Source organism: Flavobacterium ginsenosidimutans (assembly GCF_003254625.1).
Taxonomy (GTDB): Bacteria; Bacteroidota; Bacteroidia; order Flavobacteriales; family Flavobacteriaceae; genus Flavobacterium; species Flavobacterium ginsenosidimutans.
Genome location: NZ_QJRJ01000068.1, coordinates 57,672 through 115,342 on the forward strand (window position 1 = coordinate 57,672; position 57,671 = coordinate 115,342).

General features: G+C 33.4%; 31 protein-coding genes (2 of these 31 cut by a window edge). 21 read left to right on the plus strand and 10 right to left on the minus strand.

Going from position 1 to position 57,671, the window contains the following annotated elements; translation table 11 throughout:
• Nucleotides 1–2,783, minus strand: the beginning of a protein-coding gene (sov, locus tag DM444_RS03795) for a T9SS outer membrane translocon Sov/SprA (protein ID WP_111284139.1). Its footprint begins 4,327 nt before the window's first position; only the first 2,783 of its 7,110 coding nucleotides appear in the window; its start codon is at nt 2,781–2,783; its stop codon lies beyond the left edge, outside the window.
• 514 nt (nt 2,784–3,297) lie between these two features.
• On the opposite strand from sov, the gene DM444_RS03800 reads away from it, so the two are divergent.
• From DM444_RS03800 to DM444_RS03820, 5 genes are all read left to right on the plus strand, one after another.
• Nucleotides 3,298–6,204 (plus strand): hypothetical protein, encoded by a 2,907-nt coding sequence (locus DM444_RS03800; RefSeq protein ID WP_162614912.1) that lies wholly within the window; start codon nt 3,298–3,300, stop codon nt 6,202–6,204.
• 191 nt (nt 6,205–6,395) lie between these two features.
• Entirely contained in the window at nt 6,396–8,114 is a 1,719-nt protein-coding gene (locus DM444_RS03805; RefSeq protein ID WP_111284143.1) for a tetratricopeptide repeat protein, read from the plus strand.
• A 242-nt stretch (nt 8,115–8,356) separates the two neighbouring features.
• Nucleotides 8,357–8,899, plus strand: a complete 543-nt coding sequence (locus DM444_RS03810) for a murein L,D-transpeptidase catalytic domain-containing protein (protein WP_239455575.1) — start codon at nt 8,357–8,359, stop codon at nt 8,897–8,899.
• Nucleotides 8,900–9,354: 455 nt separating this feature from the next.
• Nucleotides 9,355–9,897 carry an acetolactate synthase small subunit gene (locus tag DM444_RS03815; RefSeq protein ID WP_111284147.1) on the plus strand — a complete coding sequence of 181 codons (543 nt, stop codon included), beginning with the start codon at nt 9,355–9,357 and terminating at the stop codon, nt 9,895–9,897.
• Between the two features lie 80 nt (nt 9,898–9,977).
• Nucleotides 9,978–11,750 carry a mechanosensitive ion channel family protein gene (locus DM444_RS03820; protein ID WP_111284149.1) on the plus strand — a complete coding sequence of 591 codons (1,773 nt, stop codon included), beginning with the start codon at nt 9,978–9,980 and terminating at the stop codon, nt 11,748–11,750.
• A 105-nt stretch (nt 11,751–11,855) separates the two neighbouring features.
• Here the strand turns inward: DM444_RS03820 and DM444_RS03825 are convergent, their stop codons facing one another.
• Nucleotides 11,856–13,319 carry a glycoside hydrolase family 125 protein gene (locus DM444_RS03825; RefSeq protein ID WP_111284151.1) on the minus strand — a complete coding sequence of 488 codons (1,464 nt, stop codon included), beginning with the start codon at nt 13,317–13,319 and terminating at the stop codon, nt 11,856–11,858.
• Between the two features lie 391 nt (nt 13,320–13,710).
• On the opposite strand from DM444_RS03825, the gene DM444_RS03830 reads away from it, so the two are divergent.
• The 16 genes from DM444_RS03830 to DM444_RS03905 all read left to right on the plus strand — a co-directional run bounded on the left by DM444_RS03830 (nt 13,711) and on the right by DM444_RS03905 (nt 48,131).
• On the plus strand, nt 13,711–15,864 hold the full coding sequence (locus DM444_RS03830) for an alpha-N-acetylglucosaminidase (RefSeq protein WP_111284153.1): 2,154 nt from the start codon (nt 13,711–13,713) through the stop codon (nt 15,862–15,864).
• A 277-nt stretch (nt 15,865–16,141) separates the two neighbouring features.
• Nucleotides 16,142–19,153, plus strand: coding sequence for a SusC/RagA family TonB-linked outer membrane protein (locus DM444_RS03835; RefSeq protein ID WP_111284155.1), 3,012 nt, complete (start codon nt 16,142–16,144; stop codon nt 19,151–19,153).
• Nucleotides 19,154–19,173: 20 nt separating this feature from the next.
• The gene (locus tag DM444_RS03840; RefSeq protein ID WP_111284157.1) at nt 19,174–20,781 is read left to right on the plus strand and encodes a RagB/SusD family nutrient uptake outer membrane protein; all 1,608 of its coding nucleotides are present in this window, start codon (nt 19,174–19,176) and stop codon (nt 20,779–20,781) included.
• Between the two features lie 339 nt (nt 20,782–21,120).
• Nucleotides 21,121–23,442, plus strand: coding sequence for a GH92 family glycosyl hydrolase (locus DM444_RS03845; RefSeq protein WP_111284159.1), 2,322 nt, complete (start codon nt 21,121–21,123; stop codon nt 23,440–23,442).
• Nucleotides 23,443–23,552: 110 nt separating this feature from the next.
• Nucleotides 23,553–25,829, plus strand: a complete 2,277-nt coding sequence (locus DM444_RS03850; RefSeq protein WP_111284161.1) for a GH92 family glycosyl hydrolase — start codon at nt 23,553–23,555, stop codon at nt 25,827–25,829.
• Nucleotides 25,830–25,846: 17 nt separating this feature from the next.
• Complete coding sequence (locus tag DM444_RS03855) at nt 25,847–26,410, plus strand: hypothetical protein (protein ID WP_111284163.1); 564 nt, start codon at nt 25,847–25,849, stop codon at nt 26,408–26,410.
• An 89-nt stretch (nt 26,411–26,499) separates the two neighbouring features.
• Nucleotides 26,500–28,335: a metallophosphoesterase gene (locus DM444_RS03860; RefSeq protein ID WP_111284165.1), complete on the plus strand. Its 1,836-nt coding sequence runs from the start codon at nt 26,500–26,502 to the stop codon at nt 28,333–28,335.
• 52 nt (nt 28,336–28,387) lie between these two features.
• Complete coding sequence (locus DM444_RS03865; protein ID WP_111284167.1) at nt 28,388–32,422, plus strand: hybrid sensor histidine kinase/response regulator transcription factor; 4,035 nt, start codon at nt 28,388–28,390, stop codon at nt 32,420–32,422.
• 595 nt (nt 32,423–33,017) lie between these two features.
• Nucleotides 33,018–33,905 carry an inositol oxygenase family protein gene (locus tag DM444_RS03870; RefSeq protein ID WP_111284169.1) on the plus strand — a complete coding sequence of 296 codons (888 nt, stop codon included), beginning with the start codon at nt 33,018–33,020 and terminating at the stop codon, nt 33,903–33,905.
• A gap of 179 nt (nt 33,906–34,084) precedes the next feature.
• Complete coding sequence (locus tag DM444_RS03875) at nt 34,085–37,222, plus strand: glycoside hydrolase family 2 TIM barrel-domain containing protein (protein ID WP_111284171.1); 3,138 nt, start codon at nt 34,085–34,087, stop codon at nt 37,220–37,222.
• A gap of 107 nt (nt 37,223–37,329) precedes the next feature.
• On the plus strand, nt 37,330–38,472 hold the full coding sequence (locus DM444_RS03880) for an acyltransferase family protein (protein ID WP_111284173.1): 1,143 nt from the start codon (nt 37,330–37,332) through the stop codon (nt 38,470–38,472).
• Between the two features lie 57 nt (nt 38,473–38,529).
• Entirely contained in the window at nt 38,530–40,167 is a 1,638-nt protein-coding gene (locus tag DM444_RS03885; protein ID WP_111284175.1) for a sodium/sugar symporter, read from the plus strand.
• A gap of 283 nt (nt 40,168–40,450) precedes the next feature.
• Complete coding sequence (locus DM444_RS03890; RefSeq protein ID WP_111284177.1) at nt 40,451–41,980, plus strand: glycoside hydrolase family 28 protein; 1,530 nt, start codon at nt 40,451–40,453, stop codon at nt 41,978–41,980.
• Between the two features lie 215 nt (nt 41,981–42,195).
• A complete protein-coding gene (locus DM444_RS03895) occupies nt 42,196–43,635 on the plus strand; it encodes a glycoside hydrolase family 28 protein (protein ID WP_111284179.1) in 1,440 nt (479 codons plus the stop codon).
• 18 nt (nt 43,636–43,653) lie between these two features.
• Nucleotides 43,654–45,630, plus strand: coding sequence for an alpha-L-arabinofuranosidase C-terminal domain-containing protein (locus DM444_RS03900; protein ID WP_111284181.1), 1,977 nt, complete (start codon nt 43,654–43,656; stop codon nt 45,628–45,630).
• A 38-nt stretch (nt 45,631–45,668) separates the two neighbouring features.
• Nucleotides 45,669–48,131, plus strand: a complete 2,463-nt coding sequence (locus DM444_RS03905) for a glycoside hydrolase family 95 protein (RefSeq protein WP_111284183.1) — start codon at nt 45,669–45,671, stop codon at nt 48,129–48,131.
• A 143-nt stretch (nt 48,132–48,274) separates the two neighbouring features.
• Here the strand turns inward: DM444_RS03905 and DM444_RS03910 are convergent, their stop codons facing one another.
• The 8 genes from DM444_RS03910 to DM444_RS03945 form a co-directional block, all read right to left on the minus strand.
• Entirely contained in the window at nt 48,275–51,490 is a 3,216-nt protein-coding gene (locus DM444_RS03910; RefSeq protein WP_111284185.1) for a TonB-dependent receptor, read from the minus strand.
• A gap of 299 nt (nt 51,491–51,789) precedes the next feature.
• Nucleotides 51,790–53,157 (minus strand): sensor histidine kinase, encoded by a 1,368-nt coding sequence (locus DM444_RS03915; protein WP_111284187.1) that lies wholly within the window; start codon nt 53,155–53,157, stop codon nt 51,790–51,792.
• A complete protein-coding gene (locus tag DM444_RS03920) occupies nt 53,147–53,839 on the minus strand; it encodes a response regulator transcription factor (protein ID WP_111284189.1) in 693 nt (230 codons plus the stop codon). Before DM444_RS03920 ends, DM444_RS03915 begins: the two co-directional genes overlap by 11 nt.
• 139 nt (nt 53,840–53,978) lie before the next feature.
• Complete coding sequence (locus DM444_RS03925; RefSeq protein WP_111284191.1) at nt 53,979–55,106, minus strand: hypothetical protein; 1,128 nt, start codon at nt 55,104–55,106, stop codon at nt 53,979–53,981.
• A 24-nt stretch (nt 55,107–55,130) separates the two neighbouring features.
• The gene (locus DM444_RS03930) at nt 55,131–55,916 is read right to left on the minus strand and encodes a polysaccharide deacetylase family protein (protein WP_111284193.1); all 786 of its coding nucleotides are present in this window, start codon (nt 55,914–55,916) and stop codon (nt 55,131–55,133) included.
• A 106-nt stretch (nt 55,917–56,022) separates the two neighbouring features.
• Nucleotides 56,023–56,523 (minus strand): 4'-phosphopantetheinyl transferase family protein, encoded by a 501-nt coding sequence (locus DM444_RS03935; RefSeq protein ID WP_111284195.1) that lies wholly within the window; start codon nt 56,521–56,523, stop codon nt 56,023–56,025.
• A complete protein-coding gene (locus tag DM444_RS03940; protein ID WP_111284197.1) occupies nt 56,520–56,774 on the minus strand; it encodes an acyl carrier protein in 255 nt (84 codons plus the stop codon). The genes DM444_RS03935 and DM444_RS03940 overlap by 4 nt, the downstream gene beginning before the upstream one ends.
• A 1-nt stretch (nt 56,775) precedes the next feature.
• Nucleotides 56,776–57,671, minus strand: the 3' portion of a protein-coding gene (locus DM444_RS03945) for a beta-ketoacyl-[acyl-carrier-protein] synthase family protein (protein ID WP_111284199.1). Its footprint extends 373 nt past the window's final position; 896 of the gene's 1,269 nt are visible here — the last part of the coding sequence; its start codon lies beyond the right edge, outside the window — the gene reads right to left on this strand; the stop codon is at nt 56,776–56,778.

The following is a 57,671-nucleotide window of genomic DNA, read 5'->3' on the forward strand; positions in this document are numbered from 1 at the left end:
TTATAAATTCTTCTGGTTGAATTGAGAGAAATATCATCATTAGAAATGCCTGAAGGTTTAGAAGTGTAAAATACCGGATCAATGCTGTACCAAGCCAATTTAGCTCTTTTATAGCCATAACTTAAATCGGTTGCACTTTCGTTAAAATTATAAAGGCTTGTAGTATTATTTGCAGGTGTAGAAGCAAGGCTCCAAGAATAAGCTGAGCTTAAATCGATAGTTGTCGCTGCAGTTTCAAAATCATCTACATAAATGGTTGATTCTCCTTCAAAATCGCTCGCTTTTGCTGTATTTGGTTTTAAAAAAGCAACTTCACCTCGAACCGAAAGATTCGACGGAACATCGGTATCAATATTAGGAAGTTTATTGACCAGTCGGGTAAAGAAAGGAACTTCACTAGAAAAATTAGTATTCAATCCGAAAATGGTATTATCGACAGATTCCTGTCCATAAACTGACTTTTGTGTATAAGGTTTCTCCGTATATTTTAAATAAGTAGCTCCAATGGTAAATTGATCTGATATTTTATGATCGATATTTAAGCCAATGAAATTTTTAGTCTGTTGTCCAAAAACCGAGTTACTTTCTAGTGTCACCGTAATACTGGCATTTGAAGCCAATAATGCAGCATCAAGAATGTGTACTTTTCCTAATTGATAATCTACGCTATAATCAATTCCTTCAGTTAAAGTTCTTCCGTCTGCTGTGACAATTACAGATCCTTTTGCAACGTTGGTTGAACCAATTGAAATTCCATCTGATCCTGAAGATTTATATTTTCCTTTTAATAAATACTTGTTTTTATCACTATCCTGAAGAGCGCCAGTTTGCGTATTGTTGTACAAACTTCTAAAAACATATTTTTTCTGATTCGCATTGTATGACGCAGTATTGTTATAATCTTCTGATGAATTTGTTGCTAGTTTTTTAAAAATCAATTCACCAAAAGGTTCTTTTGTGGTAAAAATAATTCGTCCGTTTGAAGCATCAACTGTAATGCCCGATACATAATCAAAAAAGCCATCTCCGCCATCTTGTGGATCATTGGTTGAATTTAGCCTATCCATATTAAAAACTTTCAATAAAGGCGTTTCAGCTACTTTATTTTCGTCTGTTGGATTTGGCGGAAAAGAAGTTACAGGCGTAATATAATTTAGCTGTGAAGGATTTGTATAAAGAATATTGAATTTAAAATCATCTTGCGTTATTTGGTAAGCATTTGGAATTTGATAAATGTTTTTCATCATTAAATTCCAAACAGGATTTTTTATATTGACCAAACTGCTTTTCAGCATTTTTAAAACCAAACTTTGTGTTGTAATAGTTTGAGAATCTGTTACTACTGTAGCATCGACACCATCATCAGCAAATTCTCCAACTTGATATACCTGATCACCTGAAGTATACTGATAAGCAACGGCAAGAACTTCATCATTAGACAGTTTTTGAGTTAAAGAAATATATCCTAATTGCTTGTTTAAAGTATATTCTGTTGAAGTTAATTTCCTTGCATTTTCAAGTTTCGAATAATCTTGCCCTTCTTTTACAGACACATTAAAACCAGATGCTGAAGTAGCAATTTCACGAATATTACTATTCAGCAAACCACTTCCAGATTTAATCTGAGCAGGATCATAATCATTATTTGAATTATCAGGAGGAGAATCGGCAGCGTTATTAAACATTCCCATTGAAGGACTCAGCACCACAACTTGATCATCTGAAAGGCCAGTCAATTGTGCTTCACCCAAATCCTGAACCGCAACAATATTTCTTAAATTATTGGCAGTTGTACTAACGCGGCTTTGCTTATTGGTTACCCAAACCTCAACTCTTGAAATCTGAATACGGCTATCAATTAAGGGGTAATTTTTTAGAGTAGCATCGTATTTGTTTCTAAAATACTGTGATAAGAAAAAGTGCCTGTTGCTGTCATAATCCAAGGCATACAAATTAAATTCTTGAACCGCTCCGCTGCCTTCCGCACTTACAGTTTTGGTTTCTGATTTTTGTTGGGAGAAAACGCCAGTAACCGTTGTTTTTCCAAATTGTAAAGCTGTTTTTACGCCAAATAAGTTTTGCACTCCAGTAATCAAAGTACTGTTTAAAGGCATACTAACATTTCCGACTTCAACTTTCTGTACAATATCATCCTCATCAGGAGTATACTCTAATTTGAACATATTCTGAAATGCAAATGTAGATTGAGTATCATAATTGACATTTACACTTAATCTTGTACCTACTTTACCAACTAGCCCCAGACTAATTCGCTGGTCAAAGTCAAAAGTAAGGCTTGATCTGTTTCTGGTTGAAATTGCAGGATTATCTTGTTTAGAATACAATAAACCCAAATCCATTTCTACTGATCCTGTAGGTTTTACGTCGATTGTATTGCTTCCAAAAATAGATTCAAAAAAGCTGGAATTGACATAATATCTGGGTAGCAAATCTTTTTTTGCATTTTCTGTACCCTTTTTTTTGCCATCAACCGCATCCATTTTTTTCCTGAAATAATTTCTTCTAGCTTCTTTCAGCATTAAATCTTCATACTCCGCAGGAGTTAGAAAAAGAGGATAATTTATTGAAAAATCATCAACAGAATCGGTATAAACATAAGTATTGGTAAAAGGATCGTAAGTATAAGAAGACAAGATGCTTTTAGGGTTTTCGATTTCAATTTTCCCTATATCAAATCCACTTTTTATGGTGTCTTGCGATACTTGCGCATTTGAAATAAAGGCACAGAAAAATATCAGAAAAAAGAATAATTTTTTAATCATTTACCAGATTCTGATAACCTTTTGCTTATTGTTTTAAATGAATACTAGGTTCAAAAATCCTGATGAAAGTATGTACACACATTCAGGTTTTTGAAAAAGAAATAATTAGGATGTTACCAGAAGTAGTTTTGTTTGATAGGCTTGTAGGGTTATAGGAGCTTATTGGTTTTCTCAATTCTTACTCAAAGGAATGATTTCGCTTCGGGATAAAATAATAAAGTAGAAGTATAGAGATTTTTACTATACTAAAAAGATAAATTGATCGATGAAAATTTATTGGATGTGGTGTAGATGTGGTGTTTTTTATTAATCAAGACTAATTTATCTACTCTAAGGAGAACAAACTGGCAGATATAGAATATGCTTAAAAACTGAGGAAGGAATTGATGTTGATTTAAATCTTTAATTGATTAGCATTCAATTGTATAATAAAAAAATACCGTACTTATCCTATTTTTTTACATGATTTTTATTGTTAATTTTATCTCAAAATAAACCAAAAACAAACCAATATATGAAGAAAATAATACTTGTTTTAACACTTACTCTTTTTTGTCAGTTTCTATATTCCCAAATTGGTCCTACGCTTGGGGTCGGTTTGGAAAAATTAACCATGAATAAAGGAACAATAGATGTCAAAGTATTAACCGAAATTATAATGCAAAAACAAAGCGAGCTTAAGCAAGAAGCTTTAAAGCGTTTTTTGTTTAAAATGTTTCCAGAATCAGATTATACTACAAAATTCTATGTTCAAAATTGCCTAAACATTTTTTTGAATGAAAAACAGCCTGAAGTAATTGAAAAAGAAATTTTGGAACTAACAACAAATTACGCTTTAGCACTTGGAATAACTCAAGCTTTGATAAAGTCTGAAAGTGATATTTTTCAAAAGCTTAATGATAAATATAATACCAATTTCATTGGTAAAACCAATTTTGATTTAGAATTAGAAAAGATAAACAAAAAAGAAAAACTTAGTTCTCCACGAGCAGCAAGATTAGAAAGTAAAATTGAATTGTACAGTTATTTTATAGAGTACTTAATTCATTGTGAAAATGGCGATTGCTCTCAAGAATCAACTAATATTCCTAGTAAGATAAAAGATGATTATGAAGAAAAGATAGCTGATAAAAAGACAAGTGACGAAATAACTAGTAAATTCATAAAAAGAAAAATAGAATCTTTAAACCGTAAGAAATCTCGTTTGTCTAAAATTAAAATGAAAAATAATATAAAACAAAACTTAGAAATAAATAATGATAAAGAAATAAAAAATGATCAATTAGTGAGTAATAACCAAACAGCAAATAACAATCAAATAACAAATAGTAAATCAGTAATAAAATCTAAACAGGTACAAAACAATGAGCAGGTAGTAAAAACTCAAAAAATAGAGATTAGCGTTCCTTTTGGGATTTTACTAGATGTTGTAAGTTTTACATTGTCAAATAATGAAAACGTTACTAAAAAAGGTTTCTTCAAAAATAAAATAGATTATCATAAAGATGATTATTATGTTGATGTACCATACAAAAATGAGATGGATTCTCTTCCCAAAAAGATTAAAGAAAAAATTGACCTTTACAGTGAGAATTACGATGTTATAAAGGAATTTTTATCAGTTAATTTAGGGAAGACTCCAGCTGATGTAGTAGATCAATTAACAACACAGGGCGTCAATGCTTTTAATTATGATGATAAAATATTTAAAGAAAATGATAGGTTAAGTTTAATTAAGCAAGATGTTGAAAAATTATCAAATTACATTAAAACTAGAGAAGTGGTTAGTGTGCTTGAAAATGCGGATTACACGAGTTTCAAATCAGACACAGGTACTAGTTTAAAGTCAGATTTAGATACTAACAATCTTAATACTTTAATCCTAAGATTAAATCCAACAATTAAAAATTATAATTCAAATATTAATACTTTCAAGCTTCTAGATAAAAATTTAGAAACAATAAATGAATTGGATATTAATAAGTATTATGTATTGAAAGATAATTATAAATTTAATGATTTAGATAAGATCGGTGATAATAATAAAAAAATGGTTCTAGATTTTATTAAAGATAAAAAAGTCGAGAATTATTTAAAAATAAAAACTGAATTAGAAAAAATTAGTGTAACAGATAACACCATAAAGTCTGAGATAGATTCTTTTTTGAATAATATTGTTATAACAAGAACTGACTATGATAAAGAATTTAGCAACATTAATAAAATTATTGATGATTTACAGAAACTAAAAAATTTGTCAACTCTTTTAGATTCATCGATTTTAAAGTATAAAAAAGAAATTACAAAATCGCAGGTCTTTTTTAAGGTGTATTTAGAGCAGATTTTAAAAGATATTGAAGAAGCCACTATGGTAACATCGAATCTAGATACGATTTCAAAAAATAAAATTTCAAGCTGTATCTCGGAACTTCACGCTAAAGTTTATTATTTGACTAAGAATGAAAATATAAAAATTGAAGACTTGAATTTTTTAGAAGAAATGGTTTCTAAAAAAATTATTGAAGTTGCTTATCTAGACAATCAAAATAAAGAAAGATATGTCAAAATACTAGAAAAAGTAAAATTATTAATACCTCTTTTAAAAATTCAAATTCTATCAAAAATTGATCAAAAAATTAGCTATAAGCCTGAAATGGCTTCATTATTTGAATTTATTTCAAACCTAGACAATTTAGATAAGGCACAGACATATGAGAGTATTATTAATTTGCTAAGAGAGTATAGTCATATTGTGGAAGGACAATTGCCTAATAGTAAATTCAAAGAGGGATATATTATTTTCATTAATGGAATGAAAAAATATACTTTAATTAATTCTTCGCCAGAAAACCAATATGTAGAAATTGATATTGTTTCATTTTTGAATGATTTACAGCAGTTTTACAATAGAAATAATCCATCTCGATTTTCATTGTATTTAACTTTAGGACTGAATGAAAATTTCTTCTTTAAAGATTTTACATTCCCAGATGATGGTTCCGAGGCTGAGAATCCAGACAATCCAAAGAAACCAGAAACTATAAAAACGATCGGTTTTGCATCTGAAAAAATAGGTGTTAAATATAAAATATACGATTTCAAAAAGTATAGAGGATATGAAAACGTAATTAAAGATGATGTTTATCTTAATAAAAGAGCTCCTTTTATTAATGAGTTTTATACTATTCTATACGGCTCAGGACTACTTTATACTTTAGCGAATACTTCTACAGATCAAAATTTTGATTTTCCTCATGTAGGAGCAGGAGTGGGATTACGTTTTTACAATGCTTTAGATTTTAATGTTATACTAGGATTTCCATTCGTTAAGGATAGAAATTTTGGAAAAGATGGATTTATAGGTATTGGTCTGGATATTCCTTTAGGTGAATATTTGGAAAAAGTAGGTAATAAAAACTAATAAATTATTGAGTTTATTTACTAATCATAAAATTTTACGTAATAAGTATATCTATTTGTTTTTCAAATAGATATACTTATTTTTTTGTAGTTTTGTACAAAAAATATCTTCCTCAATCTGCCAAAGTAAAAACGGTTTCTTAGTTCAACGAGCTTTTCACGGATTTTTAATAAATACAAATAATTATTGTGATGAAACATTACTATTTACTATTTGCAGTTATTTTTGTTTTTGGCTGTAAAAATAAAGACGCAGAAACAGAATCGATAAAAGTTACTTCTCCAAAAGGCTGTTATACGCCAAAGACAACAGATAAAGATTGGTATGCGCTAAATCAAAAAGCACCGAAATTTAAAGGCCTTGACGGAATTGATTTTAAAATTACAACCCATAACAAAGAAGCGCAGCAATATTTTAATCAGGGAATGATGTTGGCTTACGGTTTTAATCATGCCGAGGCGGCAAGATCTTTTTTTGAAGCTTCTCGGTTAGATCCAAAATGCGCTATGGCATATTGGGGATTTGCTTATGTTCTTGGGCCAAACTATAACGCAGGAATGGAAGAAGACAATTTCCAACGGGCTTATGATGCGGTTCAAAAAGCTAAAAGTCTTTCTGTAAATAGTTCCCCAAAAGAAAAAGCACTTATTGAAGCTTTAATCACGAGATATGCTTCGAAACCACCTGCTGATCGAAGACCTTTAGATATTGCCTATGCTACAGCTATGAAAAAGGTTTATACGCAATTTTCCTCAGATCCTGATATTGGAGCGCTTTATGCTGAATCATTAATGAATCTCCATCCTTGGGATTTGTACGATAAAAACACGGGAGCAATAAAAGAGTGGACTCCAGAAATTGTAAAGGTTTTAGAAGCATTAATGCTAAAAAATCCGAAGCATCCTGGAGCGCATCATTTTTATATTCATGCAGTAGAATCTTCAGCCACTCCAGAAAAAGCGATGAAAAGCGCCAAGTTATTAGAGAGTTTGGTTCCAGGTGCAGGACATTTGATTCATATGCCATCTCATATCTACATTAGAACGGGTGATTATCATGAGGGATCGCTTTCCAATATTAAAGCAGCAAGAATCGACAGTATTTATACTACGACTTGCCATGCACAGGGCGCTTATCCTTTGGCATATTATCCGCATAATTATCATTTTTTAACAGCAACTGCAGCTTTGGAAGGAAATTCTAAATTGGCTTGGAATACCGCAAAAGTGCTTCAAGAACATACTTCAGTCGAAATTATGCGTCAGCCTGGATGGGGAACATTACAGCATTATTATACTATTCCGTATTACATTGCAGTAAAATTTGCAATGTGGGATACTATTATTTCACTTCCTAAACCAGATAAAGATCTTATTTATCCTCAGCTTGTTTGGCATTATGCGCGTGGTATGGCTTTTCTCGGAAAAAAGAATATGACCGAAGCGCAAAATGAACTTTCTGCTCTCAATAAGCTTTCAAAAGATAGTTCTCTAAAGGATATTACGGTTTGGAATATTAATAAGATAACAGATCTTGCTGACATTGCTTCCAAAGTGCTTGCGGGAAATATTGCTTTCAAACAGAATGATCTGCCTAAATCAGTTTCTTTATTGACTGAGGCTGTAGAACTCGAAGATCGTTTGAATTATAATGAACCACCAGACTGGTTTTTTTCAATCAGACATTATCTAGGAGCAGTGTTGCTTAAAGCAGAAAAATATGCCGAAGCCGAAAAAATCTACAGAAGAGATCTACAAATCTGGCCTAAAAATGGCTGGGCGCTTATTGGGCTTTATAATTCTTTAACTCAACAGAAAAAAGGAAAAGAAGCTTTGCAGACTAAAAATGCATTTGATGAATCTTGGAAATATGCTGATTTTAAAATTGTTTCATCTTCATCTCTTAACTGATAAAGATCTAAGCATTTTAACTGATTATAGTTAATTTTAACAGTTAAAGGTGTTATTTTCAGATATTTATCATATCTTTAACGCTGTAATGTGGGAATTGTATAATGTTTCTATATAATTTTGCAACATAAAAAAATATTACACCCTAAATCATTTTATTAACTATTAACTAATTGCCTTATATGAGAGTATTTTTTCTGGCGCTGTTTTTTTCTTTATGCTCCTTTACAAACCTACATGTAATGGATGACGAAGATATATTAAGTGAAATTGAAATTGCGAGACTTGCGGAACATGTAAGTGAAATAAAAGCCTATACTGCGACAAATCATAAGTATAGCAGCAAAATTGCTTTTTTAGTAGACATGAAAATCAAATCTGGTAAAAATCGCTTTTTCGTTTATGATCTTGAACATGATCAAATATTAGATCAAGGATTAGTGGCACATGGCTCAGGATCTGAGACAGGTATAAAAGGTGATATTTTACAGTTCAGCAACAATCCAAATTCAAATTGCACTTCTCTTGGAAGATATTCTGTAGAGAAACCTTATAAAGGAGTTTTCGGAAAAGCTTTTAGACTTGCTGGTTTGGACGAAAGCAATAACAATGCTATGAAACGTGCCATTGTTTTGCATTCTTTCAGAGAAGTCCCTTACGATGAACAAGGTTACTACATTATCAATAGTCATGGCTGTCCAATGGTAAATGACTTATTTTTTAAGAGACTTGAAAAATTTATCGAAGGTTCAAATTCTAAAATTTTGTTGTCTGTTTATTACTAAATCATAAATGTATCTTTATACTGAGTAAAGACATTTTTAAATAACAAAGAAAGAGCCTTAGGGTTCTTTTTTTTATGCCAATTTTTAGAAAAACGAAAAATACTTTAAATGATATAAGATTGAAAATTATCTCTATATTTGCGCATCAAATCAAGGAAATGAAAAACTTAATTAACATCGCTTTTATTATTATCATTATTATCATTCGATAGTAGTGCAGGGATGTTATATAAATAAGTAAGATATACAATTTAGAAACCTCCTCTAATACGGGAGGTTTTTTTGTTTACATCAGTTATGAAACAAGCAATTCAAAACAATATTATTATTTCTATTATCATTATTCGTATTACATGACGAGTTAGGAATATATTGTCTATACATAAAGCCTTTCTCAGTCAAATGAGAAAGGCTTTTTTTATCCTTAAAAAAGAACATCCAATAAAAATCACAAAATGAAAAACGAATTTACACTTACTATTTATTCAGAAGATCAATTGAAATTAATCAATAAACTGGCTGCTATGTTTTTAAGAAAACAAATTAAAATTTTAAGCCTTAATATTTCTGATTGTGAAATTGATAAAATGTACAGACATACCATTGTTGTAAATGAAACGTTGCCTGATGTGATCAATTTATCGGCTCAGATAGAGAAAATAATCGAGGTTTATAAATGTTATTATCATTTGAATGAAGAAACTGTTTTTAGGCAGATGGCTTTATTTAAAATTCCAACAGAAGTTTTTATGACAGATCTAAAACTAGAAATTTTGCTTCGAGAAAATGATCTTAAAATCTCTGAAGTTCACAGAGAGTACACAATAATCCAAGCAATAGGAACAGAGGGCGAGATAGCTTTTTTGACTGAAAAAGTAAGTTCTCTTGGACTGATTGAATTTGTAAAAAGCTCTAGAATTTCGTTGATAAAATCAAATGGATGCTTTGATGCAGATAGCTTAGAAATGAAGACAAAAAACAATTCACTTGCTTTATAATTCTTTTTTCTTTCTGAAAGGTTTTGTTTCTCTGCTATATTTCTTATTTTTAATAGACTAAGTTGCTAAAATAAAGGAATATGATTTTAGATACTAAACGGTTACTGTCTTTTTTACTGTTAATGATGCTTCTGTTTGTAAAACCATTTCAAGCAGAAGCACAGCTTTTGGGTACTAAAGCCACAACAGAAGAACCTGAAAAAACACCTGATGATTCTCTTGGAAGAAGAACTCCTCAAGGTACAGTCAACGGATTTATCAAGGCAATTGGCGATCAGAATTATCTGCGTGCCAGTCAGTATTTTGTTTTAAGTAAGCGTTCTTATCGCAAAACAGCGGAAAGAATACGTATTGCGAAAACTTTTCAGCAGCTGTTAGATCAAGGCGGGAGTTTTTCGCCATCTTCTATTATTAGCAATAAAGAACTTGGACGAATAGATGATGATCTTACAACCGGTGTAGATCTTGTTGGAAGCATATCTACAAACAAGAATAATATACAGCTTTATGTAGAAAATCAATCAGATGACAGTGAGCCTGCATTATGGCTTTTTTCTTCAGAAACTATCGATGCAATCAATACTGCTGACGTTAGCGGAGAAAAGACTTTTTTAGACAGAATACTGCCAAAAGTATTAATTGAACGAAAACTGGGAAATGTGCCAATAGGACATTGGGGAGTTGTCGTAATTATGGCTGTTGTAGCTTATCTGCTTTCAAGACTGTTAATCTATATAATTATTTTTCTCATACATAAAATATGGAAACAAGCTGATTCTGAAAAAGGTGAAGCAATTATAGATGCCTTTACATTACCAATCCAGATGTATCTTACAGTGATTTTATTTGTTGTAACGACACAGCGCATGGGGATTTCGATAGTAGTGCGCCAGCGTTTCAGTATTATAATAATTACAATCGGAATTTTAGCTTTTCTGATTCTTCTCTGGAGATTAACTGACTTCGTTAGTATGTTTACCCGAAGCAGAATGAATAGACGTGGGCGTATATCTGCAGTTTCTGTAGTATTATTTTTAAGCCGTACAACAAAAGCAGCTATTGTTGTTATAGGGATTATTGTAATGCTTGGAATTATAGGTGTCGATGTGACAGCAGGACTTGCAGCACTAGGTATTGGAGGTATCGCATTGGCGCTGGGAGCACAAAAAACAATCGAAAATTTTGTGGGAAGTGTAAGTCTTATTGCAGATCAGCCGTTACGTGTTGGAGATTACTGCCGTGTTGATGATATTAAAGGAACAGTAGAATCAATCGGGATGCGTTCGACTACATTGCGTACTTCTGCGCGAACCATTGTAACAATTCCTAATGGTCAGCTATCAGCTAGTAAAATAGAGAATTATGCACATCGTGACCGTTTTATATTTAATCCAATTTTTGGTTTTAGAATGGAAACAACTCCCGATCAGATGCGTTATCTGCTTGTGGAATTAAGATCGTTATTGTATGCGCATCCAGCAGTTTTAAATTCGCCGCCGATTGTCCGTTTTACTGGTATTACGGCAGATGCTTTAAAAGTTGAAATCACTGCTTATATTGAGGCTATCAATTTTGAAACATCACAAGAAGTGCAAGAAGATCTTTTATTAAGAATGATGGATATTATTGAAAAAAGCGGAACTTCTTTAGCATATCCATCACAGACGCTTTATATGGCGACTGATATTCCTGTCTCAAATGAAAAAGCTGATGAGGTTGCCAAAACAGTTAAGAAATGGAAAAAGAATAACGAATTGCAGCTTCCTAAATTCGATCCAAAAAGAGTAGAGGAATTAAAAGGCAGCATTAAATATCCTGATGATGGAAGTTTTGAAATAAAAGAAGAAGAATAAACCAATAAACTAGGATAAACTTAACTTGTCTTAAGTGCTAATGAAGGAAATACAAATATAGAATCAAAAAATCCGTCACACTCTGACGGATTTTTTGGTTTTATTTTACAAGCTCTTATCTTTTAGAATCTGAGGATATTTAATGCTCGTATGTACAATCATTTCGCCAAATAAGGTATTTGCCCAAGCAAACCATTTTCGGGTAAACTTAGTTACATCGTCTTTATGAAAAGATTCATGCATAAATCCTGTATCTGCATTGGTTTTAATTAAAGTACTTAAGCAAGACTTAATTTCTTTTTCATCAATACTTGTAATAGCTCTTAGAACAATACTCATTGGCCAAATCGTATCTACACCTGTATGCGGTCCGCCAACACCTTCACCAGCTGTACCTTTATAGAAAAACGGATTATTATCTGATAATACTACTTTTCGGGTATTTAAGTATAAAGGATCGTCGGGAGAAATTGCGCCCAAATAAGGAAGTGAAAGAAGCGAAGGAACATTTGCATCATCCATCATATGAAAACTGCCATATCCGTTTACTTCAAAAGCTATGATTTTTCCAAATTTAGGATGATTTATAATTCCATATTCGTTTAAACCTTTCTGAACTTGCGCTTGAAGTTCTTTAGCTTCAGCTGCTAAATCATTGTCTTTTAAAGCAGAACTTGAAAACATTTCGACAAGATAACCTAGAATTTCTATTGCAAACATATTGCTTGGAATTAGATATCCAAACAAAGTAGAGTCGTCGCTTGGTCTAAAAGTTGAAACAATCAAACCACATGGTTTTACAGGATATCCGTAACCGTTTAAAGGAACTCCGTCTGTTGCCCAAGCTGTTTGTCGCATAAAACTGTATGGACCGCCTTTTCCATCCATTCTCTGCTGTTCTTTGAAAGTTTTCATAATCAGTTTCATGGCATCTTTCCATTGTTGGTCAAACATGCTGATATCGCCAGTTTCTTTCCAGTAGCCATGAGCCAATCGAACAGGATAGCATAAACTGTCAATTTCCCATTTTCTTTCATGAATTCCTGGTTTCATATCAGTGAGATCATTTTTCCATTCACTTTCTTTATTAAAATCTTTATAAAAAGCATTTGCATACGGATCAAGCAGAATACATTTTGTTTGACGGTTTATAACGCCTTTTACCAATTCGGCAAGTTTAGCATCTTCTTTTACAAAAGGAATATAAGGCCAGATTTGCGCTGTACTGTCGCGAAGCCACATTGCATCAATATCTCCAGTTATAACATAAGTATCAGGCTTGCCATCTATAATTTCAAATTCGACTGTAGTGTCTAGTGTATTTGGGAAACAGTTTTCAAAAAGCCAAGCCAATTCTGGATTTGCAATCTGTTTCTTAATTTTTACAATTGCTGCTTCAATAGCTTTACTGGTAAATTTTCTTTCTGCAAGCGGAGGTCTTTTGGTAATAAAATCTTTCAAAGGAAATTCAAAATAATTAGAATTAAATCCAAAAGCATCGGTTTGAACAGCCAATAATCCTGCTGAAAAAATTCCTGCATTTTTTATAAATTTTCTACGAGACTGCATATGTTTTTTTAGTTTTAAATAGAATGAGAATAGTTAGATCTGTATAGCATTATAAATAAACGACTTTTTTTTATTATTCTATTGAAATTTAGACCAATGACGTTTGTGATACCTTAAATAGCGGAAGAATCATTAAAAGTTAATTAATCAAATAGAAATGAAAAATATGTCTATTCTTTTGATTGATTCGTCCATCTTGAATGATAAGAATGTGAGTAATTTTATTTTCGGTTTAAAAGCTAATTGAATTTCAATAGGTTTTAATAAAATTGAAGGTGATTAATTAGTAAATATTTGTTAGTTTTTATTAGTTAGGGAGATTAATGAGAGATTTAATCTCCCTTTTTTTATTCAATTTTTAAGGAAGAGAATTTATTAAATACATGATTATATGAAAAGAGTGAATCTTAAAATTAAAAAAGCTGTACCGGTATTTGTACTGCTGTTTTTTTGTGCAGTAAATGGATATTCCAAAACTAGCGAAAAGACTAAAAGCGCCTTTGCAGTAATAGAACGATTAATTGGGAGCCGTGCCAATGAATTTGAATTGAATATTGTTGAGAATAAAAATCAAGATAAAGATTGGTTTGAAGTGGAAGCCACCAAAAATCTTGTAAAAATTAAAGCTTCAAATAATACAGCGCTTTGTTATGCCGCATATAATTTTCTGAGAGATATTGGTGCAGTTTTAATTAGTTGGGAAGGAAACAGAATCAATTTGCCTAAATCTTGGCCAACATATTCTAAAAAAGAAAATACACCATTTGAATATAGAGAATATTTAAACGCTTGTACTTTTGGCTATACCACGCCTTGGTGGGATTGGAAACGCTGGGAGCAAGAAATCGATTGGATGGCAATGCATGGCATAAATCTTCCAACTGCAATGGAAGGTCAAGAAGCGGCGTGGCAGGAATTGTGGAAAGAATATGGTTTAACAAATAGCCAATTAGAATCGCATTTTGCTGGACCAGCCTTTTTGCCATGGCAGCGAATGGGAAATATCAATAGTCTAGAAGGGCCTTTGCCACAAGAATGGTTCGTTAAAAAAGAAGAACTTCAGAAGAAAATATTGGAGCGAATGAGGGCTTTGGATATGCATCCTGTAGTTCCTGCATTTAGCGGATATGTTCCTAAGGCTTTCGCCGAAAAACATCCGGAGGCTAAAATTACAGAACTTAAATCTTGGTCTGGTGGCGGTTTTGAAAGTACTTTTCTATTAGATTCTAAAGATCCTCTGTTTAAAAAAATTGGAAAACGCTTTATTGAGATTTATACTAAAATGTACGGAAAATCGAATTTTTATTTGGCTGATTCCTTTAATGAAATTGAACCTCCAGTTTCTGAAGCCAATAAATATGAAGAACTTTCTAATTACGGAAGTGCCATTTATGAAACAATTAATGAAGCGGCTCCAGGCGCAATCTGGGTTATGCAGGGATGGCTTTTTGGTGATAATAAAGAGTTTTGGACAAAGGAAGCTACAAGTGCTTTTTTAAGTAAAGTTCCAAATGACAGATTAATGATTCAGGATTATGCGAATGATAGATATAAAGTATGGGAAAATCAAGAAGCTTTTTACGGTAAACAATGGACTTACGGTTATGTACATAATTATGGAGGATCGAATCCTGTGTATGGGGATTTGAATTTCTATAAAAATGAATTGACAAATTTGTTGAAGAATCCGCATAGAGGTAATGTTGTGGGTTATGGAGCAATGCCAGAAGGTTTAAATAATAATTCAATTGTATACGAATACATTTATGATCTTCCTTGGACTAAAGGCGAACAGCCTGTAAACGATTGGCTGACAAAATATCTGAATGCGAGATACGGACAAACAACTTCTAAACCTGTTTTTCAAGCTTGGGAATTATTATTAGAATCTGTTTATAATGTCAAGTATTGGGAAACGCGTTGGTGGAATGATAGGGCAGGAGCGTATTTACTGTTTAAAAGACCAACAGCAAGTATTACAGAATTTAAAGGAAATCCTGGAGATAAGAAGAAACTAAAAGAAGCTTTAGATATTTTAACCAATGAAGCGAAGAAATACGATAAAAAGAATTTTATCCAATACGATTTAATAGATGCTACAAGACATTATTATTCATTATTTATAGATGAAGATTTAATGGAATGTGTAAAAGCGTATCAGCAGAAAGACATTGTAAAAGGAGATGCTTTATTTAAAAAGATTGAAAAACAAGTTTTGAATATCGATACTGTAATGTCTGGACAGCCTTTGAATAGTTTAGATCAATGGGTAAAATCGGCTTCAGATTATGGAAGTTCTCCAGAGGTCTCTTCATTGTATGTAAAGAATGCTAAAACCTTGATTACGCTTTGGGGAGGAGAAGGCCATCTTAATGATTATGCTTCGAGATCATGGAAAGGAATGTATAAAGGATTTTATTGGCCAAGATGGAAAATGTTTTTAGAAGCCTTAAAAAAATCAGCAGCAAATAATACTCCTTTTGATGAAAATAAAGAAAGAGAATCAATTAAAAATTGGGAAATTAATTGGACAAAAAGCAAATAAAAAAGTACTCAATTAATAATTACTACGTATATAGATAAAATTTAACTTAATATTAAAATCATAACCTTAAAATAACTAAAAAATATGAAATAAAATTTTACGAAATCGATTAATTAATAAGTTTTTAACTATAGAAATTTAGAAAAATAATCTCGCGAAGCCTTACTATCACTGACTTTAAAGAAATTATCCATGTTTATGAATAACTTGTCCATTTGTTAACATTTCTTTAGCACTAATTTCGTCAATACTATTTAACCAATTAACCAATTTCACAATGGAAAAACTTAAACTTTTATTATTAGCCTTCTTCTTTGGCTTATCAATTAATACCTGGGCACAAAAAACAGAAGTGTCTGGTGTGGTATTAGATGAGAAAGGTATTCCTCTACCAGCTGCTAATGTGCTTGAGAAAGGTACGACTAATACTGTAACAACGGATTTTGATGGAAAATTTAAATTTTTGGCATCAAATAAATATGCAATATTAATTGTCTCTTTTATCGGATTTGAGGATCAGACTTTAAAATTAGACGGATCAAAAACTAATTACACAATTAAACTACTACCTAATACAATGAACTTAGAGCAAGTTGTGGTTGTGGGTTATGGTAAAGGATCTCGTAAAAATCTTACTACTGCTGTATCTTCTGTAAAAGCAGATGATTTAAACAATGGTGTAATTGCTGATGTTGGTCAATTATTGCAAGGTAAGGTTGCTGGTTTGAATGTTTCTTCAAGCGGAGACCCAACAAAAGCTGCATCAGTAGTTTTGCGTGGAGCTTCGACATTAAATAGTTCACAAGGTCCTTTTTATGTTGTTGATGGTATCCCAGGAGTTGATATATCTGTTATTGCTCCAGAAGACATTGTTACTATCGATGTATTGAAAGACGCTGCTGCAACAGCTATTTATGGTAACCGTGCAGCAAACGGAGTTATCATGGTTACTACAAAAAGAGGTTCAAAAGAAAAAAGCCAAATTAGTTATAGCAATTACTTTGGTTTTGAAAAAGTATCGAACCAACTTGATTTGATGAATGCAGATCAATTAAGATCATTCTTGGCAAAAAACAACATGAGTTTTGCTCCTGAAAATGACAAAGGAGCAGATACTAATTGGCAAGATGCAATTTTAAGACCAGGATATGCTAATTCACAAAGCCATAATCTTTCGATGAGCGGTGGTGGTGATCATGGGAATTATTTTGGAAGTATTAGCTACATTGATAAAGAAGGGGTATTGCAAGGGAATAACTTTTCACGTGTAATTGCGCATTTAGCTGTAGAACAACTGGCTTTTGATGATAATTTAAAAATTGGTGTGAATGTTACAAATTCAAACAGTTTATACAACAACGTGCCTCAACGTAACGTGGTGCTTCAGCAATCGATTAATCATCTTCCAGTTTCTCCAGTTACAAATCCTGATGGAAGTTATTTTGAAAATTTCAACCAAACTGGATATTTTAACCCAGTAGCGATGATCAATCATGCTGATGATGATACAAAAACAAATAATTTTGTGGGTAGTTTAACAACTGAACTAAAACTTCCTTGGGGATTTACGTATAACTTAAACTTTTCTTACCAACAGTTAAATTCATTGCATGGGGAGTATTATGATAGTTATTATCAGCAATATAACAGCGGTAACTTTTACAATAACCCAGATCCACCATTGGTAAAAACATTGATGAATTTTGGTGTAAATGGATCAGCATTAAGAAATTCTTACCAAACCACCAATACTATCGTCGAGAGCTTCTTAACTTGGGAAAAAACTTTAGGAAATCACAAAATTAAAGCTGTTGGAGGTTATTCATGGCAACAAGATGTTCTTGGTGATGGCTTTCAGGCAACAAACACAAACTTTCCTGTAGATAACATAAGTTATAACAACTTAGCTTTAGGAAATTATGGTTCAGTTTCAGGTTACAAAGTTGATTTTGGAGACAGTAGAGCATATCAGAAAAAACGTCTGATTTCTTATTTTGGACGTTTAAATTACAATTATAAAGACAAATACCTTTTACAAGGATCGATCCGTAAAGACGGAGGATCTGTATTTGGAACAAACAATCAATGGGGATATTTCCCTTCTGTAGGTGGTGCTTGGAGAATTGATAAAGAAGGTTTTATGGCTGACCAGAAAATCTTTACTGATTTAAAACTTCGTGCAAGCTGGGGTAAAACAGGAAACTCTTCTGGCTTCAATGCTTATACTGCACAATTTATTTCAGGAAGTCTTGGAACATTCTATTATAATGGACAACAAGTTGGAGCTTATGGTCCAGTTCAGGCAGCAAATCCTGATTTGAACTGGGAAGTAACGACAACTGGGAATATTGGTGTTGATTTTACAGTATTAAAAGGAATCTTATCTGGATCTGTAGATGTATATAACAAGAAAACTAGTGGAATGATCTACAGTTATTCTGTAAATCCAGTACTTGTACCAGTAGGATCAATTGTAGCTAATGGTGGTGATATGACCAACAAAGGGGTAGAGATTGCGCTTAATAGTACTCCAATTAAAACTAAAAACTTTAGCTGGAGCACAAGTTTGAATTATTCGAATAACAAAAACGAAATTACCAAACTGACAAATCCATATTTCATTGGAGGAGATTCTATCCGTAGAGTACAACCTGACGGCGGTGGACAAACTGGAAGTACCTTACAAATTTTAAAAGAAGGAAAACCATTAGGGCAATTCTTTACGCTTCAATATGCAGGTAAAAATGATCAAGGTGTTTCTCAATATGTTGCCAAAGATGGTAGCTTGACAACAAATCCACAAATTGGTGTTGATTACCATTATGCTGGTAGTGCACAACCAAAATTCTTAATGGGATGGAATAATAATTTCACGTACAAAAAATTTGATTTAAATATCTTCTTCCGCGGAGTATTTGGCAATAAAATATTTAATGCAACCCGTGCAGATTTATTCAGGCCTAGTACAGCCATGTCGAGTAATATTCTTGTAGATGCCGCAAATGAATCGCCAAATGATCTCAATGCTTACAAGTATTCAACGCGTTTTATAGAAGATGGCAGTTATATTCGATTAGACAATATGACTTTAGGATATGACTTTGGTTCGGTTGGTAAATACATTAAAAAGCTTCGTATTTACGAGACGGTAAACAATCTATTTGTTATTACTAAATATACAGGAATTGACCCTGAAGTTGAACAAGGTGGAACAGCACCTGGTGTTGATTCAAATAACTTTTATCCAAAAACTAGAACTTTCTTGTTTGGTCTGAACGTGATATTCTAAAAAATTAAATTGTAAATACTATGAAAAAAATATTCAAATATATAGGACTTCCAGTACTTGCTGCTGGGTTGTTATGGGCTTGCGATGATCTTGAGGTGCCAATTACAACACAACTTACACCAGATGTATTTCCACAGAACTCAACACAATTTATTCAAGCTTCTGGTGCAGTATATACAGCCTTCCGTGGAGATTTTGCATTTTCTTGGTGGTGGTCACAGTCACTAACTACTGATGAAGCTATTTTGCCAGCACGTGGAGGAAACTGGTTTGATAATAGAGGTTATGCTTGTCAGCATTATCATGATTGGACAGCAGACAATGGAGTTGGTCCATGGGATTGGGCAGAAAAAGTTATTGGAACCAGTAATCAGACCATCTCAATTTTAAATACAACGATGCCTGCTGGAGCAGAAAAATCAACAATGATTGCTGAATTAAAAACAATGCGTGCCATTTCATATTTTATGATGATGGATTCTTATGGAGGTGTTCCGCTTGATACGGTATATGGAGATTTCAGTTCTAAACCGAGATCAAGCCGAATAGAAGTTTTCAATTTTATAGAAAAAGAATTGAAAGCTGCACTTCCTAATTTAAATCCTGCATCTGGAATTACAACTTATGGTCGACCAAATAAACAAACGGCCAATGCTATGCTTGCCAAATTATACTTAAATGCAGAAGTTTATACAGGAACACAGCGAAACGATGATTGTATTGCGGCTTGCGATGAGGTAATTAATTCAGGTTTATATATAATTGAGCCAAGAAGCACTTACCTTCAAATGTTTTATCCAAATAATGGTCCAGCAATGAAAGAATTCATTTTTGCTGTTCCTTATGATCCTTCGGCTATAGCGGTTGGTTACAATGGACAAATGTATCATTCACGTTATGATGTACCTCGTTCTGAAAGAGCAAAGTTTGGTCTTCCTTTTACACCTAGTGCACCTAGAAGTACTTTGCCATCATTCTATGCTTATTTTAATGATGCTAATGATATTCGTAACAAACAATGGCTAACTGGATTGCAATACATGAATGATGGTGTTACTCCTGTAACGGTTACAACAACAAAAAAAGGATACGATCAATTCTATACTGGTTCAGATGGTGGTGCAACTTATACTTATCAGGTAGACTTAACACCAGATATTGTACTTCGTCAGAGTCCAGCTTTATTTGACTGCGGAAATGATGAAATTGCTTGGAATATGGGATACAGAAACATAAAATTCTATCCTGATGCAACATCAACAAGCCGTAACCAAAATAACGACGTTCCTTTTTTACGTTATTCGGATGTTCTTTTAATGAAAGCTGAAGCTATTCTACGCGGAGGAAACGCAACTTTAGGGCAAACTGCTGTTTCATTGGTTAATATGGTTCGTTCAAACCGTACAACATCTGCATCATGGACGGGAGTAACATTAGAAGAACTTTACCAAGAAAGATGTCGCGAATTTGCTTGGGAAGCATGGCACAGAAATGATATGATTCGTTTTGGTAAATATGAAGGACAATGGGGATTCAAAACAAATGCAGATACGTATCGCCGTATTTTCCCGGTTCCAACTTATGCTAGAGCGCTAAACCCTGCTTTGGATCAAAATCCTGGTTATTAGGATTAAAATTTAATTAGAACGCAAATCTTAATTTAATATTGATTTATAAAAAGGAGAGGAAGAGCAATATTTCTTCTCCTTTTTTCCTCAAAAAAACTGATTTTTTCAGTTGCTCGTGAAAATCAGTTCAGTTTTATTTTTTGTTGAATGAAGACAAAGCTTAATCGAATGCCGATTTGTAAGCCAATGAAAGATTAAGCTTTGTAACATTCATTCCAATCATTTTTTGAGAATAAACAATTCTCACAGAAACCTTTTGCCTAATATTTTCGATTTAGAAGTAAATCAATTAAAGCGCAATCCTGTATAAAACAATATTGCCCATCAATAAACAAATAAATGGAACTAAAGAAAATCTATAAAATAGGACGTATAGGAATAAGTTTAACCCTTATTTTTTTAGTGTCATGCAACGCCCAGAAAACAGTTTCATTAAAAGAGAAACAAGTTTCAGATAAGGTATATCCGTTGTTGGACACTGAAAATTCAAGATGGTTTTATTTTTCATCTGCTAGTCGTCCATTTGGCATGGTAAACTTAAATCCCGATACAGAAATTAAAGGCGATTGGGGAGGAGGCTATAAATATACTACAGATACAGTTAAAGGCTTTAGCCATGTTCACGAATGGCAAATGTCAGGAGTCTCTGTAATACCTGTAGCAGTTTCAGCTGAAAATAAATCCAATATTTTTAAAGACTTTTATTCAAAATTCAGTCATCAAAACGAAATAATTACACCAGGATATCATTCCATAAAATTAGACCGATATCAAATAAAAGCAGAATTAACCAGTACGCTAAGAGTTGGTTTTCATAAATATACCTTTCCTGCAAAGGCACAAAAAGCAGTTCTTTTTAATTTAAATACCATTTTGGGACCTTGTGAAAACACTAATGGGAAGTTAGAAAAAAACAATGATTACGAGCTTTCGGGATCTTTAGTTTTAAGCACCAATTTCAGACGTCCGAAACCATTGACTGTATTTTTTAAAGTTAAAACAAAACAACCCATTACGTCAATAGAAAGAGATGTAGAAACAGGAAATTATTTGATTAATTTTAATGAAAAAGCGACAGAAGTACTAATGAAAGTCGGAATCTCTTATACTTCAATTGAAAACGCAAATAATAATATTGAAACCGAATTGCCACATTGGGATTTTAATAAAACAGTTAAAGATTCTAGAAAAGAGTGGAGCGACTTATTAGGAAGAATAAAAGTAGAAGGAGGAACCGAAACAGATCAAAGAAGATTTTACACTGACTTATGGCATGCGCTGCAAGGAAGAAAAATGATTAGTGATGCAAATGGTTCTTATCCTGATAACACGGGAGATACATTTAGAGTAGGGCATTTGCCTCTAAATCCCGACGGAAAACCAAAATTCAATCATTATAATTCAGATGCATTTTGGGGAGCGCAATGGACAATAAACAATCTCTGGGGATTGGTTTATCCTGAAATTATGGAAGAATTTGTTTATTCTTTAATGCAGTATTATAAAGATGGAGGAATTATTCCTCGCGGACCTTCAGGAGGAAATGATACTTATGTAATGACAGGGGCTTCAGCGACGCCATTTATTGTTAGCGCTATTCAAAAAGGAATTGTAAAAGATGATTTAGAAGCTATTTATCTTGCACTCAAAAAAAATCATATGCCAGGCGGAATCATGGAAAAAGCCGGTTATGAGCATAATACAAATATTGGCGGAGGATTAAAATATTATTTAGAAAAAGGATATGTGCCTTATCCGCTTCCAGAAGGCAATTTCGGAAGTCATGAAGATGGAGCAAGCCAGACTTTAGAGTATGCCTATCAAGATTGGACTTTGGCACAATTGGCAAAAAAACTCGATCATAAAGAAGATTACGATTATTTCATCAAAAGATCAAAAAACTATAAAAACGTTTTTGATCAATCGATTGGATGGATGCGCCCAAAGAATGTACAAGGAAAATGGAAAGAAAACTATGATCCCTATCAATATGAAAATGGCTTTATAGAATCAAACGGAGCGCAATCAACATGGTTTGTTCCGCATGATATTGAAGGTTTAGCGAATTTAATGGGAGGAAAAGAAAAAGCAATAATAAAATTAAACCAACAATTTGAAACGGCTAAAAAACAAAATTATACTTCTGGTACATCGCACGATGCAGAATTGCATCCAGAATTTAGCCGAATTCCAGTTAATTTTGGAAATCAGCCTTCTATGCAAACCTCAAATATTTTTACCTTGCTAGGAAGACCAGATTTAACGCAATATTGGACAAGAAATGTAGTAAAAACCACTTTTAGCGGATTATCGCCTGCAACAGGTTATAATGGAGATGAAGACCAAGGATTAATGGGAAGTTTGAATGTTCTGCTTAAAATTGGTTTATTTCAAATGAATGGAGGAACAGATAAAGAAGCGGTTTATCAAATAGGAAGTCCAATATTTAATAAAATTTCGATTGCTCTAAATCCGAAGTATTATTCAGGTAAAACATTTGTGATTAAAGCCAATAATAATAGTTCTGAAAATGTATATATAAAAGATATCAAATTCAATCAGAAAGCGGTTCCAAATTTTAGCCTTTCACATCAGGAAATTACCAATGGAGGCGAATTGATTTTACAAATGTCAGATCAATCAAACCTAGAAAAACATTAATATAACGTTGGATTAAAACCCTATTAACGCATAAAAATATATAATTATAGTTATTTGAGAGAGATTAAAAATAATTAAATACACAAACAAAAAACAAAGAAATAACCACAATGAAAATATCATACAAGTTTATCTTTTTTTTAGGAATATCATTTCTTATTACAATTACAAGCAACGCCCAGAAAACAGTCCATCAATACGTTGATCCAATGATTGGTTCTGAAGGCGTTGGTAGAGTTTTTATTGGACCTTCCTGCCCATACGGAATGGTAAAACCAAGTCCTGATTGCACTTCGAGTCCAAATAGTGGCTGGCTTCCAATACCTAAAGAAGTAACGGGTTTCAGCCAAGTGCATGTGAGCGGAACGGGCGGAGGGCCAAAATATGGCAATATTCAGATCATGCCTTTTTCCGGAACTTTGGACAAAATGGATCAGACTTCTTTCAGAGCAGAGGAAAATGTAAAACTGGGCTATTATGAAACCATTTTCAAAGAAAATAATATTAAAACGGAAATCACTACAGGAGAAAAAGTTTCGTTTTATAGAATAACCTATCCAAAAAATGCATCGAAAGAATTAAAAATTGATCCAGGATTTTTCTTAGGAGAAGAAAAAATTCCAGATGCCAGAGAAGCACAGCAGTTTGTAGGTTCTCAAATCGAAATAGTTTCAGATACCGAAGTAAGAGGCTACAGCAGAATAAGAGGCGGCTGGAACAACGGACGTGCTTATACCGTTTATTTCTGGGCAGTTTTCGACCAGCCAATTGCAAAATTTGTAACTTTTAAAGATGGAAAGTTTTATAGTAATCAGAAAGCACAGTTCGATTCAGGAAAGAAAACAGCAGCTTTGCTTTCTTTCGGAAACGTGGGAAAAGAAGAACTGAACGTTAAAATCGGTATTTCATTTTTAAGCGAATTGAAAGCAAAAAATAATATAGAAGTCGAAATTCCGCATTGGGATTTTAATAAAGTTTTATCCACTTTAGAAAACAAATGGGAAAATTTATTAAGCCGAATTCAGTTATCTCAAGATACTTCAGAAGAGTACAGAAAAATGTTTTATACAGGTTTATATCATACTATGATTATGCCAGTTGATAGAACGGGAGAAAATCCGTTATGGACAAATGACGAACCGTATTATGATGACTTTTATACAATTTGGGATACTTTCAGAACTTCAAGTCCGTTAATCACTTTAATAGATTCTAAACGAAAAGTAGATATTATCAACGCGATGCTGAACATCTATAAACGCGAAGGCTATCTACCTGAAGGAAGAAGCGGAAACGATAATGGAAGAACCCAAGGCGGATCAAATGCTGAGGTTGTGATTGCCGATGCTTTTGTAAAAAACTTAAAAGGAATCGATTATGAGCTTGCACTTCAAGCTATGCTAAAAGATGCTACTGTGCCACCTGGAGGAAATGAGGAAAGAGAAGGAAGAGGAGGACTTTTAGATTATCTGAAACTTGGGTACGTTCCATACGGCACAGACCGTGCAGGAAACCGAACAATTGACTACTCCTACAACGATTATAATATTGCAACTGTAGCTAAAGGATTAGGTAAGATGGACCTTTATAATCAGTATATAAAACAGGCAGATAGCTGGCAGAATTTATGGCGTTCTGATTATGAAAACAATGGAGCAAAAGGATTCATTATGCCAAAAGATAAAGATGGAAACTGGCTTGATGATGTTGTTTTTGGCGAATCGAAAATCCAGAAACCAACTTTTAAATATACGCCTGTAATTATCGAGTCGCCTTGGTATGTCTGCCATTGGTGCGTGTTTTTCTATGAAGGAACTTCATGGGAATATTCATTTAGTTTGCCACACGATATTCCAGAATTAGTAAAAAAATCAGGAGGAGAAAAAGCCTTTGAAAAGCGATTAGATATTTTCTTTGATAATGATTTATTTAATGTTGCCAACGAGCCATCATTTCTTACGCCTTGTTTGTATCACTGGATTGGAAAACCTTATTTTAGCAGCGATCGAATTAGAACGATTATTAAAAAGAATTTCAACACTTCTAGAGAGGGGCTTCCAGGTAATGACGATTCTGGAGCTATGTCTTCGTGGCTTGCCTTCCACATGATGGGATTGTACCCAAATGCAGGACAACCTTATTACTTGATTAATACGCCTTTGATAAAAGAAACGGTTATGAAATTAGAAAATGGCAAGAGTTTTAAAATCTCGGCTAAAAAAATGAGTGATAAAAACAGATACATCAAAACTGCTTTGTTAAACGGAAAACCATACAATAAAGCTTGGATTACACATGATGATATTAACAATGGAGGAGAATTAGTTTTAGAAATGGATTCAAAACCTTCGGCTTGGGGAACAACAATTTTACCGCCAGCAAAATAAATAAAAAGATAAGCAAGATGAAAAATATACTTTTAATGATTATTTTCTGTACCGTTTATCAAAAAGGAACAGCACAGAATTACATTCCAACCTTAAAAAATAATACGCAGTTGCATTATGTTTGTAAACTGCACGGACAGACCAGAACTTTGCAGCTTACGACTGAAACCTCAAAAGAAGAGTTGGCTTTTAAACTGGAAACAAAAGGCGTAAAAAGTAAAATAGTAATGCTTTCTGAAGCCGTAAAAAACGGAAATGCCTTAAGTTTTAATCAAGGAGAATATGCACCAGTTTTGAACTTAAAACCGAATGAGACTTTTTTTATGATTTCGCAGTCAGCTTATCAGAATTTAGTCAAAAACAATTCTTTTGTGTATAATAACACGACTTATATTCTCGACAAAAACGAAGATAAAAACGGAGTTTTAATTGATGGAAAATCAATCGACGCATTGCATGTAAAAGCGCAGATTGACGAAACCGAAATGTGGATTGTGAAAAATCCCGAGTTTCCTTTAATCTGTAAAATAATCAAGAATCCGTTAGGAATTAATCCGACTTTGGTGAAAGTGGTAGATTAATATAATGTTTTTCACAAAGCAGACCTAACAGGTTTTTAATCCCGATGCTTCGGGACTGTTAAGTCTCTATTATAATATCAAATAATAAAATGTCATTCAAAAATATCTTTTGCTCATTGATTGTTCTAGTTCTGATTTCCTGCAAAACAGAACAGCATTCTCATGAGAAAAAGATTCAAATTGCTTTTATAGCCGATGCTCATTTACAGGATATTTTTGCAAAATTTGAAGACAATGATTATCAGGGAATAAAAAATCCAGTTACAGGCGAATATGCCAATATTCGAACAATGAATTCCCAGCTGCATTCTACTAGAATTTTCAATGAAAACTATTTCGCCTTTTTACAAGCTTTAAATGACATTGTAAAAAGAGGTATTAAAGAAGTCGTGCTTCCAGGTGATTTCAGCGATGATGGACAGCCCGTTCATGTTCGCGGATTAAGAAAAATTCTAGATGAATATTCTCAAAAATATGGTATTTCCTTTTTCATAACGACAGGAAATCATGATGTTGTAAGACCGTTTTCGCAAGATGCTGTTAAAACTGATTTTTTAGGAAAAGATGGAAAAGAACAGATTATCAGCAGTTCTACATCTAATTTCAATAAAAATAAAACAGAACTCGAACCCATTATAACAGCCGATATAAAAAATTGGGGTTATCAAGAAACCATTCAAGAAATGCGTGATTTTGGTTTTTTTCCAAAAAAGACTGATTTGTATTGGGAAACACCATTTTCTGACTACACTTATGAGCAATATAATTTCGAAAAAGCTCAAAAAGAATCTGCTTTAGAAAAAAGAACATATTTAATTAAAAACACCAATTTATTTCTTCCAGATGCAAGTTATTTGGTCGAACCAATAAAAGGCATTTGGCTTTTGGCTATTGATGCCAATGCTTATGTTCCAAACGAAAAATTATCAGGATTGCCTAATAATCCAAATGATTTTTCTGGTGCGAATACGGGATACAATAACGTTCTGATTTATAAAAGCCATTTGATCAATTGGGTGAAAAAAGTTTCCGCGGAAGCGAAACAAAAAGGAAAAATCTTGATCGCTTTTAGTCATTATCCAATGGTAGAATTTAATAATAATGCTTCGCCTGAATTGAAAGAACTTTTTGGCGCTAACAAAATGCAATTGCAAAGAGTTCCGAGCGAAGAAGTCGCTCAGCAATTTGCAGACGCTGGAATTCAGGTTCATTTTGGAGGACATATGCACATTAACGATACAGGCGTTCGAAAAACAGCAAACGGAAATACACTTTTTAATATTCAGACGCCATCTCTTGCAGCTTATATGCCCGCTTACAAAATATTGACCATTCATTCTAATTCAGAACTTGAAGTAGAAACAATTGTAGTAGGTAAAGTCGCTAATTTCAATAGTCTTTTTCCTTTTTATGAAGAAGAATATGATCACCTAAAAGAGATTAAAAGCAAAGAGATTTGGGATAAAGAAATTTTGAAAGCCAAAGATTATGCAGCATTTACCAATTGGCATTTAAAAGAGCTAGTCCGATTAAGATTTCTACCTGAAGATTTTCCAGCTGATTTTTTAAAGTCGATCGAGAAACTTTCAGGCAGAGAGTTGTTAGAAAGAAATAAAAATACGAATGAAGTTGCTAAAGATTTGAAAGAGAATTCTCTAACTCTTTCAGATTTTGAATCTTGGACAGGATTTGATATGATTTTCGATTTTTACCGCTTAAAGAACGCTGATGAATTGGCTATTCCAGAAATTGGAAATAAAAGATTAAAGCAATACGAATTGATATGCAGGCAGTTAAAAAGGTCAAATGATCCAAAACTGGTTTTATGGGCCAAAATATTTCTTAAAACCATGCATGGCGAGCCTTCTGATCATTTTAAAATTGATTTGAAAAATAACAAAATTGATAATTTATCTGTTAAATAATTTTGATATTTATTAAATCAAAAAGATTAAATTGCATATATAATTTATTTTCATGAGACAAAAAGCCTTTATATTATTCTTGTTATTTGCCGTTTTTTATCATTCTTATTCACAGAATATAAAATTCGCGCATTATAATGATAATAACGGACTGTCTCATAATTCAGTACGTCATATTGTACAGGACAAAAAGGGATTTATGTGGTTTGGAACTTTCTCTGGATTAAATCGTTTCGACGGTTATCAGTTCAAAAATTACATGAGTTCTACACTTGGGAAAAACAAATTATACAATGACGATATTACGGCTTTAGAACTTGATGAAGATTCCAATCATTTATGGATTGGTACCCGAAAAGGGCTGACTCTTTTCAAAATGGATACGCATGTTTTCACTACTTTTTTTAATAAAAAAGAGGATGCAAACAGCCTTCCAGATGATGAAGTTAGAGCTGTTTATGTAGATAAATTCAAAAGAGTTTGGGTAGGGACAAAAACAAAAGGAATGTATATGTTCTTTTTGAAAGAAAACCGATTTGAGAAAATTCCATTAAAAGGTTTTGATTATGTAAAAGAAATATTTGAAGATAAAAAAGGAAATATCTGGATTGGGAGTTACGAAAAGTCTTCGGTTGCAAAAATAACAATGGATGCAAAGGGAGCGATCGTAAAAATTAACTATTACTCGCTTTCTGTACCCTATTCAAATATCAAAAATCCATACATCAATTTTATATATGAAGATGCGAAATCGGATATTTTTATTGGAACTCGTGAAGGTTTGTATAAATTGGATAAAGCCACTAATGAGTTTGTTAATTTATATATTGACAACAAACAAGTTAGAGGCGCTTTAGGGCCCTATTTTCTTTCAGTTGCAAGAGCTCCAGACGGCAAATATTGGGTCGGGACTTTGGGAGGATTGCTAGTTTGTGATCAACTAGAAGACATTCAGAAAGGAAATTACAAATGGTATTATTCTATTCTTTCTGATGATACTTCGCTTGTCGATAATTTAATTTCGGCACTTTATTTTGATAAATCTGGTGTCTTGTGGATTGGAACTGAAGATGGTTTGGATAAATACGATCCTTATGAAAATCAGTTTACTTTAAACAAAGATATTTCGCGTTCAATTGGCAATCAGGCGCCACGAATAAGAGGTTTTGCTAAAACGTATGACGAAAAAGTAATTGTAGCGACTTATCACAGCGGACTTTTTATTTCTAACATAAAAGGCTCAACGCCTTTGCACAATGTTGGTAAAGACATTGCAAGTATATATTCTGATGATGGAAAGATTTTTTACTGTGGTCTTTGGGATGGAAACATTTTGGTTTACAATTATTTGAGCAAATCTTCTAGAGAAATACATTCGGGATTTGAGAAATCGCCTGTTTTTGCTTTTAGAAAAATTACAAACGATAAAATGATCGTTGGTTCGTTTGGAGAAGGAGCTGTAATTCTAAATACTAAAACACTACAAGTAGAAACCTCGAGTAAACTTTTACCTGATTTTCAGATAAATGCCATTGAAAGGGACGCCAAAGACAATGTGTGGTTTGCTACAGAAACAGGCGTAGTAAAATACAATATCAATTCAGGAAAAATTGAGACTTATTCGTCACTTTTTATAAAGGAAAAAGGCGTGCCTCATGATGAAAATGTGAGTGACGTTTTAGTCGATGTAAAAGGGAAAATATGGGCTTCAACCCGTTTTGGCCTGTGTTTGTACAATCCGAAAAAGAACGAATTTGAGCCTGTAAAAAATCTGAAAGAACTTTCTGGAAAATGGATCACTGATATTTTATCTGATGCTAACGGGAATTTATGGCTGAATATCAACAACAATAATATCGCTTTCGTAAAATCGAATTTAAAGGATATTAGTATTTATCACGTTAATAGTGGTAACCGATTAGACGTTTTTAGTTCAAGTGGATTCTTTTATTTTAATAATTCTAATATTTTTCTAGGTGGTAAAAACGGAATTATTTCTTTTTCTCCACCCGCAATGAAAAGAAATAATTGGTCGCCATTACCAGTGATTTCAGAGTTTAAAATTCAGAATGAAGAAGTGTTTCCTGAAATGGAAATTAATGGAGAAATTCCGCTTTCAAAAGATTTGAATTATGGAAATGAAATTGAATTAAGTTATAAAAACCGAAACTTTTCTCTTCAGTTTTCGGCTCCTTCATTCGCAAACGAAAAACTGAACAAGTTTCAATATATGCTGGAAGGTTTTGATAAGCATTGGATTACAGCCAATAGTACATCTAGAAGCGTACAATATACCAACCTTTATCCAGGAAATTATACTTTTAAAATACGGTCAAGTAATAGTGATGGATATTGGAGTAAAACGGTCTCTTATAAAATAAAAATCCTTCCTCCATTCTGGTTGACACCAACTTCGTTTTTAATGTTTTTCGCTATTCTATTTGGTGTTTTCTATTTCATCAGAAAGGAAATCAAAAACCGAATTCGTTTAAAACAAGAATTGCTTACAGAGAAAGTAAATAGAGAACACGATGTAAAATTGAATAATGAGAAATTACGCTTTTTCACTAACATTTCGCATGAATTAAGAACACCTTTAACGCTAATTTTAGGTCCGGCAAAACAATTGCTGGATGAAAACAGTAACGCAACAGATTATGAAAAAAGCCGATATAATTTAATATATCAGAATGCCAGCCGATTATTGAATTTAGTGAATCAGGTATTGGATTTTAGAAAAGCACAATCGGGCGAACTTAAGTTGAAAGTTACTCAGACGAATATTCTAGCGTACTCAAAAAATATTTTTGATTCGTTTAAGGAAATGGCTTATAACAAGAAAATTAAGCTCAATTTTATTTCTGAAGATGACGAAATAAACGGCTGGTTGGATAATGATAAGTATGATAAAATCTTGTATAATCTCTTATCGAATGCCTTGAAATTTACCAATAAAAACGGAAATGTCGATTTGTACATAAGGCTGAAAGATACGGTTGAAGATATTTTGGTTATTGAAGTAACAGATGACGGAATTGGTATTCCGCTAAAAAGTCAGGAGAAAATTTTCAAACGATTTTATCAAGCAACCAACAGTAAAGCCAATAATACGGGATCGGGAATTGGTTTATCTTTAGTAAAATCTTTAGTAGCAATTCATAAAGGAAGTATTTCTGTAGAAAGTACACAAGGAAAAGGAAGTACTTTTAGGGTGGAGATTCCAATTGATCGGGAGTCTTACGAGCATAAAGAAGTTTTTGAATATGCTCTTAAAAATGACAATCTGAGTATGCTTATTCCAGAAAAAGCAGCTAAGAAAATTATACAGAATACCGATTTAAAAGAGAAAATTTTGGTAATTGAAGATAATAGTGAACTAAGAAAATATCTGGTTGATTATTTGTCTGATTATTATAAAGTTTATGACGCAGAAAATGGAGAAGAAGGCTTGAGAATCTGCAGACAAATTAAACCAATTGTTTGTGTTACAGATGTTATGATGCCTGTTATGGACGGATTAGAATTCTGTCGAGAGCTTAAAAATGACGAATTCATCAGTCACATTCCAGTTGTAATGCTGACGGCGCTTTCTGAAAATATGGATAAGGTAAAAGGTTACGACATGGGAGCTGACGGTTATTTAGTAAAACCTTTTGAGCCATTATTGCTTAAAACGGTTATTGAAAATATGATCAAATCTAGGTTGGAACTCAAACAAAAATTCTCTGGCGAGGTAGAAAGCAAAGTAAGTATGCTGACACATTCTCCTATTGACGAAGAATTTATGGAAAAAGTCACTAGTCTTATCAATGATAATTTAAGCGAAGTAGATCTTTCGACTGATTTTCTGTGTGATAAATTAGGGGTAAGTTCTTCAAAATTATATCGAAAAATTAAAGAACTGACGGATTTGGCTCCAAATGAATTTATTAGAACCATTCGTTTGAAAAAATCGGCAGAACTATTGAAAACGAAAAAGTATAATGTTTCGGAAGTAACGAATTTGGTTGGCTTTAATGATCCGCTGTATTTCAGTAGATGTTTTAAAAAACAGTTTGGTTTTCCTCCTAGTAAAATTATTAATTAGGTTTTTTAGCCACTCCCGATAGTTATCGGGATAAAGGGGATTGTAAAGATTTTTTTTGCCACGAATTCACGAATTTTCACTTATATATAGGGGCTTTTTCTTTGCGTTAAATCGCACAAATTTTATAAATTAATAGATGAAACATAGCCTGTGGTTTCAACCACAGGAACGCAACGTTTATCTACAATGCTTGTCCATAATCTAATTTTTCTCGTAATGTCCCTGTGGTTGAAACCACAGGCTATTTTCTTAAAAACTGATTTGTAAAAATTCGTGCAACTCCCCGCAAAATTTAAAGTCTGTTATGTAAGTGAAAATTTGTGAATTCGTGGCTAACATTAATAACTACCTTATAAAGCATAAAGAAAATGACCAAACAAGAAAATCCACAAAGATTACTCAATTACTTCTCAGAAATCATAATGTTATTTTACCTTAATCAAATAGATAAAAGCCAATATAACGGCTTTTTAAATTAAATTAAATGTAAAAATCCTACAATAATCAAATTTATCCATGTTTTTGATGTATTAATCCATTTTGAACGGAATATGTAATTCTATTTTTGTCTTGTAACTTTTAACTATTTAACATTATGAAAAAGCATATAGACACAGACAATCCGTTGAAAAATTTAGATGAGTGGGAAGATGATTTGTTGATGCGATATCCTGATCCTTCTGAAGAAAATGAAAGCGCAAAAGAAAAGCAGAAAGAAGAATTCAGGAATTATGTCGATTCAGAAAGAGTAGAAACAGTTAAGGAGTTTTATAGAATAAACCACACCTATCAAACTTATGACTTTGTCTGCAGTAAGGAACAAGAATTTTTGCAGTTTAATAGAAAAGAAATGTCAATTTGGGAAGCTGTTGATTTTTTGAACACTCTTGTAGACGACAGCGACCCAGATATTGACTTAGATCAAACACAACACCTTTTACAGACTTCAGAGGCTATCCGCGCAGACGGTCATCCAGATTGGTTTGTGCTTACGGGTTTCATCCATGATTTAGGTAAAGTTTTATGCCTGTTTGGAGAACCGCAATGGGCAGTGGTCGGAGATACATTTCCTGTTGGATGTGCCTATTCAGATAAAATCGTTTATTCTGAGTTTTTTAAAGAAAATCCAGATTTTACAGACGAGAGATTCAATACCAAATTTGGGGTTTACACTGAAAACTGCGGATTAGATAATGTAAAAATGAGTTGGGGGCACGATGAATATTTATATCAAATCATGAAAGATTATCTTCCAGATCCGGCTTTATACATGATTCGTTATCATTCCTTTTATTCTCAGCATAAAGAAAATGCTTACGCACATTTGATGAATGAGAAAGACATCGAAATGTTTGACTGGGTTAGAAAATTCAATCCATATGATTTATATACAAAAGCGCCAGTTAAACCAGACGTAAAAGCATTGCTTCCTTATTACAAAGAATTAGTTGCTAAATATTTGCCAGAAAAATTGAAGTTTTAAAAAGGTTATATAAACACATAGAAACAGATTTTTTTGAGCGAAAAAAAGATTTATTAAAAAAACTAGTTTTTCACACATAGCTATGTGTTTCTGTAATAAGTAAAATGCCTTTTGATACAAAGAAAAACTATGTTTCTATGTGTTAGAAAAATAATTGCCAGCTATCTAAAACCAAAATAATGCATAAAATCAAAACCAAAATACTTTTATTCAGCCTGATTGTACTTTGTTCTACTGTTTCGGCTCAAGAAAAAGACCGTAACGATTGGGAAAACCCTGAAGTATTCCAAATTAACAGAGAACCCGCAAGAGCAGCTTTTCTTCCTTATGCAGATGAAACTTCTGCCATAATTGATAAATATGAAAACTCACCTTGGTATTTTTCTTTAAATGGAAAATGGAAATTTTCTTGGTCACCAACACCAGATGAGCGCCCGAAGGATTTTTACAAAACGGATTTCAGTACTTTACATTGGAAGGAACTTCAAGTGCCTTCGAATTGGGAGCTAAACGGATATGGTGTGCCAATCTATACCAATATTACATATCCTTTCGAAAAAAATCCACCTTTCATTAATCATTGGGATAATCCAGTTGGTTCTTATAAAAGAGATTTTGTGCTGCCAGAAAACTGGAAAAACCGACATGTTTTTCTTCATTTCGAAGCAGGAACAGCTGCTATGTATATTTGGGTAAATGGTGAAAAGGTAGGCTATACAGAAAATACCAAAAGTCCAGCAGAATTTGATATTTCTAAATATTTAAAACCTGGAAAAAATGATCTGGCAATAGAAGTTTACAGATGGAGCGATGGTTCGTATCTAGAAGATCAGGATATGTGGAGACTTTCTGGAATTGACAGAAATGTGTATTTATACAGCACAGATAATGTTCGAATTTCAGACTTTTTTGCGAAACCAGATTTAGATGCGAAGTACAAAAACGGAAGCTTAAGTGTTGATGTAAGTTTGAAAAACCTGACTTCAACTTCAGTTAACAATCAAAAGTTAGTTGCAAAATTGGTAGATGCTTCAGGGAAAAATGTATTTACTAAAGAAATCAATATCAATTTTGAAGCATCTAAAGTTCAAACTATCAATTTTGCTCAGAATGTGTCGAGCCCGAAATTATGGAGCAGTGAAACACCCAATTTGTACACCTTGCTTTTGACTTTAAAAAATGCAAAAGGAGGATTTGTAGAAACGGTTGGAACACAAATCGGATTTAGAAAAGTTGAATTAAAAGGCGGACAATTATTGGTAAACGGAGTTCGATTAATGGTTCATGGTGTAAATATTCACGAACACAATCCAGAAACGGGACACTATCAGGATGAAGCGACGATGATGAAAGACATCAAAATGATGAAACAGCTGAATATTAATTCTGTTCGCTGCAGTCATTATCCCAACAATATTTTATGGGTAAAACTATGTAACAAATACGGTTTGTTTTTGGTGGATGAAGCCAATATCGAAAGCCATGGAATGGGAGTAGAAGGACAGCCTTTAAAATGGATGAATCCAAAAACGAATCCGGGTTATCTTCCAGAATGGAGAGAAGCACATCTTGACAGAATTTATAGTCTTGTTGAAAGAGATAAAAATATGCCATCTGTGATTATTTGGTCATTAGGAAATGAAAGTGCCAATGGACCTGTTTTTCACGAAGCATACAAATGGATCAAAAAAAGAGATAATTCTCGTTTGGTTCAGTTTGAACAGGCAAAAGAAAACGAAAACACAGATATCGTTTGTCCGATGTACCCAACGATAGAATACATGAAGGAATATGCGGCGCGCAAAGAAGTGACTCGTCCATACATTATGTGTGAGTATTCACATGCAATGGGAAATAGCAGTGGTAATTTTCAGGAATACTGGGATATTATCCGCGGAAGCAAAAACATGCAGGGAGGTTTCATCTGGGATTGGGTAGATCAAGGATTTTATGGAATTGATGAAGCTGGTCGTAAATACTGGACTTACGGTGGAGATATGGGAAGTCAGAATTATTTAAATGACGAAAACTTCTGTCACAACGGTTTAGTTTATGCTGATAGAACACCGCATCCTGGAGCTTTTGAAGTAAAGAAAGTTTATCAGAATATATTATTTAAAGCAGTTGATATTAAAAATGGTTTAATCGAAATTAATAACGATTTTGGATTTACAAATTTGAATAAATACGGTTTTAGATGTGAAGTTTTAGAAAATGGAAAAGTAATTAAAGAAGGAACTTTTAATGTTGCTTTAGATCCGAAAACAAAAAAGCAGTTTAAAATTGATTTACCAAAATTACAGTCGAAAGAAGGAACAGAATATTTGTTGAATGTTTTTGCTTACACGAAAATTGGTTCAGAATTATTGCCTCAGAACTTTGAAATTGCTAAAGAACAATTTATTATCGAAGACGGGAAATATTTCGAAAAATCAGATAAAGCAAATACAGCAAAAGTTCAAGATGAAAAAGATCAGTTTGTTTTGACTTCGGATAATGTTACGGTTAAAATCAGTAAATCGTCTGGATTGATTTCATATTACAGCTTAAAAGGCGAGGAATATTTTAAACAATATCCTGAACCTAATTTCTGGAGAGCTCCAACCGATAATGATATTGGAAACAAAATGCAGATTAGAACGAATGTTTGGAGAACGGCTGGAAAAAATACTTCTGTAGAAAGCATTCAGCAGACTGAAGAAAATGGCAAGAAATACATCGTTGCAAAATTAAAATTAAACGATGTTGCTTCTGATTATACCATCAAATATGCATTAGGAAATGATGGCGCTTTAGAGATTCAAGCTTCTTATAAAAAGGGAAATAACCCACTGCCAGAGTTACCACGTTTCGGAATGATTTTCACTTTAAAAAATACATTAGAAAATCTGGATTATTATGGAAGAGGTCCTTTGGAAAACTATCCAGATAGAAAAACATCTTCATTTAAAGGAATTTATACCAGTAAAGTTGCAGATCAGTATGTGCCTTATACACGCCCACAAGAAAATGGATACAAGACAGATATACGCTGGTTTAAATTATCAAGCAATAAAGGAAATGGCTTGGAAATAAAAGGTCTGCAACCTTTAGGTATGAGTACTTTGAATAATTATCCGAGTGATTTTGACGGAGGAATTTCTAAAAAGAATATTCATTCCAGCGACATTACTCCGAGAAATGAAGTTGTTGTTTGCGTCGATTTAACCCAACGTGGATTAGGAGGTGACAACAGTTGGGGCGCACCACCACACGAACAATATACTTTAACCCAAAGCGAATACAGCTACGGATTTATCATTAAACCAATTTTTTAAAGTTTACAGTCGCAGTCGCAGTTTTCAGTCACAGGTAAGCACTGAAAACTGCGACTGAGACTGAAAACTAAAAAAAAACTATCAACCGACCACTGAATATTTTAAAAATGAGTAACTCTACAAATGGAAGATTAATTTCTTTAGATGCACTGCGCGGATTTGTGATGTTTTGGATTATGAGTGGCGAACATATTGTTCATGCTCTTGCCAAAGCGGCTCCAATTCCTATTTTTATCTGGATGTCATCACAATTGCATCATGCTGAATGGAATGGAATTACCTTCTATGATATGATTTTTCCAATATTTTTATTTGTCGCCGGCGTTTCGATGCCCTATTCTTTTGAAAAAAAAATACAGTTGGCAGGCGTAAAATCTCCTAAAGATTTACCCGCAACTGAAAAGAGAAAAATATATTTATCAATGCTTAGAAGAACCTGTATTTTATTGGTTTTAGGCTTTGTGGTAAATGGATTATTACGATTTGATGGCTTCGATCAGACACGTTTGGCAAGTGTTCTTGGAAGAATTGGACTAGCTTGGTTTTTTGCTGGAATTATTTATTTGAATTTTGATTTTAAAAAACAGCTGATTTGGTTTTTCGGTATTCTGATTGGTTATTACGCAGCAATGAAATGGATTCCGGTGCCAGATTTTGGAGCGGGAGTTTTAACCAAAGAAGGTTCATTAGAAGGTTACATTGATCGTCTTTTATTGCCAGGAAGATTGCACAGTACAGTTTACGATCCAGAAGGAATATTCTCGACACTTCCTGCTATTGGAACCGCTTTATTAGGTGTTTTTATTGGAACATTTTTAAAAGCAAAATGTGAATTTTCAATAAAGGTAAAAATGCTTTTAATGGCTTTAACGGCTGTGGTTTTGATTATTATAGGATTGATTTGGGATATTAGTTTTCCAATAAACAAACATTTATGGACGAGTTCTTTTGTCTGTTTTGTTGGCGGATTCAGTATTTTGTTTTTTGTCCTTTTTTATGTGATAATCGATTTATTTGGTTTTCAAAAATGGGCATTTCCATTAATATTAATCGGTTCCAATTCTATTTTAATTTATATCGCTGCTGAAGGTTTAGTCGATTTTAAACACACCGCAGATTATGTTTTTGGCGGACTTATAAATTTTACACCGTTTATATGGCAACCTTTTTTTGCTGCTTTATCCGTAACAGTTGTACAGCTCACTTTACTGTACTTTCTATATAAACGAAAATGGTTTCTCAAGATTTGATATCAATCAAATTTTGAAATACATCTTACTATCTAACCACACAATAACCACACAATTATGAATGTATTACAAACCGCAGATTATATTGTTTTCTTTATTTACTTTATCATAGTGACCACCTATGGAATGTATATTTACAGAAGCAAAAAAACTGCAACAACGAGTTCGAACGAATATTTTTTGGCTGAAGGATCACTTACTTGGTGGGCGATAGGAGCTTCTTTGATTGCTTCTAATATCTCAGCAGAGCACTTTATTGGAATGAGCGGTTCTGGTTTTGCTATCGGACTTGCAATTGCTTCTTACGAATGGATGTCTGCTGCCACTTTAATTATTGTAGCAATGTTTATTCTGCCAATTTATTTGAAGAATAAGATATTTACCATGCCACAGTTTTTAGCTAAAAGATATAGCGGTACAGTAAGCGCAATTATGGCAATTATCTGGCTGTTAATCTATGTATTTGTTAATCTTACTTCAATTATTTATTTAGGTGCTTTAGCCATTTCCTCTATAGCTCCTGTAAGTTTTCAGTTTTGTGTCATTGGTTTGAGTTTGTTCTCTGTGATTGTGACTTTAGGCGGAATGAAGGTAATTGGATACACCGATATGTTTCAAGTTATCGTTTTAATTTTGGGTGGATTAGTAACAACTTATTTAGCCTTGACACTACTTTCTGATCAGTTTGGTTTTGGAAAAGATATATTAAAAGGGCTTGCTATAATTGCTAAAGAAGCACCAGATCATTTACACATGATATTAGACGAATCCAATCCGCATTATAATGAATTGCCAGGAATGTCTGTGTTAGTTGGCGGAATGTTAATTAATAATTTGGCATATTGGGGATGTAATCAATATATCGTTCAAAGAGCTTTAGGAGCCGATTTGAAAACAGCGCGTAAAGGAATTTTATTTGCTGCTTTTCTAAAATTATTAGTTCCAGTTATTGCTGTTTTGCCTGGAATCGCCATGTTTGTAATGCATGAAAACGGAATGTTTCAGCAGGAAATGGTAGATGCTGCTGGAGTTTTAAAGCCAGACCACGCTTACCCAACTTTAATGAATTTACTTCCAGCAGGATTAAAAGGTGTGGCTTTAGCTGCTTTGACTGCGGCGATTGTAGCTTCATTAGCAGGAAAAGCCAACAGTATTTCGACGATTTTTTCTTTAGATATTTATAAAAAGTATTTCAATTCTCAAGCATCAGAAAAAAAACTGGTTCGTACAGGAAGATGGTGCGTGGTTGTTTGTATGATTATTGCGGCTTTTGTGGCTCCAGCATTAAAATCATTAGATCAGGCGTATCAATTTATACAAGAATACGTTGGATTCTTTTCACCGGGAGTTTTAGCAATTTTCTTGTTGGGAATGTTCTGGAAAAAAACAACTCCAACAGCTGGATTAGCTGGAGCATTGCTTACAGTGCCAATTGCAGCAGTTTTGAAATTCCTGCCAATGTGGACAGAAGGCGCTTTTCCAGATTATCCTTTCTTAGATAGAATGACTATCGTTTTCTTCATCATTGTATTTATAATGGTTGGAATTAGTATAGCAAAACCAGTTTCTGAAATAGAATCTAAAATGCATGAAATTGAAGTTGATAAATCGATGTTTAAAGTTTCATCAGAGTTTATCGTTGGTTCCTTTATTATCAGTGGAATTTTGGTTGCTCTCTATACTGTTTTCTGGTAATTTTTATTTTGCCGCGAAGACACAAAGGCTCAAAGTTTATTTAAAAAAATAAATTGAAAATCGCTCGCAATCCTGATGGCTATCGGGAGCAGAAACGAAAAGTTTTTTGCCACAGATTTTAGGATTAAAAAAGGATTTTTGTTTCACGCAGATGTGGCAGATTTAGGCAGATTTAATTAGTTTTTTTTTAATAGATATCTGCGGAATCTGCTTAAATCTTTTTTAAATCTGCGTGAAAAATATTTAGCGCCAATGTTGAGATTAAAAACTTAAATACTAACAGATGAAAAGAAATTTTATAATCGTATTGTTTGTTTTTTGTGTTTCCGTAACTATTTCGGCGCAAAAGATATTTGACGTTAAAAAATACGGTGCAGTAGCAGATGGAATAACATTAAATACAAAAGCAATCCAGAAAGCAATTGACGCAGCCAACAAAAACAAAGGAGGAAGAGTTGTTTTTTCTAAAGGAACTTTTCTTTCGGGAAGTATTGTTCTAAAAAATGGAGTGGAATTATTTTTTGAAGACGATGCCGTTTTGCTAGGAAGTACAAATCCTGATGATTATCCGAAATACGAAGGAATTAGAGCTTTGATTTTAGCTTACGAATCCAAAAATATTGCGGTAAACGGAAAAGGAATTATAAACGGGCAAGGAAGAGAATTAGCATTGGCAATTGATAGTTTGCACCATACGGGAGTACGAATTGATCCAAAATACAATTACAGAAGAATGCGTCCTGAAGATGGAAGAGGAAAATTGATTTCGTTTGTAAAATGCGATTCGATTACAATGACTCACATTACTTTGAAAAATAGTCCAGGTTGGACACAATGTTTTAGAGAATGTAAAAATATTGTAATTGATTTTATGAAAGTAGAAAGCAGAGCGTATTGGAACAATGACGGAATTGATCTTGATGGTTGCGAAAATGCCCGAATTACCAATTGTAATGTAAACGCTGCAGATGACGGAATTTGTTTAAAATCGGAAGAACCGGGATTGCAGAACAATAATATTTACATTGGAAATTGTACGATAAGATCAAGTGCAAACGCAGTGAAATTTGGTACAGGTTCTTATGGAAGCTTCAAAAATGTAACAATCGAAAACATCAAAGTTTTTGATACTTTCAGATCGGCAATTGCGATTGAATCTGTGGATGGCGCGGAAATCGAAAATATTAAAGTTTCTGATATAACTGCGATAAATACTGGAAATGCTATATTAATCCGTTTAGGTCACAGAAACGGAGATAAACCGGGTTATATCAAAAATGTATCGGTTAAAAATGTAAAAGCACAGATTCCGTTTGGCCGTCCAGACATTGATTACGATATGCGCGGACCCGAAGTTGATTATTTCCATAATCCGTTTCCCTCTTCAATTGCTGGAATTCCGGGCCATTTGATTGAAAATGTCACCTTGGAAAACATTGAAATCGTGTATCCGGGAAGGGCTTCTAAAGGAATGGCCTATCATCCACTAAGCCGATTAAAAGACGTAAATGAAAATATAAAAGGTTATCCTGAATTTACCATGTTTGGCGAATTGCCTTCTTGGGGATTTTACGTTCGTCACGTTAACGGAATAGAAATGAAGAACATAAAATTGGTTTTAGACAAAGAAGATTTCCGTCCAGCATTTGTTTTTGACGATGTAAAAAATCTGACCATGAAAGCTATTGATGTTCCTTCGGATAAGATCAATCAGATTGTCTTTAAAGATGTTTCGTCAAGTAATTTGGACAACGGAGCTGCAAAAAGAAAAATTGAACCAGAGCAAAATAAATTTGAATTGCCAGCACATTAGTAGTTGGCCACAAAGGCACAAAGACTAGAAGTTTTTTTGCCAATAATTGTAAAATTTGTTTCACGCAGATTTAAAAAGATTTAAGCAGATTCAGCAGATTTTTTAAAGAAATCAAATAAAATCTGCCCAAATCTGCAATATCTGCGTGAAAAAAAAACTTAAAGAAAAAAAACTTTGTGCCTTTGAGTCTTTGTGGCATTAAAAAAATAAAAAACATGAAAAAGAAATCTATAATCGCGATACTTATTTTCTGTATTTCCTTAACTGTTTCGGCACAGAAAATCTACGACGTTAAGAAATATGGAGCGAAAGGAGACGGAAAAACAAATGATGCAACCGCAATTCAGAAAGCAATTGATGAATGCAGCAAAACGGGAGGAAGAGTCTTAATTCCGGCGCCATTTACTTTTCTATCAGGACCAATTGATGTAAAATCAAAAGTCGATTTGCATATTGAAGCTGGAGCTAAATTATTGGCAAGTCCAGATGAAAAATTGTACACAAAAAGTGCTTTCAGAACCAATCCCGGAGAAGGAACGATCTGGATTGGAGGAGAAAATATAGAAGATTTTACCATTAGCGGAAGCGGGAAAATAGATGGGAATGGAATTTCTTTTATGGGAGAAGAACAAGACGATGCTTATGTGTTGAAACCGTTTAATGTTCTAGATCCAAGACCTCACGTTTTGACGATTATTGGCGGAAAAAATATCAGAATCAAAGATGTTCATATTGGAAATTCAGCTTATTGGACTGTGCATTTAATTGGTTGTAATGATGTTGTAATCAGCGGAATTACTTTATTGAACAGCTTAAAAGTGCGTAACAGTGACGGAATCGATTTGGATCATTCAAAAAATGTTAGAATCAGCGATTGTTACATTGAAAGTGGTGACGATTGCATTTGTTTGAAAAACAGAAGAGAATTTGAAGAATTTGGCGCTTGCGAGAATATTACGGTGACCAATTGTACCATGACAAGCAGTAGCTGTGCAATTAAAATTGGTTCAGAAAATATGGACGCGATTAGACAAGTTGTTTTTAATAATTGTATCATTAAAAACAGTAATCGTGCTTTAGGAATTCAGAACAGAGATGAAGGAACGGTAAGCGATGTTATTTTTTCTAATATCATTATAGAAAGTAAATTGAATACAGATACTTGGTGGGGAAAAGCAGAACCAATTTATGTTACAGCTTTCAGCAGAGCAAAAGGGAATCATAAAGATGCGAATTGGCGTTTTCCAAAAGGAGCAACAGAAGGAAAAGTGGGAGAAATTAGAAACATCTATTTTTCTAATATTCAATGCACAGGAGAAAACGGTGTGTTTGTAAGCGGGGAATCTAAAGATAAAATCAAGAATATTGTTTTTGATAATGTGAGTGTTTTTATTGATAAAACAACTTCTTTTCAAGGCGGATTATATGACAGACGCCCAGCAAATGTAGAAGGTTTTGTAAAAGGAAGTACATCAGGTTTTTATTTTGATAACGCTGAAAGTATTAAAGTTCAAAATTGTACTGTTCAATGGGGAAAAAACAAACCAGATTATTTTAAATATGCTGTTGAAAGTAAAAATGTTGATGTTTTAAAAGTGATTAATTTAGATGGAGAATCGGCTTTTCCTGCTAAATTAGAGGCAGTAAAAAAATAACCATCTCATACCAAAATTATGAAAAACAATATCAGAAAATTTACTATTTGCGGTCTATTAATGAGCAGTTTTTATCTAAATGCTCAAAAAGCGACTTTAGAAGTTGATGCTTCAAAAACGATTACTAAAATTCAGCCAACAATGTTCGGTTTGTTTTTTGAAGACATCAATTTTGCTGCAGATGGAGGATTATACGCTGAAATGATTAAAAACAGATCTTTTGAATTTGATAAACCTTTAATGGGTTGGGAGCAGCCTAATACCAAAAGATCTTCTATGAATAAAGAATCGGGTAGTGCCACGCCAATAAATTTATCGGCTACTAATACCAATTTCTGTCGAGTGGAGATTAACAATGACAAAGGTTATGCTTTAATAAATGAAGGATTTAGAGGAATGGGAGTGAAGAAAGATGCCAAATACAATCTTTCTTTGAAAGCGGCGAATCCTAATGGAGCAATTAAAAAAATTATTGTTCAATTAATAGATAAAGATCAAAAGGTAATTGGAGAAACGAGTATTGTTCCAAAATCAGAAAAATGGACAAATTACACAGCACAAATTATCGGTACACAAACAGAAGCAAAAGCAAAGCTAAAACTGACTTTTGAAGGAACAGGAACGATTGATTTAGATATGATTTCGTTGTTTCCTGAAGATACTTGGAAAGGGAGAAAAAACGGACTTAGAAAAGATCTTGTACAACTTTTGTATGATGTAAAACCTGGATTTTTACGTTTTCCTGGAGGCTGTATTGTTGAAGGAAGAACTTTATCTGATCGTTATCAATGGAAAAAATCGGTTGGAAATGTTGAGGAGAGAAAAACCATGATGAACCGTTGGAATGTCGAATTCAATCACAAGCAAACTCCTGATTATTTCCAAAGCTTCGGATTAGGATTTTACGAATATTTTCAGCTTTCAGAAGATATTGGAGCAGAACCTTTGCCAATTTTAAGCTGTGGAATGGCTTGTCAATACAACACAGGAGAATTAGCTCCGATGGATGAATTGGATCCATACATTCAAGATGCTTTAGATTTGATCGAATTTGCCAATGGCGCTGTTACGACAACTTGGGGAAAAATCCGTTCGGATATGGGACATCCTAAACCATTTAATTTAAAATATATTGGAGTTGGAAACGAGCAATGGGGACCAGATTATATTGATCGCTACAAAGTTTTTGAAAAAGCAATAAAAGCAAAATACCCAAATATCATCATAGTTTCTGGAAGCGGGCCTTCGCCAAAAGGAGAACATTTTGATTATGCTATGGCTGAACTTAAAAAGCTGAATGCAGAATTGGTAGACGAACATTATTATGAAAGTCCGAAATGGTTTAGAGAAAATGCCGGTCGTTACGATAATTATGATAGAAAAGGGCCAAAAATATTTGCAGGAGAATATGCGGCGCAAAGTGTTTCAGGAGCAAATCCGAATAATAGAAACAATTGGGAATGTGCATTTTCTGAGGCTGCTTTTATGACAGGATTAGAAAGAAATGCAGAAGTAGTTCAATTATCGTCTTACGCACCTTTAATGGCTCATGAAGATGCTTGGCAATGGACACCTGATATGATTTGGTTTAATAATTTAGAATCTTACGGTTCAGCGAATTATTATGTGCAGCAATTATTTTCGACCAATAAAGGAACAGATCTTTTAAATATTACAAAAGACGGAAAAGCGTTAATTGGTCAAAATGATTTGTATGCATCGGCAGTAAAAGACATACATAGCAAAGAAATTATCGTAAAACTGGTTAATACAGCAGCTTCAAGTCAAGAAGTTAGCATTGATTTAAAAGGAGCAAAATTAGGTTCTAAAGGTTCTATTATAAGATTGTCAAGCTCAAATACGCAAGACGAAAATACTTTTGCTGATCCAAAAAAAATCACTCCAAAACAAAGCGAATATAAAATCACAAAAGGAAAACAAGATTTGGATCTTCCTGCTTATTCGATAACAGTTTTAAAATTGAAAATCAATTAATTGTGAATTGTTAATTATAAATTATTAATTAAAATACCATGTTTCATCATTGTCTTAAAAAGGTTTTTGTAATTCTGTTAGTAACTGGATTTTCTGGTTATGCGCAGGATTTGAAATTGCAATACAATCAGCCAGCTGTGGAATGGACAGAAGCGTTGCCAATTGGAAATGGTACTTTGGGTGCAATGGTTTTTGGAAGAGTAGATTCTGAATTAATTCAGTTGAATGAAGCTACTTTATGGAGTGGAGGACCTGTGCAGAAAAACGTAAATCCAGATGCTTTTAAGAATCTTGCTTTAATTAGAGAAGCGCTGAGAAATGAAGATTTCGAGAAGGCATATCAGCTTACTAAAAATATGCAGGGAGCTTATAGTGAGAGTTTTATGCCTTTGGGAGATCTTATTCTGAAACAGGATTTTGGAGGGCAAAAAACGGATTCTTATAATAGAAGTCTAGATTTACAAACAGGATTAGCAACAACAGATTTCAAAGTTGGTGGTGTAAATTATAAAAGAGAAATCTTTGCTTCTGCACCTGCGCAATGCATTGTAATTAAACTTTCTGCAGATCAAGTAAAGAAACTTTCAGTTACACTTGATGCGACGAGTCTTTTGCGAAACGAAAAATCAATAAACGATAAAGCATTGGTTTTAAAAGGAAAAGCGCCTTCTCACTCAGATCCGAATTATATTGACTACAATAAAGAACCAATTGTTTATGAAGATCCATCTGGATGCAGAGGAATGCGTTTTGAACTGATTATTAAACCAGTTATAAAAGATGGAGAAATAAGTGCTGACGGAAATAAACTGGTCATAAAAAATGCTTCAGAAATTTTGCTTTTTGTTTCAGCCGCGACAAGTTTCAACGGATTTGATAAATGTCCAGACAGTCAAGGTAAAAATGAGCATCAATTGGCTGAAAATCCGATTAAGAAAGCGGTTGGCAAAAAGTATGATAATTTATTAAAAGAGCATATTACTGATTTTCAAAAACTCTTCAATAGAGTTTCATTAAAATTGAATGAAAACGAAACCAGCAAAGCCAATCTGGCTACAGACATAAGATTAGAGCATTACGCAAAAGGGGAAAATGATGCAGGATTAGAAGCTTTATTTTTTCAGTTTGGACGTTATTTATTGATTTCGTCTTCACGCACACACAATACTCCTGCAAACTTGCAAGGAATTTGGAACAATAAACTTCGTGCACCTTGGAGCAGTAATTACACTACAAACATTAATTTACAGATGAATTATTGGCCAGTAGAATCTGGAAATTTGTCTGAATTGTTTTTTCCGCTTGACGAATTCATTAAAAATGTTTCTGTGACAGGAGCGGAAACAGCAAAAAGTTATTACCATGCTAATGGTTGGGTTTTGCATCATAATTCAGATATCTGGGCGATGACCAATCCTGTTGGAGATTTTGGTAAAGGAGACCCGATGTGGGCAAACTGGTATATGGGAGCAAACTGGTTAAGCAGACATTTGTGGGAACATTATGAATATACAGGCGATACAGCATATTTAAGAAAAGTATATCCGATCATTAAAGGCGCGGCTGAGTTTAGTTTAGAATGGTTGCAAAAGGATAAAGATGGGTATTTGGTAACAATGCCTTCGACTTCGCCAGAAAACATGTTTTATTACGACGGCAAAAAGAAAGGGACTGTAACGACGGCTTCTACAATGGATATTGGAATTATTAAAGATTTGTTCGAAAATACAGTCGAGGCTTCAAAAGTTTTAAATATTGATTTAGAATTCAGAAAAAAAGTAGACAAAGCTGGAAGTGAATTACTTCCTTTTCAAATAGGCAGTAAGGGACAATTGTTAGAATGGTATAAAGATTTTGAAGAAGAAGATCCGCATCATAGGCACACTTCGCATCTTTATGCTTTGCATCCTGCTAATTTGATTTCGCCATTGAAAACGCCAGAATTGGCCGATGCAGCTAAAAAAACGCTAGAACTTCGCGGAGATGATGGAACCGGATGGAGTTTGGCTTGGAAAGTAAATATGTGGGCAAGACTTTTAGACGGAAATCATGCTTATCGATTATTCAAGAATCAGTTGAGATTAACCAAAGAAAATAATACGGAATACAGCAGGCATGGAGGATGTTACCCGAATTTGTTTGATGCACATCCACCTTTTCAGATTGATGGAAATTTTGCTGGAACAGCAGGAGTTATAGAAATGCTATTGCAAAGTCAGAACAAAGAAATTCATTTGCTTCCGGCTTTACCAGACGCTTGGGCAGATGGAGAAATCAAAGGCATTAAAGCCAAAGGCAATTTTACTGTAGATATAAAATGGAATAATGGCAAAATGAGTCAAGCTAAGGTTTTGTCTAATAATGATGGTATTTGCACAATAAGATCTGCAGAGCCTTTTATTATTGAAAAACTCAATATAAAAAGCGAGAAATCGTCTATTGGTTATACCGCGACATTTAACACTAAAAAAGGAACGAATTACAATATTCTACCTTTATAAAAGTAGCATTTATTTAAATTTTGGTTTGTTTAAGCCGCTCTCTTTTTTGAGAGTGGTTTTTTGTTTTATGAGTTTAAAGAAAAATCTCCCAGTTTCATAAAACAGAAACTGAGAGATAATCAAAAATAAAAAAAACACATCTTTTAGAACGAATATCTTAAGCCAAGTTGACCTTGGAATCTTGAAGCTAATTGATCTACAGTATAAGGTGAAGTACTTGGTTTTTGGAAAGTATAAGTAGGATCGCCTGTTGCAACTCCGCCTAAGTTTCCTGATTTGGTTAAACCAAGACTTGCTGTTGAATTATAAGTGTTTGGAACAAAATAACTTCTTCCCCAATCTTTGTTGATAAGGTTTCCGATATTTGCCATGCTGAACGAAATTTGGAAAGTTCCAACTTTAGTAACCTGAATTTCATCCATTAATTTTAAATCGGCTTGAATGTTCCAAGGAGTTGTATCTCCGTTTCTTTCTGTGAAGTTTCCTCTACGGCTTTTTAAATAATCATTTCCGTTAATGAAAGCTTCGTAATCTGCTACTTGCTGCGCTGCCGTTGCAGAAGGAACTCCTGCAGAACTCACTCCAATATATTTTGCTGCTTCTGCTGCATCTTTAAAGATGTAAGCTAAACCTGCCGCCTGTCCAGTTCCTGCAATTGTTGAGTTAACAAATCCCCAAGAAAACGGATTTCCTGATTGTGCATTGAAATATACATTTGCTGATAAAGTGTTGTTTGGAGCAACTTTTACGCCGTAACCTACATTAGAAACAATTCTGTGTTTGATATTAAAGTTAGAAGTTGCCAATTGAGGATTATTTGGAGTTAAAGATTGGTTCATCTGGAAGTTACTTTCCATAGAGTTACGAATTCCGTTTGTGATATCTCTAGAATCTCCGTAAGTATAAGCCAACATAAAATTGAAACCAAAATCGTAAGTTTTAGAAATCATTTCAGTAATACTGTAACGGTATCCTTTATTTGTGTTTGATAACAAATAAGCATTAGAAAAAGCAGAATTTATGTTTGCTGCATAAATTGGCATTTCGTGTTTAGTATCATAAGAAAAATAAGTTGGATTGTCCGTTTTATTTACTTGTTGGAATTCTAAGTCACGAATTACTTTTGTGTACATACCTTCAAGAGTAAATTTGTAACCGTCAATTATTTTGTCAAAAGCCAATGAGTTTCTTAAAACAGCTGGCATTTTAAAATTATTATCAACTAAATCGGCTTGTACTTTTGGTGTAGCATCGTGGTAACCATTAAGTCCGCCAGTTGCCAAAGGATCTCCTGCAGCTGCAACTTGAGCAGCAGTTAAATTGTTTTTGTCATAACTTCCATATCCAACACCATCATTGTAATAAGCATAACCTAACCAGGCAAACGGAATTCTTCCTGTAAATACACCAGATCCACCTCTAATAACAAACGTTTTATCTTCATCTACATTGTAAGTAAATCCAACTCTTGGCGAAACTAATGCTGAACTAAAGAAGTTGTTTTTGATTTGATTTAATGGCGTATACGTATAAGTTGTTCCGTAATTTGGATCTTCAGGAGAATTTTGTACTTGTTCGCTCAATTTAGGTTTGTTTGGTAAATCAGTATAATCTACACGAACACCTGGAACTACTTTTAATTTGTCTCCAATTCTAATTTCGTCTTGAACGTAAGCGCTATACATGTTTATTTTGAATTTAGCATACGGATTATTGAAGATTTCGTCTCTTGTTGAACCATCAAACGGATAAGTTCCACGAACACGAGTAGGCAGTTTATTGAAGAAATCATCAAGAGATTTGTATGAAACTCTTCCGTTAAGTGCATTTACAAAACCGTAATTGATGTCGTAAAATTCATTGTGAGTACCAAATAATAAAGTATGATTTCCTGTTTTATAAGTTAAGTTGTCAGTGATTTCAGCAGTGTTTTGTTTCATATTGAAAACAGTTGCTTCACGATCATTTCCTAAGAAAATTGTTCCTCCATTGTAACCAATTTCTGTTTGAGGAAACATGATATTACTAGATTTTGGATCACGATAATCTTTTATTGCTGAATAACTTGCAATAAAAGAGTTAGACCATTGGCTGTTGAAGTGCGTTTTTAATTCTAAAACCGTACTGATAGCTTGGTTTTTCTGAGTAAAATCCATACTTGCAAATCTAAAGTTTGCAGCATCACGTTCTAAGTTTGTTGCTTGAGAAATAACTGTATTGTTTCGTAATGAAAGTGAGTTTTTCTCATTGATTTTCCAGTCAATCTTATTGAAGAATTTCTGGCTCTTAGAAAAGTTATTGTATGAACCATAAGTTCCTGGATCAAATCCGTAGTTTGATTTTACGAATTGCGAAATCTGTTCTGCAGTTGCGTTATCAACTAATGAAGTTAATTTTCCGTTAGAATCTGTTGAACCAGCATTATAAAAAACAGGATCTGTTCTTTCTGCATATTCCATATTAGTAAAGAAGAACAATTTATCTTTAATAATTGGCAATCCTAATCTAAAACCTACTTGATAATCTCCAAAAGAACTTGGCATTTTTGAGCCATCTCCAGCATTGTTAGGACCAGTTATAGCTGCACTTCTTCCGTAACTGTAAATAGATCCGCTCACAGTGTTTGTTCCGCTTCTTGTCACAGCATTTACACTTCCTCCTAAAAAGTTTCCTAATTTAATATCATAAGGAGCAATATAAACCTGAATATCTTGAATCGCATCTAAACTGATAGAATTTGAACGCGTACTGCTTCCTGGCATTCCAGAAGTTCCAGATTGTCCTCCTAAAGACGGACTAAATCCAATAGCATCATTATTTATCGAACCGTCAATTGTAACGTTGTTGTATCTAAAATTGGTACCTGCAAAAGAGTTGTTAGAACTTTGAGGAACAAGTTTTGTAACATCCTGAATTCCTCTATTGATTAAAGGAAGTGCGTTTACTTGTTTTTCATTAATACTTGTACCATTGTTTTTAGAAGAAGGTTTAGAACTTGTAATTACTACTTCTTCTAATACATTATTATCTGCTTTTCCAACTACAATTGTTGGCAGATCATTTTCGCCAAGAGCTAAAAAAATCTGTGCATTTGAGTAATCTTTCGTGTCGTTACTTTTTATTTCTAATTCGTAAGGCCCACCCGCATTTAAGTTTTCGAAGCTAAACCTACCTTGTTTGTCTGTTTTTGCTCTGTAAACCGCATTTGTAGGCAAATGTGTTAGGGTAACATCTGCATCGATAACAGCACTTGTTCCATCATTGACTTTTGCAGACAAGGACGAGGTTGTAATCTGGGCAAAAATACTTCCTGCGGTAAGAAGCATCAAAGCCGAAAAAAAGAGTTTTAGTTTTGTCATGTTATTTATTAGTTTTTATCCACGACAAATAAAATCTCTTTGCTTCAATTCGATTTAAGGCTTATGTTAACGAAAAATCAAAAAACAATTCTTTGTTAATTTAAAATGATGAAGATGTTATTTAATGAAAAAATAGCTATCGCTTTATTATCAAGCAGTTTGTCTCAGATCTCATAAAATAAGGGATTAGAGATAGATTTAAACAAGATTAGAGATAGATTAGAGTATTATGTAAATGTTACGAATTGATAAAAAACAGTTTTTCTGACCAAGAAAAGACTTTGTTTTTATTAAAAAAATTAAGGAAATAGGAGAGAGAAAACAGTGCCTTTTTCAAGTTCAGAATCTACTGTTAAATCGATGTTATGGCGCTTAAGAATTTGCATTGTAATAAAAAGCCCTAATCCTTGCCCTTGAATATGTCTCGTGCGATCACTTCTAAAAAATAAATCAAAAATCAAAGCAATGTCTTTTTCATCAATACCAGAACCTTGATCTATTATTTTTAAAAGAAGCTTTTCTTCATTTTCAGAAGCAACTACATTTACTTGCGAAGGAAAAGAGAATTTAATGGCATTGTCTATAATATTATACAAAGCAATAAAAAGCATATGTCTGTTGCCATTTACAGACAATAAATCTTCATTATTGGCAATGGCATCCAAGTTAAGCGTAACTTTTACTTCAGGATATTCGATGTTTTTCTTTTCGAGTATATTCCATAAAATTTCATCAATTCTTACCATTTCCATCTGGTCAGGTTCTGAAAGTTCTAATCCAGACAGAATGAGCAATCCATCTAGAGTCGATTTCAAATGGAAAGTATCTTTTCGAAGTGATTTTAAGACTTCTTCATATTGTGCGTTGGTTCTAGGATGCTGTAACGAAACATCGATATCTCCAATAATAAAAGTAAGTGGAGTTTTTAGTTCATGTGAAGCATTTTTTAAAAAGTTTTTCTGAATCGCAACACCTTTTTCAAGTCTTTCTAAAAGATAATTAAAAGTTGTAATAAGTTCTTTTATTTCATCTTTTCCGCTAACCGTTGGCATTTCAAGTCTCGAATGAAGATTTTCTGTTGTAATGGTATTTACCTTCGAAATTACATCTGCAAAAGGTCTGAAAGTTTGTCTTGCTAAAAATCGTCCTAAAAGATAATTAAGCGCAATTCCTGCCAGATAAAAACTAAAAAATACAATGGCAAGCATTTCTAACTGCTGATTTCCAACATCATCAATTCCAGAAACAACAATAATAAAATCACCTTGATTGTCTTTGTAATATAATCCGCTAAATTGCCTCTGATCGATTGTAAAATGCAGAATTTGGTCGCGTGAAATAGCTTTTAAGTTTCGATCACTTAATACAACAGGAACATCATCGCGCAAATAGAGTTTCTTCGTTTTAGCATTATAAATTCGGATAGATTGATTGGCAATTTTATTGAATTGCGTTTCTATGTCTTTATAACTGACACTGTCCATTTTTCTAATTTCATCTTTTTCAAAATAGAAAAAAGCAGTGATTAAAGCGTTGTCTTCAAGCTTTTCATAATACAAATCTTTTCTGTGGCTTTTAAAAAGCAAAAAAGATCCAATAAGAACAAGGCCTAAGATAAAAGCAAAAAGCAGTGTAGAATTTCTGGCAAGTTTATTCTTAAGATTCATGAACCTTATTTTTAAGCATATATCCAGTACCTTTTACAGTATGAATTAGCGGAAAAGAAAAATTCTTGTCGACTTTATTTCTTAAATAATTAATATAAACATCAACCGTATTTATGCTCATGTCGAGATCCATATGCCAAACGGCTTCAGCAATAGCAATTCGGGACAAAGCGGTTTCTCTGTTTTTCATAAAAAAGATCAAAAGCTTTAATTCTCGAGAAGAAAGATTCAGTTCTTTACCGTCTCTGCTGGCACTTTGCTCTTTCATATTGATTTTGATTCCCGCATAAGACTGGAAATCTAAAACACCAGAACTAAATTCTGTACGACGAAGCTGTGCATTTATTCGCGCCAGAAGTTCTTCAAACAAAAAGGGTTTTGCCAAGTAATCGTCGGCTCCGGCTTTTAATCCTCTCACTTTTTCTTGTGGAGTGTCGAGTGCGCTTAAAATAAGAATAGGAACGATTATTTTTCGATTTCTTAAAACCTCGCAGACTTCAAAACCAGAAATATCAGAAAGCATAATATCGAGAATGATAATGTCGTAGGTATTTTCCATTACTTCATTAATGGCATCAAAACCTTTGCTGACGTTTTTTACCTGATACAATTGTTCTTCGAGTCCTCTTGTTATAAAAGAAGCAACTCTTGGATCGTCTTCGACTAATAAAACTTTATTCATTACCGATTAATATTGCTGAATAGAAAACCCATACCTGATCAATGAGTTTTAAAGTGATAAAAGTAATTAAAAGTTATTCTATTCTCTGAAAAAAAATCTTGAATTAGATTCGTTTAGTTTTTCTATAAATGTCATTCTTTTATGAGCCTTCAGTGTAAGGTTCATTCCATAATGAATTAGGTTTTAAGTAGACTTTGTTTTTCTGAAAATCTAAAATGGTATTAAATCTTTTTAAAACTTCGCTACCAAGAATATGAGTTTTAAATCGGGCAGGATTGTCTTTTGTTAGTAATTGTACAGGAACATCATTCAGACATAAATTTCCTAAATAAAGTTTTTCATTTCTTACAGTTATAACTGGAACTTCTTCTCCTTTTCCGTTCTTTAAAATTACTTTTTTGATAACAGGCAAACTTTCTTTAGGGTATTGCTGTTCCTGCATTATCTGCTGATCAAGCATTACGGTACGCTGATAGCCATTATCAAAAAGGAAACGTCCTTTATAAAACGTGTTCTTTATTTGAAGCTGTCCTTGAATGCAAAACAAAGTATGTGTAAATTCCATATCCAATTTTATGTACTCTTTGTTTCTTTTGGACAGTTTAGAATGAATTATAAAAAGCTTTTTATCATAATCGATTTCTACAATTTTGCCATCAAATAGATTCCAGCCAAAACGCCCCACAGTTCCTTGTCCAGTTAACTCTACAGGATAAATTTCCTGATCTTTCCAAATTTGATTTCCTAGTTTAAAACTATGACCTTTTAAATTACTTAATTTTAGCTGATTGAGCATATCGTTCGTTAAAAGAAAATCTGTTGTTCCTGAATCAAATTTTAAATCCAGCGTTTCTTTGTCGTCTAATTTAACCTTGAAAATGATATTGTTATATTCTGAAAGCACAAAAGGAATTGTATCGTGTATTTCTGGTTTGAGTTTTGAAAAGTTTTGTAAAGGCGGACATTCAACTCGTGTATAACAGCTGTCGGTATTATTTAAAAGGACTGCAAAATCGAACTTTTTTCCAGGTTTTAATTTTATGACGATGGAATCTTCATTGGTGTAAAAAGTTACCGTTTTCTCTTTGGGAGTTTTATTTGTTACGTATAAATCTGGTTTTGCTTTTGGATCTAAATGCCATTTTGTTTTTTCTTCATTATCTTCTTTTATATAACAGATTTTTGAAGAAGCTTTGATTACAGTTTTTTTTATTTGAGCCTGACAAACCGTTACGACAGCCAGCATAAAAATAAGATGGATCTTCATTGTTTATAATTTCTATTTTCTGGATTAAAGCTGTGGCGGAAGCAAATTATCTAAATCTGAAAGTTTATAGAATTTAAGATCATTCAGTTTCATGTATTTGCATATAAATTCTAAAGTTTCGATTTTTACCTGATAATTTTCTGTGACCTCTTTTACTGGTTTATGACCGCATAAAAGTAGAATTTTATTGTTCTTTTTGGCATAATCTAATAACTCCAATACATACGGAATGCTAAAATGAATGTGGCTGTTATCAATATCGAATGCAAATACAATTTTAGAATTATTAAAATAGCTGTCTTGCTTTTCTGGAATTTCACCTCCAAATGCTCTTCCTCTAATAATTTTAAAAAGAGGAGATAGTGCTTTGTCCAGCGAATCTGATCTTTCGCCATAAGGATAAGCAAAGGAAGTAACGTTGAAAGATTTTTTTTTCATAGAAATAATCATCGGATCGATTTCCTGTTTTAGATATTCTTTGACGCTATATTTTTGCGTGAACTTAACTGCATTGTAATGATGATAGCCATGTCCGGCAATCTCATGACCGTATTTTTGCATTTCAAGCAGTTTTTTAATTTCAGGAGCTCCAATCGAATCTATTCTGCAGACGTTAAAAGTCGCTTTCCAAGAATATTTTCGCAAAACTTGATCAGCTTCCGACCATTCGTCGACATAAGCATCATCAAAAGATAAAATTACACCCGCTTTATAGGCAGGTTTTGCGACTGGTTTTGGTTTTTTATTTTCACAAGAAAATAAGGTTAAGAAAAGTAAAAGCAATACCGTTTTTGTAAAAAGTATTTTCATAGATTTTTGCTTTCGGGTGAATACGAATTTAACATATAAATCAAATATAAAGAATATTCTGAATAGAAACTCCTGTAATAGGGTATTTGGTAATTAGATGATTAAATTAGTTTTTTATAATAATCCGCTTTTCAAATCGCCCATGATGGCTAATTGAAATATCTTGAAGCTTATTCGAAGAAATTTTCAAATACGGAATACCATTTTCGTCTTTTACGATTTCTTTGTTTTCAACTTCTATCACATTATTTATATCTTTAAAATTGGTAACAGCAACTGTATGAATGCTTTCTAATGATAAAATAGTTTTAGTGTGATAAATATTTTTATCACAAATCACTTTCCCAAATGAATTATTTATATCTAATGAATCTATAAAACAAACAAGCTTTTTGGGACTGAATTCGCGAATTTTGGTCTGACGATTATAGATTTTATACGCAGCCTCTTTCATGCTCCACAAAAGCCAAACGATGACTTCTGGTTTATCATAATTTTTTATAAGTTGTTGTTCATCAGCCGTGAAAAGCTTTTCTATAAAACCTTTCCGTTGCCAATTGCTTTCTTTACGTGACTGCGCGAGATCTATAATGTCATTGCCAATCATTTTGCTGCGAGTTTGGTTTCGATGATTTCCAAAGCAGTTTTAACATCAAGCATTCGTTCCATATCGGCATTATCAATTACGATGTCGAAATTTTCTTCAATATCAAGCACAATATCAACCAAATTAGCCGAGTTTATATTGAGATCTTTAATGAAGTCTGTTTCTTCAGTTAAATTGTCGTAAGCTTCTGTGTTGGTTGCAAAAGGCTTTATAATTACTTTTAATCTTGCGGTAAGTTCTTGTCTGTCCATTTTAATTTTCGAATTTTTTAAATATTACACACGCGTTTACATCGCCAAAACCAAAACTGGCTTTTGCAATTATTTTGGGGTTAGTTTTAATAGTTTCCAAAAGCACTTTTGAAGGATCAAGTAGTGCTGCAATTTCAGGATGAAGATCAGAGCAGTTTTTATTTCCAAATAAAAAACCTTCATAAAGTTGTAATGCTGTAGCAACACTTTCAATACTTCCAGAAGCACTTAAACAATGTCCAGTTAAGCTTTTCAGCGAATTAATAAATGGAAAATCAGAACTGCTTCGGTCTAATGCTTTTGCCCAATTTTCAATTTCCAAACTATCTTTTGTAGTAGCCGTTAAATGTCCGTTGATGGCATCAATTTCGTTTGGATGTATTCCTGCATTTTCTAGAGCACTTTTAATGCATCTTTGAACGGCTGTGCTGTTTGGAGCGGTCATACTTCCGCCATCGCGCTGTCCGCCCGAATTGACATTTCCGCCCAATATTTCGGCATAAATAGTAGCGTTGCGTTCTAAAGCGCTTTCCAAATCTTCAATTACAAAAGCTCCTGCGCCACTTCCAGGAACAAATCCTGCTGCCGAAGCACTCATTGGTCTTGAACCTTCTTCGGGGCTCTCATTAAACTTGGAAGAACAGACACGAAGCGCGTCAAATCCTCCCCAAATATACGGACCACTGTCAGAAGTGCTTCCCGCTAATATCCGTTTTGCTTGTCCAGATTGTATGCGGTCATAAGCCATTAATATGGATTCAGTTCCCGTAGTACAAGCCGATGAATTGGTTGTAACCTGATTTCCCAATCCAATTTTACCTCCAAGATAAGCGCTAATACCGCTGTTCATGGTTTGGGCCACAACGGTGCTTCCTAATCTTCGGACTTGCAATTCAT

What these genes read in the sequence shown, in the direction of transcription:
- DM444_RS03800 (WP_162614912.1), top strand. Translation starts at nt 3,298, where the DNA reads ATGAAGAAAATAATACTTGTTTTAACACTTACTCTTTTTTGTCAGTTT.
- DM444_RS03805 (WP_111284143.1), top strand. Translation starts at nt 6,396, where the DNA reads ATGAAACATTACTATTTACTATTTGCAGTTATTTTTGTTTTTGGCTGT.
- DM444_RS03810 (WP_239455575.1), top strand. Translation starts at nt 8,357, where the DNA reads ATGGATGACGAAGATATATTAAGTGAAATTGAAATTGCGAGACTTGCG.
- DM444_RS03815 (WP_111284147.1), top strand. Translation starts at nt 9,355, where the DNA reads ATGAAAAACGAATTTACACTTACTATTTATTCAGAAGATCAATTGAAA.
- DM444_RS03820 (WP_111284149.1), top strand. Translation starts at nt 9,978, where the DNA reads ATGATTTTAGATACTAAACGGTTACTGTCTTTTTTACTGTTAATGATG.
- DM444_RS03825 (WP_111284151.1), bottom strand. Translation starts at nt 13,319, where the DNA reads ATGCAGTCTCGTAGAAAATTTATAAAAAATGCAGGAATTTTTTCAGCA.
- DM444_RS03830 (WP_111284153.1), top strand. Translation starts at nt 13,711, where the DNA reads ATGAAAAGAGTGAATCTTAAAATTAAAAAAGCTGTACCGGTATTTGTA.
- DM444_RS03835 (WP_111284155.1), top strand. Translation starts at nt 16,142, where the DNA reads ATGGAAAAACTTAAACTTTTATTATTAGCCTTCTTCTTTGGCTTATCA.
- DM444_RS03840 (WP_111284157.1), top strand. Translation starts at nt 19,174, where the DNA reads ATGAAAAAAATATTCAAATATATAGGACTTCCAGTACTTGCTGCTGGG.
- DM444_RS03845 (WP_111284159.1), top strand. Translation starts at nt 21,121, where the DNA reads ATGGAACTAAAGAAAATCTATAAAATAGGACGTATAGGAATAAGTTTA.
- DM444_RS03850 (WP_111284161.1), top strand. Translation starts at nt 23,553, where the DNA reads ATGAAAATATCATACAAGTTTATCTTTTTTTTAGGAATATCATTTCTT.
- DM444_RS03855 (WP_111284163.1), top strand. Translation starts at nt 25,847, where the DNA reads ATGAAAAATATACTTTTAATGATTATTTTCTGTACCGTTTATCAAAAA.
- DM444_RS03860 (WP_111284165.1), top strand. Translation starts at nt 26,500, where the DNA reads ATGTCATTCAAAAATATCTTTTGCTCATTGATTGTTCTAGTTCTGATT.
- DM444_RS03865 (WP_111284167.1), top strand. Translation starts at nt 28,388, where the DNA reads ATGAGACAAAAAGCCTTTATATTATTCTTGTTATTTGCCGTTTTTTAT.
- DM444_RS03870 (WP_111284169.1), top strand. Translation starts at nt 33,018, where the DNA reads ATGAAAAAGCATATAGACACAGACAATCCGTTGAAAAATTTAGATGAG.
- DM444_RS03875 (WP_111284171.1), top strand. Translation starts at nt 34,085, where the DNA reads ATGCATAAAATCAAAACCAAAATACTTTTATTCAGCCTGATTGTACTT.
- DM444_RS03880 (WP_111284173.1), top strand. Translation starts at nt 37,330, where the DNA reads ATGAGTAACTCTACAAATGGAAGATTAATTTCTTTAGATGCACTGCGC.
- DM444_RS03885 (WP_111284175.1), top strand. Translation starts at nt 38,530, where the DNA reads ATGAATGTATTACAAACCGCAGATTATATTGTTTTCTTTATTTACTTT.
- DM444_RS03890 (WP_111284177.1), top strand. Translation starts at nt 40,451, where the DNA reads ATGAAAAGAAATTTTATAATCGTATTGTTTGTTTTTTGTGTTTCCGTA.
- DM444_RS03895 (WP_111284179.1), top strand. Translation starts at nt 42,196, where the DNA reads ATGAAAAAGAAATCTATAATCGCGATACTTATTTTCTGTATTTCCTTA.
- DM444_RS03900 (WP_111284181.1), top strand. Translation starts at nt 43,654, where the DNA reads ATGAAAAACAATATCAGAAAATTTACTATTTGCGGTCTATTAATGAGC.
- DM444_RS03905 (WP_111284183.1), top strand. Translation starts at nt 45,669, where the DNA reads ATGTTTCATCATTGTCTTAAAAAGGTTTTTGTAATTCTGTTAGTAACT.
- DM444_RS03910 (WP_111284185.1), bottom strand. Translation starts at nt 51,490, where the DNA reads ATGACAAAACTAAAACTCTTTTTTTCGGCTTTGATGCTTCTTACCGCA.
- DM444_RS03915 (WP_111284187.1), bottom strand. Translation starts at nt 53,157, where the DNA reads ATGAATCTTAAGAATAAACTTGCCAGAAATTCTACACTGCTTTTTGCT.
- DM444_RS03920 (WP_111284189.1), bottom strand. Translation starts at nt 53,839, where the DNA reads ATGAATAAAGTTTTATTAGTCGAAGACGATCCAAGAGTTGCTTCTTTT.
- DM444_RS03925 (WP_111284191.1), bottom strand. Translation starts at nt 55,106, where the DNA reads ATGAAGATCCATCTTATTTTTATGCTGGCTGTCGTAACGGTTTGTCAG.
- DM444_RS03930 (WP_111284193.1), bottom strand. Translation starts at nt 55,916, where the DNA reads ATGAAAATACTTTTTACAAAAACGGTATTGCTTTTACTTTTCTTAACC.
- DM444_RS03935 (WP_111284195.1), bottom strand. Translation starts at nt 56,523, where the DNA reads ATGATTGGCAATGACATTATAGATCTCGCGCAGTCACGTAAAGAAAGC.
- DM444_RS03940 (WP_111284197.1), bottom strand. Translation starts at nt 56,774, where the DNA reads ATGGACAGACAAGAACTTACCGCAAGATTAAAAGTAATTATAAAGCCT.